The sequence below is a fragment of the Larkinella bovis genome (assembly GCF_042655385.1).
In the GTDB taxonomy this organism is placed as follows: domain Bacteria; phylum Bacteroidota; class Bacteroidia; order Cytophagales; family Spirosomataceae; genus Larkinella; species Larkinella bovis.
On the sequence record NZ_JBHSMA010000017.1, the window covers coordinates 57,672 to 102,030 of the forward strand.

Annotated in this window: 34 protein-coding genes (1 of these 34 running past the window's edge); 10 read left to right on the top strand and 24 right to left on the bottom strand. The window is 54.7% G+C overall.

All coding sequences use genetic code 11. The features are described 5' to 3' along the window. On the bottom strand, positions 1 to 330 hold the 5' portion of the coding sequence (locus ACFPMF_RS26710) for a sensor histidine kinase (protein WP_379850977.1). 867 nt of this gene lie to the left of the window's left edge; only the first 330 of its 1,197 coding nucleotides appear in the window; it begins with the start codon at positions 328 to 330; its stop codon lies beyond the left edge, outside the window. A 75-nt stretch (positions 331 to 405) separates the two neighbouring features. Further along, positions 406 to 5,325, bottom strand: coding sequence for a glycoside hydrolase family 44 protein (locus tag ACFPMF_RS26715; protein WP_379850979.1), 4,920 nt, complete (start codon positions 5,323 to 5,325; stop codon positions 406 to 408). Positions 5,326 to 5,618: 293 nt separating this feature from the next. On the opposite strand from ACFPMF_RS26715, the gene ACFPMF_RS26720 reads away from it, so the two are divergent. Continuing rightward, positions 5,619 to 6,650, top strand: coding sequence for a DUF3500 domain-containing protein (locus ACFPMF_RS26720; RefSeq protein WP_379850981.1), 1,032 nt, complete (start codon positions 5,619 to 5,621; stop codon positions 6,648 to 6,650). Positions 6,651 to 6,663: 13 nt separating this feature from the next. On the opposite strand, the gene ACFPMF_RS26725 is transcribed toward ACFPMF_RS26720, so the two are convergent. Together ACFPMF_RS26725 and arfB are read right to left on the bottom strand one after the other, a co-directional pair. After that, complete coding sequence (locus tag ACFPMF_RS26725; RefSeq protein ID WP_379850982.1) at positions 6,664 to 8,043, bottom strand: FAD-binding oxidoreductase; 1,380 nt, start codon at positions 8,041 to 8,043, stop codon at positions 6,664 to 6,666. 5 nt (positions 8,044 to 8,048) lie between these two features. Beyond that, complete coding sequence (gene arfB, locus ACFPMF_RS26730; RefSeq protein WP_379850984.1) at positions 8,049 to 8,453, bottom strand: alternative ribosome rescue aminoacyl-tRNA hydrolase ArfB; 405 nt, start codon at positions 8,451 to 8,453, stop codon at positions 8,049 to 8,051. A 171-nt stretch (positions 8,454 to 8,624) separates the two neighbouring features. On the opposite strand from arfB, the gene ACFPMF_RS26735 reads away from it, so the two are divergent. The 3 genes from ACFPMF_RS26735 (at position 8,625) to ACFPMF_RS26745 (ending at position 9,987) form a co-directional block, all read left to right on the top strand. Continuing rightward, positions 8,625 to 9,116, top strand: a complete 492-nt coding sequence (locus ACFPMF_RS26735; RefSeq protein ID WP_379850986.1) for a hypothetical protein — start codon at positions 8,625 to 8,627, stop codon at positions 9,114 to 9,116. 103 nt (positions 9,117 to 9,219) lie between these two features. Continuing rightward, positions 9,220 to 9,558 carry a hypothetical protein gene (locus tag ACFPMF_RS26740; protein WP_379850988.1) on the top strand — a complete coding sequence of 113 codons (339 nt, stop codon included), beginning with the start codon at positions 9,220 to 9,222 and terminating at the stop codon, positions 9,556 to 9,558. An 84-nt stretch (positions 9,559 to 9,642) separates the two neighbouring features. Further along, entirely contained in the window at positions 9,643 to 9,987 is a 345-nt protein-coding gene (locus ACFPMF_RS26745; RefSeq protein WP_379850990.1) for a hypothetical protein, read from the top strand. Between the two features lie 8 nt (positions 9,988 to 9,995). Here the strand turns inward: ACFPMF_RS26745 and ACFPMF_RS26750 are convergent, their stop codons facing one another. The 7 genes from ACFPMF_RS26750 to ACFPMF_RS26780 form a co-directional block, all read right to left on the bottom strand. After that, on the bottom strand, positions 9,996 to 10,940 hold the full coding sequence (locus ACFPMF_RS26750) for a bifunctional helix-turn-helix transcriptional regulator/GNAT family N-acetyltransferase (RefSeq protein WP_379850992.1): 945 nt from the start codon (positions 10,938 to 10,940) through the stop codon (positions 9,996 to 9,998). A gap of 180 nt (positions 10,941 to 11,120) precedes the next feature. Continuing rightward, complete coding sequence (locus tag ACFPMF_RS26755) at positions 11,121 to 12,308, bottom strand: FG-GAP repeat domain-containing protein (protein ID WP_379850994.1); 1,188 nt, start codon at positions 12,306 to 12,308, stop codon at positions 11,121 to 11,123. Positions 12,309 to 12,364: 56 nt separating this feature from the next. Continuing rightward, on the bottom strand, positions 12,365 to 13,240 hold the full coding sequence (locus ACFPMF_RS26760) for an MBL fold metallo-hydrolase (protein ID WP_379850996.1): 876 nt from the start codon (positions 13,238 to 13,240) through the stop codon (positions 12,365 to 12,367). A gap of 12 nt (positions 13,241 to 13,252) precedes the next feature. After that, on the bottom strand, positions 13,253 to 14,278 hold the full coding sequence (locus ACFPMF_RS26765) for a methionine synthase (protein WP_379850998.1): 1,026 nt from the start codon (positions 14,276 to 14,278) through the stop codon (positions 13,253 to 13,255). A gap of 70 nt (positions 14,279 to 14,348) precedes the next feature. Next, entirely contained in the window at positions 14,349 to 15,149 is an 801-nt protein-coding gene (locus tag ACFPMF_RS26770; protein ID WP_379851040.1) for a sugar isomerase domain-containing protein, read from the bottom strand. A 20-nt stretch (positions 15,150 to 15,169) separates the two neighbouring features. Beyond that, positions 15,170 to 16,054, bottom strand: coding sequence for an ROK family protein (locus ACFPMF_RS26775; RefSeq protein ID WP_379851000.1), 885 nt, complete (start codon positions 16,052 to 16,054; stop codon positions 15,170 to 15,172). Between the two features lie 133 nt (positions 16,055 to 16,187). After that, positions 16,188 to 16,979 carry an SDR family NAD(P)-dependent oxidoreductase gene (locus ACFPMF_RS26780; RefSeq protein WP_379851002.1) on the bottom strand — a complete coding sequence of 264 codons (792 nt, stop codon included), beginning with the start codon at positions 16,977 to 16,979 and terminating at the stop codon, positions 16,188 to 16,190. Positions 16,980 to 17,108: 129 nt separating this feature from the next. On the opposite strand from ACFPMF_RS26780, the gene ACFPMF_RS26785 reads away from it, so the two are divergent. Continuing rightward, the gene (locus ACFPMF_RS26785) at positions 17,109 to 17,840 is read left to right on the top strand and encodes a GntR family transcriptional regulator (protein WP_379851004.1); all 732 of its coding nucleotides are present in this window, start codon (positions 17,109 to 17,111) and stop codon (positions 17,838 to 17,840) included. Here the strand turns inward: ACFPMF_RS26785 and ACFPMF_RS26790 are convergent, their stop codons facing one another. The 3 genes from ACFPMF_RS26790 to ACFPMF_RS26800 form a co-directional block, all read right to left on the bottom strand. After that, the gene (locus ACFPMF_RS26790) at positions 17,841 to 19,895 is read right to left on the bottom strand and encodes a sensor histidine kinase (RefSeq protein WP_379851006.1); all 2,055 of its coding nucleotides are present in this window, start codon (positions 19,893 to 19,895) and stop codon (positions 17,841 to 17,843) included. Positions 19,896 to 20,033: 138 nt separating this feature from the next. Further along, on the bottom strand, positions 20,034 to 21,227 hold the full coding sequence (locus tag ACFPMF_RS26795; RefSeq protein WP_379851008.1) for a Gfo/Idh/MocA family protein: 1,194 nt from the start codon (positions 21,225 to 21,227) through the stop codon (positions 20,034 to 20,036). Positions 21,228 to 21,499: 272 nt separating this feature from the next. Then, a complete protein-coding gene (locus tag ACFPMF_RS26800; protein ID WP_379851010.1) occupies positions 21,500 to 22,429 on the bottom strand; it encodes a ClpXP adapter SpxH family protein in 930 nt (309 codons plus the stop codon). A 234-nt stretch (positions 22,430 to 22,663) separates the two neighbouring features. Here ACFPMF_RS26800 and ACFPMF_RS26805 point away from each other — a divergent pair, with 234 nt between their 5' ends. From ACFPMF_RS26805 to ACFPMF_RS26820, 4 genes are all read left to right on the top strand, one after another. Further along, entirely contained in the window at positions 22,664 to 22,969 is a 306-nt protein-coding gene (locus ACFPMF_RS26805) for a winged helix-turn-helix transcriptional regulator (RefSeq protein ID WP_379851012.1), read from the top strand. Between the two features lie 139 nt (positions 22,970 to 23,108). Continuing rightward, on the top strand, positions 23,109 to 23,474 hold the full coding sequence (locus ACFPMF_RS26810) for a hypothetical protein (protein WP_379851014.1): 366 nt from the start codon (positions 23,109 to 23,111) through the stop codon (positions 23,472 to 23,474). A 141-nt stretch (positions 23,475 to 23,615) separates the two neighbouring features. After that, positions 23,616 to 25,913 (top strand): TonB-dependent receptor, encoded by a 2,298-nt coding sequence (locus ACFPMF_RS26815; RefSeq protein WP_379851016.1) that lies wholly within the window; start codon positions 23,616 to 23,618, stop codon positions 25,911 to 25,913. A 251-nt stretch (positions 25,914 to 26,164) separates the two neighbouring features. Beyond that, positions 26,165 to 26,476: an isoamylase early set domain-containing protein gene (locus ACFPMF_RS26820; RefSeq protein WP_379851018.1), complete on the top strand. Its 312-nt coding sequence runs from the start codon at positions 26,165 to 26,167 to the stop codon at positions 26,474 to 26,476. 95 nt (positions 26,477 to 26,571) lie between these two features. Here the strand turns inward: ACFPMF_RS26820 and ACFPMF_RS26825 are convergent, their stop codons facing one another. The 8 genes from ACFPMF_RS26825 to ACFPMF_RS26860 all read right to left on the bottom strand — a co-directional run bounded on the left by ACFPMF_RS26825 (position 26,572) and on the right by ACFPMF_RS26860 (position 40,507). After that, positions 26,572 to 27,507: a hydroxypyruvate isomerase family protein gene (locus ACFPMF_RS26825; RefSeq protein WP_379851042.1), complete on the bottom strand. Its 936-nt coding sequence runs from the start codon at positions 27,505 to 27,507 to the stop codon at positions 26,572 to 26,574. A gap of 28 nt (positions 27,508 to 27,535) precedes the next feature. Beyond that, positions 27,536 to 30,628, bottom strand: a complete 3,093-nt coding sequence (locus tag ACFPMF_RS26830) for a PVC-type heme-binding CxxCH protein (protein WP_379851020.1) — start codon at positions 30,626 to 30,628, stop codon at positions 27,536 to 27,538. A gap of 132 nt (positions 30,629 to 30,760) precedes the next feature. Further along, positions 30,761 to 32,176 carry a sialate O-acetylesterase gene (locus tag ACFPMF_RS26835; protein WP_379851022.1) on the bottom strand — a complete coding sequence of 472 codons (1,416 nt, stop codon included), beginning with the start codon at positions 32,174 to 32,176 and terminating at the stop codon, positions 30,761 to 30,763. Then, complete coding sequence (locus ACFPMF_RS26840; protein WP_379851024.1) at positions 32,173 to 33,636, bottom strand: FAD-dependent oxidoreductase; 1,464 nt, start codon at positions 33,634 to 33,636, stop codon at positions 32,173 to 32,175. The genes ACFPMF_RS26835 and ACFPMF_RS26840 overlap by 4 nt, the downstream gene beginning before the upstream one ends. A gap of 25 nt (positions 33,637 to 33,661) precedes the next feature. Next, positions 33,662 to 35,110 carry a RagB/SusD family nutrient uptake outer membrane protein gene (locus ACFPMF_RS26845; RefSeq protein ID WP_379851026.1) on the bottom strand — a complete coding sequence of 483 codons (1,449 nt, stop codon included), beginning with the start codon at positions 35,108 to 35,110 and terminating at the stop codon, positions 33,662 to 33,664. A gap of 103 nt (positions 35,111 to 35,213) precedes the next feature. Beyond that, positions 35,214 to 38,549 (bottom strand): TonB-dependent receptor, encoded by a 3,336-nt coding sequence (locus tag ACFPMF_RS26850; RefSeq protein WP_379851028.1) that lies wholly within the window; start codon positions 38,547 to 38,549, stop codon positions 35,214 to 35,216. 130 nt (positions 38,550 to 38,679) lie between these two features. Continuing rightward, the gene (locus ACFPMF_RS26855) at positions 38,680 to 39,798 is read right to left on the bottom strand and encodes a FecR family protein (RefSeq protein WP_379851030.1); all 1,119 of its coding nucleotides are present in this window, start codon (positions 39,796 to 39,798) and stop codon (positions 38,680 to 38,682) included. An 82-nt stretch (positions 39,799 to 39,880) separates the two neighbouring features. After that, the gene (locus tag ACFPMF_RS26860; protein ID WP_379851032.1) at positions 39,881 to 40,507 is read right to left on the bottom strand and encodes an RNA polymerase sigma factor; all 627 of its coding nucleotides are present in this window, start codon (positions 40,505 to 40,507) and stop codon (positions 39,881 to 39,883) included. Between the two features lie 228 nt (positions 40,508 to 40,735). On the opposite strand from ACFPMF_RS26860, the gene ACFPMF_RS26865 reads away from it, so the two are divergent. Further along, positions 40,736 to 41,503: an SDR family oxidoreductase gene (locus ACFPMF_RS26865; RefSeq protein WP_379851034.1), complete on the top strand. Its 768-nt coding sequence runs from the start codon at positions 40,736 to 40,738 to the stop codon at positions 41,501 to 41,503. Positions 41,504 to 41,657: 154 nt separating this feature from the next. Here the strand turns inward: ACFPMF_RS26865 and ACFPMF_RS26870 are convergent, their stop codons facing one another. Both ACFPMF_RS26870 and ACFPMF_RS26875 read right to left on the bottom strand, forming a co-directional pair. Beyond that, positions 41,658 to 42,644 (bottom strand): Hint domain-containing protein, encoded by a 987-nt coding sequence (locus ACFPMF_RS26870; protein WP_379851036.1) that lies wholly within the window; start codon positions 42,642 to 42,644, stop codon positions 41,658 to 41,660. A 42-nt stretch (positions 42,645 to 42,686) separates the two neighbouring features. Beyond that, positions 42,687 to 44,249: a flavin monoamine oxidase family protein gene (locus tag ACFPMF_RS26875; RefSeq protein WP_379851038.1), complete on the bottom strand. Its 1,563-nt coding sequence runs from the start codon at positions 44,247 to 44,249 to the stop codon at positions 42,687 to 42,689. Positions 44,250 to 44,359 lie beyond the last annotated feature (110 nt).

Here is a 44,359-nt window from a genome sequence, read left to right on the forward strand (position 1 = left end):
CAGCTCAAGAGCGTAAAGTCCCCCTGCAATCAGCAAATGCGTAATAACCTGCCTGACCACCCATTTCGTCCCCCGGTTTCTCAACAACGAAAACCGCTGGGCGCAGAGAATAATCACCGGCGTAAGGCCCCACCAAAACAGAAACTCGATCAGCCAGTAGAGCGTCTCGGTATAATACATCTGGCGGTTGGGAGTCAGAAACCAGACCATCGTTGCCTGGCAATACCAGATCACGGCAAAAAACAGCCAATACAAAAAACTGTACCACCAGAACTGGCGGACGGTCATGGGCAGACCGGAAGTCAACAGGATTCGGTTGATCAACTTCATGGGTTCGGCAAAAAACAAACACAAGGCCACCCGGTTGGGCGGCCTTGTGAACGTATACACGCGCAATGTACTTATTTATTGAACGATCAAATGCTTCGTTACCACCTTATTCCCTTCCAGAATAACCAGATAAGTGCCAGACCGCAGCCCTTTAACCGGCACCGTTAGCTCCGTTGCCTCGTCGGCTACTTCGGCGGAATACACGACCGCGCCCAGATGGTCTTTCAGAAGAATTTTCTGAACGTGCGCATCCACCGCATTGTAGCGAATCAGCACCTTGTCCTGGCCCACCGCCGGGTTCGGGTAAATCGTAATCTGCTCACCCCCGTCGTTCAGCGTCGTCGAGTAGGTTGTTTGACACTGGCTGACCAGATCCGTTACCACCACCGAATAGGTGCCTGCCGGAACTTCCCAGAGATTCAGGGTCGTCGCACCATTGGACCAGCCGTACGAATAGATTCCGCTGCCGCCCGTCACGGTCAGGTTAATGTAGCCTTTGCCGTTCGTATAGCTCACCTCGGCGGATATTTCCGGGGCTGAACCGGAGCCTTCCAGCACGACTTCTTTTTCAACCCGGAAACCGCCCTCACCTTCTACCCGAATGCGGTAGACACCGGGCATCAGGCCGCTAAACTCACCGTTGCTGATCCCCGCCGGGTTGGGCTGATCATTGAGGTAAAACGTGTTGTTACCACCCGACCCTTTCACGTCGGTTACCCGAATCCGGCCGTTGGGCGCACAAGCCGGGTTTTCAGTGCTGAGCTGCAGATCAGGGATGACAATCGTATACGAAGCCGTAGTACTGCAACCCGTGGCGGCATCGGTTACTGCCACCTGATACGTTCCGTCGTAGACCTCCCAGAGGTTCTGCGTTTCCGAACCTTCCGACCAGCGGTAGATGTAGATGCCACTGCCGCCCGAAACCGTTAAATTGATGTATCCCTTTCCGTTTTCCACGGTTACGTCGGCGTTGACAACCGGTTTTTCGCCGGTTTCCTGCACCATTACGGTTTTTGAAAACCGGAAACCGCCCTCGCCCGTAATCAGAATTTCATAGTCGCCGGCGGCCAGGTTACTGAACACCGGATTATTTCCACCGGCCGGATTCGGTTTTCCGTCGATATAAAACGTGTTGTTCCCACCGGAACCCGTAATATTCTGTACGGCAATGCGGCCCGTTGGCTGGCAATTAGCATCCGTGACGATGAACTCCGCCCCCGCCGTTCCGCCCGTGGCCGTAATGGAGGCTTCGATAGTATAGCCAGTCTCTTCGTCCGTCACCTGCACCGTGTAATGGCCAGGCGTCACCTGGGCCAGATCTTCCGTCGTACTGCCGTTCGACCAACGGTAGCTATAGGAGCCGCTGCCGCCCGAAACCGTCAGATCGAGACTGGTATTGTGCTGAACAATGGTCGCCCGTAACGGGTTAGGCGTTCCGCTGATCGTGATGCTTTCGTAGTACAGAAAACCGTCCGGCCCTTCGATGCGCAGGTCGTATTTTCCGGAGGCCAGGTGGCTGAAAACCGCCACGTGTTCCCCCGCCGGATTTACGGCATTGTTCAGGTAGAAACTATACGCCGACAGGCTTTCGCTGCCGTTGATCGACACCACCCGAATCGTTCCCGTCGGACCGCAGGTGGCGTTTTGGGCCGTCAGTTTCACATCGGCCACGTTGTTCCCACCCGCTTCGATATCATCCACCCAGAAATCGTACGGTTTATCCAGCCCCGTCGCCAGAAAACCGATACGCGTCACCTGTTTGCTGTCGATCGGATCGCCCGCATACAGCGCACTCATCGGAATCCGGACCCGCTGATATTCGCCCGAAAAGGCCGTCAGGTAACCACCCCCGCGCACAAAAACCGGCGAGGTGCTGGCGGCATACCTGTCCTTCAAAAATACCTGCAAATCGAAGCGATCACTGGGGTCCTGCACTTTCACAAAGAACGTCAGGTAGCCTTTGGTGCTCAGGTCCTTGATGGTTTCGTCATTATTGTCTTCGTACCAGTCCCAGACGACGGCGGCAAACCCGTTGTCAGCCATATCGAAGTGCATTTTCATACTTTTGGGTGCCTGATGCCCGTTGGCATCGTCCACCACGCAGGTGGTAACATTATTCAGGGTCTCCGGTTTTCCCGTGTTCACCGCATCGCCATCCCAGAGCACAACCGTTCCCGCCGGTTCATTCACCGTGAAGGTAATAAAACCGTCGGTGGTGTTTCCGGCGGCATCCACCGCCCACAGGTTGAGTTTTTTCGCACCTTTTGCAATACCCTCCGGCACCGTCACCGTGACGCTATACCGCCCGTTCGCCAGCGTCATGGGTTGGTTGTTGGCCAGCCCCAGGGGCGACAGATCGATGGTAACAGTTTGCAAATTATGGTCCGCATCGTCCACTCGGGCCGAAAATGTGGCCGTTGTCTTGCCATCGGCGTAACCGGAAGACGGCGTCGCGCTGGTTTCCCCGATCACCGGTTTCTGAATCGGGTGTGCATACGGCAATACCCGCACATCGTCAATCCAGACATCGAACGGTTTCGTGGCCGTGTTGGACGTAAAATTCAACTGCCAGACCTGTTCCAGATTAATTTCCGAATCTTTCGTCAAAACCGACAGTGGAATATTGACCCGCGTGTAACCGTTGGTATTCAGCGAACTGAGGTAGCCACCCTGTTTCAATAACACCGTATTCGAAGTACCCAGATTCGCCGTCGCGTCGCGCAGGCTCATCTCCAAATCGGCATTGTCCGGGGCATTGGATTTCAGGTAAAATTCCAGCGAGCCGAAATCGCTGATGTTGCGGGCGTCGGCCGGATTGCCGTTGTCGGAAAGCCGCCAGGTGAGCGTGTTATAGCGGTTGGCGCTGTGCTGAAAATGCAGGAATAAACTGCCCGGCTGGTGCTGCCCCCCGGTTTCGATCCGCTCAATTTTGGCGTGAACCGCCTGCGGATCGGTCACTTCGTAGAACGATTCACCAACTCCCTGTTTGATCGCATCGCCATCCCAGAGCACGGTCGGTGCAGTTCGCTTGATGATCCGGTACGTAACCTCGGCTTCGGCCCGATGCTGGTCGGCATCCGTAGCGGTTATTTTAATCGTTTTCACCCCGGCCGCCGTGCCCGCCGGAACCGTAAACGACAGCCGATAGGTGCCGGCTTCCGTCGCGCTCTGCACCAGCGAAACCGCCTGACCACCGCCCACCGGGCTCAGGTCAGCGGTAAGGGTCGAAAGGTTATTGTCGCCATCGGTCGCTTTCACCGTCAGTTCAAACGTCGCCGTGCCGTCAGAATAACCGGCGGTCGAATTCAGGGAGGCTTCCGTGATCTCGGGATGAATGAAAATATTTTCTTCCGACAGCACAAAATGGCAGGCCGTCAGGGCCGGAATGACGTACTGGAACGTATTGTTGTCGATCACCCGGACGCTTTTCAGCTTCTTCAACACCGGGCTGGAATTGTCAAACGCCCACACTTCGGCACTTTTGTAGGCGCGGTTGCCGTCGACCTTGATTGTGGCCGTCACCGGACCATCCTGATTTTTATTGAGGGCAATCACGTGTACTTTCGAGTCATCTGTTCCGTTGATCGACGCAAAAATCGAAGTATTGTTCAGGTCGTTGGTAGTCGATTCAATCGAGGTGTCGCCAAAATGTCCGCCCTGCCCGTCGTAATTCCGGTACAGGTCAAAACCGGCTTTGATGTATTCGACCACGCCACCCCAGTAGGTCGCCAGGTAAACGCCCTGTTGCCCGAAAATCCCAAGTGCATCGGCCTGGGCAATACCGCCCGACGCGTGGCTGATGCCCATGTAGCTGTATTCCGTAATGGCGAGTTTGGTACCCGGATAATACTGCTGGATGTGCTGGTGCATTTTGGGCAGGAACGGCAAAAACAGTTGTCTTTTGACCGGATCGTCGCTCACGAACGTCCCTTCGGAATAGTTGGGGTCCCAGAGCGAGCGGGTCATGGCCATGCGGGCGGCATTGTTGGCATAATCCGTCCGGTTATCCGTGGGGCGAAGGCCATCGTTCCGTCGTTCGGGGTACCAGTGTACATCCAGTACATCGAGCAAACGCGTTCCGGTTTGCTGCTCTTTTTGCCGCATTTTCCCCAGGTACAAATCCAGAAAAATCGGGTAATTACCTTTTTCCTGCTCCCAGTCGGGCGCAAATTGCAGGTTTTCAAACTCCGAAATGCCGAACGAGGCCGGACCAAACACCTCGGCCATCGGGTCCATTTCCTTGATCCGCTGCGCGAGTTCGAACGACTGATCCATCAGGTACCGCACCGAAACGCCGGTGGTGCCCCACATCCGGCTGTGCGAATGGAACCACAACCCCGGCTCGTTGTCGAGCGCGTAGCCGCGAACCCCGCGGGCCGTATTGCTCTTGCCGAAATGGTGATGCAGGTAATTAATCTCTTCGTCCACGAACACATCACTGTCGCCCAGGTCCGGCTGAAGGCTGAACGGTCCCGGTTTGCGGTATTTCAGATTCGCCCACCGGTTCGAAGGCGCGGTCTCTTCGGGCGTAACGGCCCCGTTTTTGTCCCGGGCCACGTATTTGGCCATCGGAAGCGTCACCAGCGAATAGGCGTTTTGCGCCAGCGACCGGTTATGAAAGGACGAAAGGGCCGCCCCCGGCACGTCGTACTGGCTGTCGGGAACCTGCTGTTGCGCGGGCACGTAGTTGTCACTTTCGTAAAACCAGTCGAAACCCGCGTTCGATGCGTTGTTTTCCCAGTTGTAATTAGTAATCCGGTTGCCGCCCAGGCGCTTGGCCGTTGCATAGGGATACTGATCGTTGGTCCCGTAGATCAGTGGGCTGATGGGTTTACGCCCATTCCGGGTATTGATGCTGAACTTAACCAATACCTGACTGTAGGCATCGGTAAGGAGAAATAGCCAGACAAGGCTCCCCAGTACCCATTTCCGGGAGCGCGTAAAGGCCCGAAACAGGCCGGTTTCAAATGGATTGTTGTTTACAGGTTTTACCACGGTGGTAAGTGATTAGTAAAGTGTATTCATCCTCGTTGTCGGTTTTAGTTGCACACTATTTTTCTGGGTTGTTGGGCTAAACCGGCCATTCAATATTTATTTATCAGACAAAACAATTCTAATAAAATCATATTGATCAGTAGAAATGGGCAAAGTGGACTATCTATTATCTGAAGCGCGGCCTGAAGCCGGTGAATGACGGATTGGTCAGGCCGCCGTGTTTTGGAGCGGAGCATCGGCGACAATCTTTTGCGGAAAAAACCTTATCTTTCCTCCCCAACTCCTAAAACCCGATGAAAAAGTACCTCCTACTCCTGACGGGGCTGTTCCTGGCCTTTACGCCCCCCGCCCGCGAACCCATCAGCAAAGAAATGGCGGCTGCGGTAACGGCTTTCATCAAGACGTTCGATGAGGAGCAGCGCAAACTGGCCTTGTATCCGTTCAACGACAACGAGCGTTATGTGTGGTATTACACGCCGGTCCCGCGCAAGGGGCTATCGATGAAAAAGATGAACCCCGACCAGCAGAAAGCCGCCATGGCGCTGGTGAAACTGGCCATGAGTGAACAGGGCTATGAGAAAACAACGGCCATCATGGACATGGAAAACGTGCTGCGTGTGCAGGAAAACCGCCCGCCCAACGATACCCACCGCGATCCGATCAACTACTTTTTCACATTTTTTGGCGAACCGAACAGCAAAGAACCCTGGGGCTGGCGGCTCAACGGCCACCATTTGTTGTGGCAGTTTTCGTCGTTGACGGGTAAAGTTTCGGGCATGACGCCGACCTTCCTCGGCAGCAATCCGGACATTGTGCGGGTCGATGTGCCGCAGAAAGGCAAACAAATTCTGAAAAAAGAAGCCGAACTGGGCCTGGCGCTGGTGAACTCGCTCAACAGCGATCAATTGACGATGGCGCTCATCAGCGAGACGTCTCCGCAGGAAATCTTTACAACCAACGTGCGGAAAGCGTCGATTGAGAAAATGGAGGGCATTCCGTTCCCGAAACTGACGGAAAGCCAGCAGAAAACCTTCCTGGCGTTGCTCGACACCTACCTGAACAACTACCACGTGACGCTGAAAAACCAGCAGATGGACAAGCTGAAGAAAGTCGGTCTGGACAAGCTGGTGTTTGCCTGGGCGGGCGACCGGCAGCCCGGTTTTGGCCCCGGCAAAGGACAATACTACCGCATTCACGGCCCGACGCTCCTGATCGAATACGACAACGCCCAAAACCAGGCCAACCACACCCATACCGTGGTACGGGATTTAACCAGCGATTTTGGCGAAGATGTGCTGGCGGAACACTACAAGTCGCAGCACTGAGCAAAGGCGGTTTTTAAAGCGGCAACAGCTTCCCGGGATTCATCAGGTTGGTGGGGTCGAGGGCTTTTTTGATGGCCCACATCACCCCAACGGCCTCCTGGTGTTCGGCCGCCATGTAGGCCAGCTTCCCGACGCCAATACCGTGCTCGCCCGAACAGGTCCCTTCGAGGGCCAGCGCCCGCTGCACCAGCCGTTCGTTCAGGGCTTTGGCCTTTTCGAACTGGCCCGGAATGGCGGGATTGACCGGAATCGACAGATGAAAATTGCCATCGCCGACGTGGCCGAGAATCGGCGCAAACAAGCCGTTTTTTTCAATATCGTGCTGCGTAGCCACAATGCACTGGGCCAGCCGGGAAATGGGCACACACACATCGGTCGACATCAGGCTGGCACCCGGCACCATCGCCAGCACGGCCGGAGCGGCATCGGTGCGGGCCTGCCAGAGCCGCAGCCGGGCTTCGGGTTCTTTTTCCCAGCTAAACTCGTTGCCGCCAACTTCGCGGGCATACGCCTGTACGCTCCGAATCTGTCCTTCAATCTCCACCGGAGAACCGTGAAATTCCAGAAATAAGGTCGGTTTTTCGGGATAAGCAAGCTGTGCGTATTGGTTGACAGCCCGCATCAGCAGCGCATCCAGCAATTCGATTTTGGCGATGGGAACCCCGTTTTGAATCGTTTTGATGGCGGTATTGACCGCGGCTTCGACGCTCGGAAACGCGCAAACTGCCGCATAAATGGCTTCGGGGTACGGGTGCAGTTTCAGCGTCAGATCGGCCAGTACGCCGAGCGTACCTTCCGATCCGACAAACAGGCGGGTGAGGTCGTACCCCGTCGAGGATTTCCGGGCTTTACTGCCGGTTTTGATACACTGGCCGTTGGGTAAAACCACCGTCAGCGACAAGACATTGTCCTTCATCGTGCCGTAGCGAACGGCGTTGGTGCCGGATGCCCGGGTGCTGGCCATGCCGCCCAGAGTCGCGTTGACGCCCGGCCCAATCGGAAAGAAAAAACCGCTTCCGTCCAGAAACGCATCCAGCTGGTTGCGCGTCACCCCGGCTTCCACCCGCAGGCACATGTTGGCAAAATCGACTTCCAGAATCCGGTTCATCCGGCTCATATCCAGACAAACCCCACCCTGTAACGCCAGTACATGGCCTTCCAGCGAGGTTCCGGCTCCGAACGGAACAACCGGAAGCTGGTAGCGGCTGCAAATGCTGACAATCCCGGCGATTTCCTCCGCGGACTGCGGAAAAGCCACCCAGTCGGGCGGCATGCAGGTATGGTAACTATAACCGGTACCGTGTGCCTGCCGAACGTCGGCCCTATCCGTGACCCGGTCACCCAGCAAAGCCCTGAGTTCTGAGGCAGCCTGTTGTTTCTGTTGCACGTCCATCGCCATCAATCAACGTCAACTTTCCTGCGTCCGGCTTTGACCGAGCCCCGGCGCTGCTTTTCAACTTTTCGCTCCTCCTGTGAGGCTTTGGTCGGGCGGGTGGCCTTGCGCGGTTTGATCTTCTCGAACGCTTTACGAATCAGTTGAACGAATTTCTCCGTTACCTTATCGCGGTTGCCCAACTGCGTCCGTTCGGTCTGGTGATAGAGCACCAGGACGCCTTCGGACGTGATTCTATTGGCCAGTTTTTCGCGTAAAACCGCTTTCTGTTCCGCCGTCAAAACCGCCGAGTTCGGGATGTCGAAATAAAGTTCGGCCTTCGTTGCCACTTTGTTGACGTTCTGGCCGCCCTTGCCACCGCTGCGGGCAAACTGAAACTGGAGTTCGGGGTAAAGCTGTGTGGGGTCCATATCCTATTAAAACTTAGCAAAGGTACAAACAATCCGGTGGACCAGCGGTTCACTTTTATACCTGGAGATAAATCGGATCAGGTTATGGCCCACTGGAGAAAAATCGATACGCTGTTCGTCGATACCAATACCGCCCTCTAATAGGTTCCGAAACTCATAATCAACCCATTTATGGCAAATCAACAAGCGCTCAACCTCATCAGCTCGACGATGGATGCTTTCAACGGTGATACCACGTCGATTTCGGCCACCGATGGCATTTCCCTGATCGACCACTGGCTGACGGCGCTCCGCAACGGTGGTGCGGCTGACAACACCCATTCCATTGCCAACACGCTCAGCGCGTTAAAAACGCAATTGCAGGAAGGTAATACCGACACGGGCCAGATCAAAGTACTGCTGAATGAACTGGCGGACCAGGCTGCGCAGGTCGAAAAATCCGCCGATGACGATAAAATCAGGCAGCAACTGAACAAATTGGGGCAGACCCTCCGGGATTTCAGCCGGGTGATTAGCGGGGAAGCGGGCCATATCGCCGACAAACACGGACGGGCCCAGATCTTTACCCAAACCGGAACGGGCAGTGCCGCCGGCAATCCCGGTTTCAATCCGGCCGTTCCCCAAACCAGCGAATCGGGCGACCAAACTGGAAACACTCACTGAACCGCTAACCTTTTATCGGCCAATCGTCATCTGCGAAAGGCTGATAATCAGTTAGCCTAAAACCGGGTCAGCCAACGGGGGTTGCCCACTAACGCGCAGGATTATGCCTTCAAATGCCTTAACACAACACACGATCGACGCGACACTCCACATGCTCAAAAGCGGCAACGAGAGCGTGGCTTCGCCCAACGAGGGCGCTTCGGTGATTGATAACTGGATTAAAGTGCTGCAGGACAGCAAACCGGGCAGCAACGTCCTGGATCAATTGATGCAATTGCGCTCGCTCCTTCAGATGCCGGATCCGGATACCGATCAGGTGAAGCAATTACTGGATAATCTGGCCGACCATACCACGCAAATGGCCCAGTCAAGCGAGGGTCCCTGGATCAACGAACTGGAACAAATTGTGGTGGCCTTACGGAATTTTAGTAACCAGCTCTAGGAGTTTTCCGATTTTCGGTAAATTCGGCTGTTTAACCGTCAACGCTGTGTCGGTCCGGACCGACACAGCGTATTTTCTCATACTATGGCTACCCTTGCAAAAACGACTGACCTGCTGGACGAAACGATTGAAACCCTGGGCAAAGAACAGCTTGCCCAGGACAATGAGGACGGCTTGAGTCTGCTTCAGAAATGGATGGAAATGCTGAAGCAGAGCGAAAATACCCAAGCACTGGCTGAAAAACTGACCCGGCTCTACGAAGCAACCACCCAGGAATCACCCGATGGAGACACGATTCGGAATCTGCTGAACGAAATCGCCGATGCGACCGAGGAGTTCAGCGGGGAGGTCGGCCCCGAGGGCGAAATCCCCGCACAACTGGAAGGCCTTACGGCAGCGTTACGAAACCTAACCATCCAGTTGTCGTAAAACCGGTTTTACAGGTCGATCTGCATTTTGATGTTCGATCGCTGGTAGGGCGAGGGCGTGGACTCGACTTTATAAAAACCGGCTTTTTTGTACAGTTCCAGCGCCGGAGTCAGTTTAGTATTGGATTCCAGATACACCTGTCGGGCTCCCAGCTGGCGCGCTACGTCTACGGCGTGCATGCACAGTTTTTTGCCAATCTGTTTGCCCTGCGCTTCGGGGGCCACGGCCATTTTCGCCAATTCAAAAACCCGGTCGCTTTGCTTCAGCAGCGCGCAGGTGCCCAGAATTTCGCCCCGATACCGCGCAAAAAAAACGCGTCCCCCCCGGGCAATAATATACCCTTCAGGATCGCCCAACACCTGAATGTCGGGTTCTTCCACCGTAAAATACGTCTCAATCCAGGCCAGATTCAGCTGTTTGAATGACGCCCGGTAGGCCGGATCAAAATCCAGAATTTCGACTTCGTCCCGTTGTTTCATCTTAAAATAGGTTTTAAAACGACTCAGATAGGGTTCCTCCGCCAGGGTTTCCTCCATCTCCTCCATCGCAAAAATGAGGTTGTGGCGCTGTTTGGAAATGAGCTGGGTATTTAACTCGTTAATGGCCTGCCAGATTTTTTCCAGTTCGGGCAGCAGGGCCTTCCCTTTTTCGCTCAGCGACAACAGCCGTTTCCGGTTGTCTTTCCCCGATTTGGCCGACGCAACCAGTCCAGCCTGCTCCAGTTCCCGCGCCAGCTGAATGATCGCCGGATGTGAAAAACCGAGTTTGTCGGCAATCTCGGTGACACTCAAGGGCGACTCCCGCGACAAAAGGTAAAACAACGTGAACCATTTCGGGTCAAAATCAATGCCGAACGACTGATACACATCAGCCGCCTGTCGGGAGATCAGGTCACTCAGCCGGCGAAGACGACTCACAAACGCCAGCGGACCCAGTTGGGCTATCAAATCCATCCTGAACGCATTTACGTTTTAAATTACGTAATCAATTACGTAAATGTAAATAGCGGTTTACGATCTGTCAATGCCTGCCTTAAAATTCGGGAGAAACTGATGGCGAAACCGACTCACCGATTGAGCGGATGAACATCCGGTTTTACGCCTTAGCCTCCACGCAATCCGGTTTTCCGTTTTCTATTTCAACTGATTCCAGTAGATCAGCAGATTCAGGGTCGCCCGTCCGGAGGCAATCAGATCCAGGTCGCCATCGCCATCGAGATCAGCGGCTTGCAGGTCTTCGGTCGCCATCATGACACTATCATCCAGGCTGTGCTCCTGCCAGGTTTGCAGGGTTTTATCGGGCACAAAAAGCCGTACGCCTACTTTCTTCTCCGCGTTGGGGTTCCGCCAGCCCACGGCAATCTGATCAACGCCGAGTTTCAGGAAATCCCCGACGGCCAGCGCATGGCCCTGATTCATTTGCGCCGTCAACGTTTGCTGAACCTCATAGGTCAGTTTGTCCGGGGCGCTGGCCGTCGAGCCATTTTTATAGACGACCAGTTTATTCCCGTGCATGGGTTCCACTGCCGCAACGAACGGCGTTTTATTCGTCTGAAAACCGCGCCGGACTTCGCCCATTCCATTTCCGGCCCCGATCCACCGCTCCACAGGCGTCCATTTTCCACCCCGGAAAGCAACGGTTTTTCCCCCTTCCTTGCTGCCGATCAGCAGCCGGGTTTCGGGGCCATCTTCCCAGATTTCGAAATTATGCGTCAGGTGCATGGTTGAATCGACCAATTGCATCCGCCACGGATCGCGTGGGTTCTGCGGTTTTTCGTAGCCCAGAATCTTCACCCCGCGCCCTTCGCCGTTTTTATTGCCCAGGCCGTGCAGCGGCACTACAATCAACTGATACCGGTTCGGAGCGACGCGCGCCCAGCGCATCCGGTGCGTCGTAATTTCGTGGTGCAGCCGGACCGCTTCCCAGTTTTTGGTGGGATCCGTGGGTCGAATGAGGTAAAAAACCGCCCCGGATTTGGTCGTATCGTTGGTTTCGGACGGGTTCCAGCCCGCGCCAACGGCCACTTCCACCTTGCCATCGCCGTCGAGATCGCGGGCGGCAAGGCAGACATTGTCCTGCGGAGTCAGATTCTGCGCCATCACATACCGCTTCCAGGTATCACCCGGTTTTCCCGGATTGCGGTACCAGACAATTTCTTTCTGGTCAGCCAGCAAAATATCCGGTTTTCGGTCGCCATCCACATCACCAATGGCTACCCCATAACCAATATCAATCTGGTTATCAACAACCTGAAGCTTGAAAGTAGGCTTTTGGGCAAACAATGGCCCGGCAAGCAGCAGCAAAGCAAGGAGTTTTTTCATGGGAAGAAAGGCAGGGGTCGAAAGTAGAGCTTTCCCCAATATTCGGAATTCGTGGCTCAATAATCAACTGTTCCTTTCGAATCCTTTTTCCCGCTCCAGCGCTCGCCCAACCGCAAAACCCGGTAAGGCGTCCGGTACCGCTCCGCTGCGCGAATAAAAAGGGCCGGATCTTCCGTATTGAATTCGAACAGGTGATAATGATGCGGAATTACCAGACGAGCCCCCATTTCCTTCCCCAGCCGGGCGGCTTCTTCGGCACTAAGATTTCCGGCCACGCGTCGTTCGGGTTTGTTGCCGTTGATGGGCAGAAAGGCGACGTCGATTCGGTACGGTCTCAGCAAATCGACCATGCCTTCGTACCAGAGAGTATCCCCGCTATGATACACCATCCACGGCCCGAGTTGTACCACAAAGCCCATGAATTTACACAGATTCTCTTCATCCCGCTCCACCTCGTTATGAGCCGCCGGAACGCCGTGGAACGTAAAACCGCCCACTTCCGTAATTTCTCCGTCGTTCGAACCAATCGGAAAATCGGGATCGCATTTTAACCGGTCGGCGACAAACGCCCGGTTGGCTTCCGGAATGACGAACTGAACATCCGAATTGGAACCGAACAATGGCAGCAGGGTTTCCGCATCCAGATGGTCAGTATGGTTATGGCTGGACGTCACCACATCAATCCCCGTCAACTGCCCCGGAGCAATCACCAGCTCCGACATCCGGACGTGTGGCTTATCGGTTTTGGCGTATTTAACCGACAACGAATCCGATAAATAGGGATCAAACAGCAGACGCCGGCCCTGCCACTGGAGCAGAAAACCGCTCTGGCCCAGCCACCAGATATGCAGCTCATCGGGACGCGACCGGGCAGCCTCCAGATCCGCTAAAAACACCTGATCTTTTTGAAAAGCCGGAATCAAATTCGTCATCGTACAGCCCATTTAATTGCCCCGCACCTGTTTTGCACCGGCTACCATGTTGATCAGTTTCTGCCGCGCGGCCCAGCGAGCGGTCTGGCTCAGGCCACAGTCGGGCGCAACGGCCAGTTTTTCGGCCGGAATGTATTTCAGGCAGGTTTCGATGCGCTCCACGACATCCCTGACGGTTTCGATGTAGTAATTTTTCACGTCGATAATGCCCACGGCTACGTCCATCTTCTGCGCAAATTCCGCGATCAGTTCGATTTCGTCGAACTCCCGGTTTGCCATTTCAACGTGGACTTCATCGACGGACAGATCCAGAAAATCGGGCAACATCGGGTGAATTTTCCGGTAACCGACCGGCCGGCCTTTGAAATTCCCGAAACAGAGGTGCGTCGAAAGGCGGCATTTGCCCACCACCGGGGCCACCGTCCGGTTAAAAATATCGACAAACCGCTTCGTGTCTTCTTTGTAGGCATAGCACGACATGGACGGCTCATCGACGGTAATCTCCTTACAACCAGCCGCCACCAGATCTTCCAGCTCCTTCCGGACGATCGGCAGCAAGGCTTCCGTAATGGCATACCGGTCTTTGTACCGGTCGTTTGGCAACATCCGGCCACTGAGCGTGTACGGCCCGGGAATCGAGGCCTTTAGGGTGGGGCCTGCCGGTGCCAGTTTTTTCAGACGCTGGTATTCGCGGACGGCCCCCAAACCGTTCGGCGCGGTCAGTTCGTCAACGATGGAATGCTTGCCGCGCTGGTCGTGGGCGGGTGGCCCAAACTTGCGGGTCTCGGCATGGTTAGGTTGCAGACCTTTGAGGTAGCCGTAGAACGACAGATTGAAGTCCAGCCGGGTTTGCTCGCCATCGCTGATTACGTCCAGCCCGGCGGTGGTCTGGTCATGAACAGCCGCCACCACGGCGTCTTCGATCATTTCTTCGATGTCGGCCGCCCCGAACTGATCCAGGTTTTGGGACGCAAATTCGAGCCAGCCGGGAAACGGATAACTTCCGATTACGGTGGTGCGGATGGGTTTGGGTTGCATGAGTAGAGCTTTTGGAAGTATTAATAACTAAATAAAATGGTGAAAATAAGCCGCCAGGCTCAACACAGGGCTAAACGGAGCCGCCTGCCGGTCTGTGGGGATGACCCACTTCGGCGTACAGCTTCGCCAGCCGGTGAGCATGCTCGTCGTAGGCAGCTTCGAACAATTCCGTTGCCCGCTGCGGGCCAGCCACCACCCCGGCCGTCAGCACCTTCGGCGGATGACCGGCCTCGGTCAGCAAACAGGCCAGTTGGGCTTTGATGCTGTTGATAATCAGCGCCCCGCCCACCGTACTCCCCGGTGCAACCGGTGTATCCAGGCCGGGAACGCTGACCATGGCATCGCCGACGGGCGCGCCGGTGTCCAGTACCAGATCGGCAAAGTCGCTCAGTTTCCGACCATCTTTGCGTTTGCTGGTGCTTTTATCCGAATGGTCTTTTGTAATCAGGGCCACCACCTTCACCCCCCGTTTCTGAAATTCTTCCGCCATTTCGATGGGCACGACATTGCAGCCGCTCGACGAAATGACCAGGGCCGAATCCTGCTCCGAGAGGTCGTAATTCCGGAGAATCCGTTCGGCCAGACCGGACACATTTTCCAGAAACATGGCCTGCCGTTGTCCGTTGGCGCCCACAACCAGGTTGTGAAACGTCAGCGAGAGTTCAACAATCGGGTTAAAACCGGGAAAGGAACCGTAGCGCGGCCACATTTCTTCGACCATAATCCGGCTGTGTCCCGACCCGAACACGTGGACCATCCGGCCCGCCAGAATCGTTTCTGCAAACCACTGGGCCGCCTGTTGTAATTGAGAAGTCTGTTGTTCAACCGTGTCGACCAGTTGCCGACATTTTTCCAGGTACGTCTGTATCATCATAGGGTAATTTTCTCGCGCTATCCCTGACTGGCAAAACCGGCCGCCCCAATGGCCCCGGCCCAGTCTTCAAAATGAGCTTTACAAATTGTCGTTTTTTTACCGGCGGGTCGCCATTCAAAGACCTCTAAAAAGGTATTCAACGGCTCAAACAAAGCCTCCCCCGCCTGCACAATCCCCCCGCCCAGAACAATCAACTCGGGCGAAAATGCATTGGCAAACCCCGCCAGCGTGACGGCCAGCTGACGAACCGACTGCAGCCACACCAGCGTGGCCAGTGGTTCTTGCTGCCGATACGCGTCAACGAGTTCGTACGTACTGGCATACCGTCCGTACGACCGCCGGGAAACCGTTGCGTTGCCAATTGCATCTTCCAGATTGGCGGGCATATTCGTAATACCCAGCTGGCTGCTGTCGGCCTGGACCGAAACGTGCCCCAGATGACCTGCCATCTGGTAATAACCCTGGTACAGGTTGCCATCAATCAGTAAGCCTCCCCCCACCCCCGTACCGAGGGTCAGGAGCAGGGCATTCCGGCGATTCCGGGCCGCCCCGTAGCGGGCTTCGGCCATCAGGGCCGCATGGGCGTCGTTCAGAACCCGCACCGGCGTTCCCAGGAAGTCCGTCCAGACCAACCCTTCCAGCCCCGGAAGTCGGCCCGGCATGCAGACAATGGCGTCGTTGGCGGGCGTTGGCAAACCGGGAGCCGAGAGTCCGACCCCGACGACCGGCCCCTGGGCAACGGCTTTGACCTGCCGAAACGCATCAACAACGGCCTGTTTCCACTGCCCGTCCTGCCCGTCGTTTGTCGGACAGACAACCCGGTGTAAAACCGCCCCGGTTTCGACCTCAATCAAAACGCCTTTGATCCGGGTCCCGCCAATATCAATGCCAATTGCGTTCATGTTTTTCCGGTATACGGTTTTCCAGTATACGGTTTTACGGTTTTCGGTTTTACGGTATTCGGAAGCTCCGTACGATTGCTTTGTGGATGCGTCAGCCCGCCGAAAACCACAAACCGAAAACCGTAAACCAGTCTCAGTATTGCCCCTCGCTCACGTCCCAGCCCCCGTCGACGGCTAGTACCTGCCCCGTGGTAAACCGGGAATAATCGGACATAAAATAAACGGCCGCCCCATCCAGATCGGCGGGCTGGCCAATCCGACCGCCATCCAGCGGCTGCTTGGTTCCGATGAAATTCAGGATGGTTTCGTCATTGGCGGCCCGCTGCGCCATTGGCGTTTCGACCAGGGCCGGAGCCACCACGTTGACGCGAATATTGCTGGGGGCGTAATAAGCCGCAATTGATTTGGTAAAACCGATGATGGCCGCTTTGGTGGCCGCGTAAGCGTGGGTGGAAAAGTATTTCGGGGAAGGTGAAAAGCCCAGCACCGACCCCATATTCAGGATCGTGCCGCCCGTATTCTGCTCCCGAAACGCCTGCACGGCGGCCTGATTCGACAGCATCAGCGAGGTCAAATTCAGCTCCAGCGTTTTGTTCCAGCCTTCGAGCGTCAGCGCGTGTAAGGGTCCATCGCCGTACCGCCGACCACTCCCGCCGGCCACGTGGTAGAGTCCATCAAAACCGTCGAATTCGCCCTGGCAAAGCGCAATGGCCGAAACCGCCGTGGCCGGATCGGTCGCGTCGCCGTTCAGCGCCAGCCCAAAACCGCCCAATTGCGCTTCGGCGGCTCTACAACTTTCGGCGTTGCGGCCTACCACCACGACACGGGCACCCTGTCCGACAAATGCCTGGGCCGCCGATAGTCCCAGGCCCGTCGTACCACCGATCACGACAATTCGTTTATTGGCCAGCCAGAGTTGATCCATTCGCAACTAGTATAAAGTAAAACCCCGATGACGAAGGTATACATCCGATTTCAGGAATGCAATAACTTATTATAATAAGTCTCAATTTAAAGAGTTTTTTGTATACTTGTTCATCAACAACCAGCCTCTATGAACGATCGGCCCACCCGCATCCCCCAGTATCAGTACCTCTATGAATCCTTACGCCAGCAGATCATCCGGGGCGATTTTAAATCGGGCGATTTGTTGCCTTCCGAAAAAGACCTCCAGAACCAGTTCCGGCTGACGCAACCCACGATCAGGCAGGCGCTGGGCCTGCTGGTGCAGGATGGTTACATCCGTAAACACCAGGGGAAAGGCAGTATTGTGCAGCCCTTACCCATCGGGCTGGGCGTCATGTCAATTGTCGGGCGGCTGGCCAATACGACCAATACCGGAAAAACCGAGCGGATGACTACGGCCATTCTGACCAAACCACGGCTGCATCCTTTCCCCGACGACTTCCTGTTCACACCCACCGAAGACGACCACAAAGTCGGTTTTTATTACCTGGAACGGCTGCGGGCGGTGGAAGAAGAGCCGGTTTTTTTTGAAAAGGTTATTTTGCCCAACCGCTACCTGCCCGGTTTTTCGCGGCAACGGCTCGAAAACCGCTCCCTGTTCGACCTGCTCCGGGCCAAATACGGGCTACTGGTGAAAGGGGGCGAACAGAAAGTGCTGGCCGTAACGGCCGACGGGGAACTGGCGCGGCAACTGGGCGTCGCCAACCAGACGCCCGTTCTCAGACTCGACAAACGGCTCGATACGAACCGACCCGATTTCAGCTTTTATTCCTCCCTATACGCCCGAACCGACCGTTACATCCTGCACGGCCGGTTCTGATCATCCGGCCGGAATGATCACGGTAAAGGTTGCCCCCTGATTAGGAACGCCGTTGGCAGTAATGATACCGCCGTGGTTTTCAACGATTTTCTTGCAGATTGCCAGCCCGATTCCGGTACCCTCAAACTCTTTTTTAGCGTGTAATCGCTGGAAAATCGCGAAGATTTTACCGGCATACCGGTTATCGAAACCGATGCCGTTATCGGCAATTTTCAGTTCCAGATACCGCCGGGCCGGAGTCAGGCCGGAATACCAGACATCGCCGGGCTGCAAAAACCGGTACGTAATCCGCACCACCGGCGGAACGTCGTGTCGGGCAAACTTGAAGGCATTCGTCAACAGGTTCAGGAAAAGCTGCCGAAACTGGGAGGCCACCACGGCCACCGCTGGCAGGTCATCAGCGTAAATTTCGGCTTTTACCTGCTCGATTTTGAAGTCAAGCGACTGCACCACATCATCCAGCAGTAGTTTCAGGTCCTGTTTTTCAAACCGCTGGTCGGACGAAATCAGCGAAACCGACAGCACATCGCCGATCAGGTTGTGCATCCGCTGGGCTGCGTCGATAATCTTCGTCAGGAAAAGCTGCCCTTCGGCGTCCATTTTGTCCCGCTGGCTTAGCAGCAAACGGTCGCCAAACGCGGTTATTTTTCGCAACGGTTCTTTCAGGTCATGGCTCGCGATGTAGGCAAATTCCTGTAAACTCGCGTTCGACTGCTCCAGCCGCCGGTTCTTTTCGCCGGCCTGGTTCTCAGCTTCCACTTTGTCGGTAATGTCCAGCGAAATGTTCAGGATATGTTCCACCTTGCCTTCACGGTCGCGGTCGAAAACCGTGCCGTAGGTTTGAAACCAGCGGTATTGCCCGTTGTGGTGCCTCATCCGGTACGTAAACTCCGACACCAGCACTTCGTCGTTATTACCCGATGCCTGGTTGGCTTTTTCCAACGACCGGAGATTTTCTTCCATCAATTTGGGAAAATCGTCCGGGTGCATAATCCCGATCAGAAATCCAATTCCTTCTGCCTGCAACCGTTGGGGCGAATAGCCAAGCAACAACTCGAAACCCTGACTAACAAACAGATACTGACCCGTATTGACATTAAACGTCGCGATGATCGCCGGGGCGGCATCCGTAATTTTCTGAATGAACTTCTGCTTCTCCTCCACGAGCTGCAGGCTTTGTTTCTCCAGATCGATGTCGAGCGTCAAACCGATAATTTCCCACGGCTGGCCGTCGGGTTTGCGCCGAAACACCGATTCGTAATTTCGCAGCCAGCGGTAGTGCCCACTCTTATCCTTCAGCCGGTGTTCGAACGTCTGCACTTCACCGTCTTTCACCTGGGAAAACGATTCTAAATGGGCCAGAATCCGCGGAATATCCGTGGGGTGGTGTACGGTTTCGAGGTACATACTGCCCATCGCCCGGATTTCATCGGGCGTGTATCCCAACATCGGTTCGACTCTCTGGCTGGTATATCGTTCTTTCCGCTCTATCAGGTCAAAGACGTAAATGACGCCCGGCATTGTGTCCGTCAGCTTTGAATGAAAATAAAACTGCTCGTCAATCTTGCCGTGTAAGATATTGATATACAACCCCGTCGCCCGACTAGCCAGATCGAGAACATAAGCATCGATTTCCCGAACGAGATCAATTATTCCGGCCACATCGGCGGTGTAACCGGGCAGAAAAGTCAGCATGGCCTGCTTCCGCACATAGCCCATCAGGCTGATGTCTTTCGGAGCAATCTGGGTCCGGTTAAGCCCCTGCAACTGGTCCTGCGCCCAGCGTTGCAGCGTCGCGTCGATGTGGCCACTGATGCGGTTTTCGGCAAAAGCCGTCAGCAATTTCGCCGACGAGTCGTAGGATAACTGCCGGAGCTGTTCCGGCGTCCACGCCTTGAAAAAGGCCAGCATCGGAATGTCAACTTCTCCATACAAACGCAGCAATTCCGCGCTAAACTCCTCCAGATGCCGTTCCAGCAGGAATTTTGCAAAACCGGGTAAATGCGTAAAAATAAGTTCCGTAGAAGTATTCTCCGGGCGATCGGGAGTTGCCAACAGACAGGTGAGTAAAGAGTTATGTGCTGTTAAGGTTTTTGGGGTTTCAGTTTACGGTTTTCGCCGGGCCGTCGTTACGTTGGACTGACGCACCTATTCGGTAACAACGAAGCGACTATAAACCGTAAACCTACTCCCCTAGGGCAAATCACGCTCCAGAATCCGGCCGGTTTCTTTGTCTTTCAGAATGACCTTATGCCGACCGTCATGCGTCACCTCTTCCTTGATCAGGTAGTATTTTTCGTCGTAATCCACCAGCGTCGCTTCCTGGGTCAGGCCTTCCCGACCGCGCCAGACGGGCAGGTGCACGGGTTCCCACTGTTTGGTTTCGGCCGACCGATAAGCCGCATCCAGCACGGCGTTGACCACGTAACCGTCGTAGAACGTCTCGGCGGGTTCGCGTCCTTCGTCGGCTGCGTTGAACATATCCGTAAACATGTGATTGTACCCCAGGTCATTGACTTCATCGCCCACGGGAAACAGCCAGCCGGTGGTGCTCTCGGCTTTCTCGGCCACGTAATCCGCGCCTTTTCCGGTCGTGAACATTTCAAAACCGGTACGCAGGAAGTTGTTGATCCAGATGGTTCCTTCGGTTCCCATCACCTCGTCGCGAAGGTCCATTCCCCCCCGGAACGTCCAGCTCACTTCAAACTGACCGATGGCCCCGTTTTCGTACTTCACCAGCGCGATGGCGTGATCTTCCGCATCGATCGGTTTTACCTGCGTGGCCGCCCAGCACATCACCTCCACGGGCTTCACATCTTTCCCGATAAAATTGCGCGAGATTTCGACACAGTGGCAACCCAGGTCGAGCATGCAGCCCCCACCGGCCTGTTCTTTGTCCCAGAACCAGTCGCTATGCGGACCCGGGTGGGTTTCCCGCGATTTGGCCCACAGAATCCGGCCCAGCGCACCGTTTTTGACACTTTCCAGCGCCTTCAGGAATTTCGGGGTATAACAGAGATCTTCCAGATAGCCAGCAAAAATCCCGGCCTCCTCCACCGCTTTCAGCATCCGCAGAGCTTCGGCACCCGTGCGGCCCAGCGGTTTAGTGCTGACAACGGCTTTCTTGTGTTTGGCGCACAACAACACGGCCGCTTCGTGCAGGTTGTTGGGCAACGCAATACAGACCATATCGACCTCCGGGTGGGCAATCACGTCTTCCATTTGGGTTCCCCAGATTGAGCAACCGTAGTCGGCGGCAAATTTTCGGGCACTTTCTTCGCGACGGGCGTAGATAGCCACCACGCGATCACGTCCCCGTTGACCGTGGATGGATTCGGCATAGAACCGGCCAATAAAACCGGACCCCAGCATGGCAATTTTTCGCATAGGTAAAGGATAAGGCATGAATAATAAATGATGGCTGATGAACGATGGAGTAACTAGCCGGACATGAATGCATTGTTTCTCGTCCATCCTTCCTGTCAAATATAGGCAGTGGGGGAAGGAATGAATAGCTTTTTGTCGGAAAATGATTGAGAAGAGACCTGGTGCCGGAGGTTTGGGAAGGCGAAAGCCATTGACCGGCCCACCCGGATGAAACAAAAAAAGTACCTGCTTCGAAAACAGGTACTTCCCGGGGAGGAATTCCAGGTTACACGTTACGGCAGTCCGGCGGACGCAGCAATCCATAGATCACCATTTTTTGTCCGCAGCCTGGTCAGATGCCCCTGATCCGTCAGATTCTGTAAAAAAGCCACGCTCTCCAGCCTGGGAACACCCGAAAGCTCCGAAAATTCACGCGTGGTCAACGATTCAAAGCGGGCGAATAAGAACTGCCATTGCGGATCGACGGCCTGCTTCTGAACCGCCGGATACACCGTCTGGATCGCCTTCTCGTAAACGCTGTACGGTTTCATCCCGTAGATAAATTCCGGTTTTCCCGATCCATCCGAAATAAAAATGGACGGAAACCCCCGCACGCCCAACCGCCGACCGCGTTCCAAATCGTCCGCAAAGGCTACGCTAGCCTCTCCTTCGAAATCCGCTTTCAGCCGGGCCCCATCCAGACCGACCGTCTGGGCGGCTTCCGCCAGGTGGTTCCAGCGGGTAATGTTTTTCTTTTCCAGGAAAACCATCTCGCGGATTTTGCGCAAAAACCGGATAGCTTTCTCCGAATCCTGCCACTGGGCCGCCTTGAACGCAATCGAGGGCGGGTACGACGAAGGCAGGGGATCTTCCAGCCAGACATCGCCGTCAATGGGCATATCGTAATGGTGGCTCACTTCATCCCAGTGCGGAGCAACATCCGAAGGCTTGCTGATCCCACCGCTGTTATAGCTCCAGTCGGGCAGCAGCCCTCCCATCCGGTATTCAATTTCCAGCGAATCACCGTATTCCAGCTTCAGTTTTCGCAGTTGCGGCTCGATACCCCAACAGGATGAGCAGATCGGATCGGTAAAATAGAGGAGTTTGACCGGTTTTTTGTCAACCCGAACGATCAGGTCGTTTTCGGCGGCCTGCGCAGGGCCTACTTCGCATGATCCCGTTATACTATCACAGAGCAGTGGATTCGTTTTCTGATTGTGCATGTTATTCTGAATTTTGTAAGTCCCCGTTCAGGCTCCGTCCGCTGGCGTTCTCCGATAAATCCATTTTCTACTGAAAAACGGACCTTTCTTAACGTTTACAAGACAACCTCTTCAGGAATTATTTCCTAAGCGAAAAAAGCCTGTTTGCTCCATTTCACTGGAATTAAATGTGTAACTTGCCTACAAAGGTCGGCAAGGGCCCGGGGCCTGTCAATTAGTCAAAAAAACTTGACTATGAAAAAAGTCCAACAACATGAAATGGTTTGTCCGGCGGAAGAGTTACTGAAAGCGCTTTCCGGGAAGTGGAAGCCGCAACTGTTTAAATTGGCCCTTGAGGGTCCGTTGCGTTTCAATGCCTTACTGCGCCAGGTGGAAGGGGCCAACAAGCAATCGCTGGCAACTTCCCTCAAGGAGTTAGTGGAGGAAGGCTACCTGGAGAAAGTGGTCATTCGGTTGAAACCTTTGCACATTGAGTATTCGCTTTCCGAAAAAGGGAAACTGTTAATCCCGGTTTTTAAACAACTGGAAACCTTATACTAACCAGCCAGTCGCCCGATGCCAGCGGCTCTGGACAAGAGAAGGCAAAATCCAGGGCTTAAAAATTTAGACTTGTCTAAATTTATTCTTTATCTTTGTTGAAACGGCCGTAGCCGTTTATGCCAACTTCCTAGTTAGAGCCATGCACTGGTTGCCGGTTTATCGACAGAAAATCGCCCGCATTCTGCTGATTCTGTTCAGCTTTATGCTGGTCAATTCGGTTGTTTTCCGACACGCCCACAAGCTCGCCAGTGGCCGGATCATCGTCCACGCGCACCCTTTCATTCCCATCGGCGATAGTCCGTACCAGCCCAATACGCACACCAACGGCGAATTATTCTGGCTCGACAATTTCACCAACATTCTCTACGACAGCCTGACGCCGTTTGCATTTGTCTGTGCGGTCCTGAGCGCGCCGGTGCTGCGTCATTTTCTGGCGGTTTACGAACGCATCCAAACCCACTTCTTTCCGTACTTCTCCCATCGGGGTCCGCCGGTTGTCGGATAATTGCTTCCTGTTTGTCGCATCCTGCGATTTCCATTTCATTTCCTGCTGCCCGTTGCGCTGGTGATGGCTGGTTTATACCCGGCTGATTTCCTGCGCTTTATGGGCCTGGAATTTCCCTTCTATTATTGTTTTCCGACAACCATGCAAAAAACGATATACGTATCGCTCCTGCTTATCGTGTGCAGTACCCTTTTCGCAACCGCCCAATCGACGGCCACGATCGAAGGGCACGTTTTCTCCAAACAAAAACCGCTTGAACTGTCCACCATCGCCCTGAAGGGAACCCGCTTCGGTACCCTCAGCGATACGGCGGGCGTTTTCAAACTGACCGGTATTCCGGCGGGGCGCTACCAACTGGTGGTTTCCCAGGTCGGTTTCGAGACGTTCCAGAAAACCATCGTCCTGACCGCCGGGCAGACTTTCCGCCAAACCGTCGACCTGCGAGAAGCTCCCAACACGCTGGGCGAAGTCGTCATTACGGGAACGATGAAAGAGGTTTCCAAGCTGGAAAGTCCCGTTCCGGTGGAGATTTATACGCCGAAATTCTTCCAGAAAAACCCCACGCCCAACATCTACGACGCGCTGCAAAACATCAACGGCGTACGGCCCCAGCTCAACTGCAACGTCTGCAATACCGGCGATATTCACATCAACGGTCTGGAAGGTCCTTACACGATGGTGCTGCTCGACGGTATGCCCATCGTCAGCTCGTTATCAACGGTGTACGGCTTGTCCGGCATCCCGAATTCACTGGTCGAGCGGGTCGAGGTGGTGAAAGGTCCGGCTTCGACGCTATACGGGTCGGAGGCCGTGGCCGGTTTGATCAACATCATCACCAAAAATCCACTGAAAGCGCCCGTCCTGACGGCGGATGTGTTCGGAACCAGCTGGCAGGAATACAATGCCGACCTGGGTGTCAAGTTTAAAGCCGGAACCGCCAACTCGCTGGTCGGTCTGAACTACTATAATTACCAGACACCGCACGATAAAAACGGCGACGGTTTTACGGACGTGACGCTCCAGCACCGAATCTCGGTTTTCAATAAATGGCAGTTCGAGCGAAAGGAAAACCGCCTGGCCAGCATTGCCGCCCGGTATTTTTACGAAGACCGCTGGGGCGGCCAAACCAACTGGACCCCGGTTTTACGCGGAACCGATAGCCTGTATGCCGAAAGCATTTATACCAAACGGTTCGAATTGATTGGCGCTTACCAGTTGCCAACCACCGAGAACATCACCCTGCAATCGTCGTTCAACAGCCACCACCAGAACTCGTACTACGGCACGACGCCGTTCATGGCTACCCAGCGGATTTTCTTCGCGCAACTGCTGTGGAACAAGGAATTCAATAACCGGTTCAGCCTACTGGTGGGAACACCGTTCCGGTACACGTTTTACGACGACAGTACGCCCGCGACCCAGACCGGCGACTCGCTCCGGCCCATTAACCAGCCCGACCGGACGCTGTTACCCGGGATTTTTGCCCAGCCGGAGTTCACGTTCAACGACAAACACAAGCTGCTGATCGGGCTTCGGTACGACTACAATTCGCGGCACGGCAACATCCTGACGCCCCGGTTTTCGTACAAATGGTCGCCGAACAAAGACAATGTGATCCGGTTGAACGCCGGAACCGGCTACCGGGTGGTGAACCTGTTCACCGAAGACCACGCGGCTTTGACCGGGGCGCGGCAGGTGGTGGTGAAGGACGAACTGAAACCCGAACGAAGCTGGAACGTAAACCTGAATTACACGAAACTGATCGTGTTTGGCAGCGGTTTTCTGAACGTCGATGCATCCGTGTTTTATACGTATTTCACGAACCGCATTATTGCCGATTACGATACCGATCCGAACAAAATCTTTTTCGACAACCTGAAAGGCCACTCGACCTCCAAGGGTGTTAGCGTGAACCTGGACGCCAATTTCACCTTCCCACTGAAAATCAACGCCGGTTTTACGCTCATGGATGTCTACAAAGTGGAGGATGGTACCGATGGCCGAGCCGTCAAAACCCGGCAGTTGCTGACCGAACGGATAACCGGTACCTGGACGGCTTCGTACGATTTCGGACGCGGTTTTTCGACGGATTATACGGGGAACCTCTACGGGCCGATGCGCCTGCCCCTGCTCAGCAGCGACGACCCGCGCGCGCCCTATTCGCCGACCTGGAGCATTCAGAACATCCAGCTAACCAAGAAGTTCGACAATGGCTTTGAGATTTACGGTGGCATCAAGAACCTGCTGAACTTTACGCCCCCGGCCAACAGCATTGCCCGGGCCAACGACCCTTTCGACAAGCAGGTCATTTTCGGTCCCGACGGCCAGGTGGTGGCCACGCCCGACAACCCCTACCGGCTGACCTTCGATCCCAATTACGTGTTTGCGCCCAACCAGGGCATTCGCGGTTTTCTGGGTGTTCGGTACACGGTTCGCTAAAAAATTGCGTACTGGCAACGGAGGCCCGTCAACCCCTGTCTCTACCCATAATGGTGTAGGATTGCCGGCTAAAACATTTTACAAAGACAGCGGTTCTATGAAAAAAGCCGGTTTTATTCGGAGACTTTTTAAATTATTGCATCGAGAAATAGAACGTTTACAAGAAAGACAGGTTTTAATACTTTGATAACCATCACATTACTGTTTTTTTCATATAAATTTACAACCGTAAACCAAACACTCTACTCGATATGGCACTTGCAAAACAATATGTAAAAAGCAAGCCTACAATTTGCAAAGTAACGTTTACGCTGCCTGCTGACGCGGTGAACGGCGCGAAGGAAGTTGCACTGGTTGGTGATTTTAACGGCTGGGATTCGTCAGCTACTGCTCTGAAGAAACAAAAAGACGGTTCATACAAAACGACGGTTGAATTACCGATTGGTCAGGAAACGCAATTCCGCTACCTGATCGATGGCGAAACCTGGCTGAATGATCCGGAAGCCGATAAATACGTTGGCAGCGGTGTTTCATCAGACGACAATTCCGTTGTGGCTCCGTAAGGAATTTGCCGGGGCTTCGCTCCCAAACGATTTCAAACAGAACAGCCCGGCCAGATGGCCGGGCTGTTCTGTTTGACTGATCCCTGAATCCGCAATTACACGGTAAAGCTGTCGGATTCGATGTAGGCTTTGATCAGGGCCTGCTCTCCTTCTTTGCCCGGATACGCATTGCCGTGCTCCATGCCCCAGATAAACTCCTTGTTTTCGGCTTTGGCTTTTTCGTAACAGTGTTTGAACACGTTCTTGTAGTTGATTTCGCCGGTTGTCGGTTCTTTCCGCCCGGGGTTGTCGCCAATCTGGAAATACCCGATTTCGCTCCAGCACCAGTCGATATGCGGAATGATGTGCCCTTCGTTTTTCTGCATGTGGTACACATCGAACAGGATTTTGCAGGCCGGGCTGTTGACGGCGCGGCAGATTTCGTAGGTCTGGTCCGAGGTGCGCAAAAACAGGTTGGGCGTATCGCTGAGCGGTTCCAGCACCATCGTCAGGTTGTGCGGAGCCAGAATATCCGATCCCCGGCGCAGGGCGTCGATGACGTGGCCGGTTTGAATTCCGATGGGCAGGTTCCGCTGAAAATCACCGGGAACTACCGTCATGTATTTGGCATTCACCCGCTTGGCTACTTCAACGGCTTTTTTGCAACCGCTCAGGAAAATGTCGATAAACTCCTGCTTGCCAGCCGCCAGGGTGTTAGCTCCGTTGCCGCCTTTATCGACCACAAAAACTCCCATTTTCATGCCGAGTCGGGCCATTTCCTTCGCAATTTTCTCCTGTTCTTCCACCGGCCGACCCATCATTCCGTTGTCTTCCAGCGCCTTAAAACCGTTGTCGGCCATAAACTTGAGCTGGTCGATGACATCCTTTCCGGCGCTGTTCGTAAACATGCCGAAGTGGGGCGCATACAACAGTTTAAACTGGTTTTTTGCCACCGTTTGTGGTTGAGAGGGTTCTTTTCCGGCCAAAGCATTACCCGCCAGCGCAGCACCGGCCAGTCCTAACGTTGATTTGACAAAATCGCGTCGTTGAATCATAATAAAGTGGATAAAAGGAAGGTTTTTATTTTCGTTTTAAACTTGCTAAATAGTCGACTAAATCCACCAGTTCCTGCGTAGACATGTTTTCCTGCAAACCCGACGGCATCATCGATGAGTCCAGGGGCTTCATGGAAACCACGTCGCTCATCTTGTAGTCGGTCACGACTCCGCCCGGAAACTTCATCTGCAGGTCGGTTTCGGTTTTGCTGGAGATAATGCCGGAAACCGTACTGCCGTCCTTGAATTTAACTTCAAAGCCTTCGTATCCAAAACTAATGCCGGCATCCGGGTACAGAATCGCCAGATACTGACCCTCTTTCGGCAATTTACTGCCAATTTCGGACAGTTTCGGCCCGAAGTCCATGCCTTCGTTGTTGATCTGGTGACAAATCGAACAATTGGTTTTGAAAACCGTCAAGCCCCGGCTGGCATCACCGGTCATTGCCAGCAAATCCGGAATTCCGGGCATTTTCTTTCCGGCGGCACTGTTTCCGCCGTTGAGGTAGCTGGCCGCTTCCAGCCGCACTTTTTTCCGCCAGGTTGTGCTTACGCCCTGTACCGCTGCCGCCTTGTACTCATCCTTGATTTGTCCAGAGCGCAACAGCGACAGAATCAGTTCCTCTCCATCGTTGCTGCCGCCAATGGCGCGGGTGGCTTCCCGACGCAGGGCTACCGGGCGGTTTTCGTCCAATGCGACGGTTTTTAGAATATCCAGTGACTCCTTGCTTCCTACCCAGCGCAGGGCCGATGCCATGTTGACAGCTGCGTTCGGATCTTTTCCGTTGATCACTTCCCAGACCAGCTGACCGCCCCCCTGTTTCAACAACTGCCGGGTGGCTTCCCGGCCCATCATGTCCGTAAACTGCTTCTGGCTCAGGGCCAGCAACCGGGCGTTTTCGGCCGTGGGTTCATACCGGCTTACCATCTCCATATAATCCGGTTTACCGTATGTTTCGTCCAGCAGTTTAGTCAAAGCGGCCATGGCTTCCGGCGAATTTTTCACGAAAGCCTTATCGAGGTGACGCAACGCCAGTTTCGTTATCTGCACATCATTCGGATTGCTTTTCAGAATACTCAGCAGCGCATTGGATTTTTCGGTTGCACCCGGATTGAAGTCGAACGCCCGGAAATACCGCAAACGCCCGGTCAGATCGGTCTGCGAATCGCCAGCCAGTTTCGCCAGCAGGGGAACAGCATCCTTCGTCCGGGCCCGCCAGACAATGTCTTTGCCAGCAGCCGTCGTCAACGGATTCTCCCCCGAACGCTTCAGCCAGGCTCCATAATAGGCATCCCATTGTCCATCCGCACCAATGCCGAGGGCTTCGAGGTACCAGCGGTCTTTGCCATCGTGACGTGATGCGAGTTGTGCCCACAAATCAGGGGCAGCCGGTGACGTATTCCGGTGTAAGGCAAGGGCGCATTCCCGCCGAACCTGCGGATCGGGGTCATTCACCAACTGTTTCACATACGGCGTAACATCGCCTTTCAACTGACGAGCCGCCCGCAAAGCCGCCATTCGCAGGTTCGGGTCGCTGTCTTTCAGGGCGGTTTCGATGTACTTTTTGCCTTTTCCGTCCAGTTTACTCAACAGCCACAACGCCCGGGCTTTCATGCGCGGATCGGATGCGGTTTGGTAAAGTTTCGCCAGATCCTTTTCGGCTTTTGCACCCAGCTCGTGCAGTTTGTTCCAGGCAGCATAGCGAATCGCCATGTTCGGACTTTGCAGGGCTTCGATGGCTCCGGCCGTCGTGGTCAGGTCTACTTTCGGTATTTTATACGGCGTATTCGGCGGAGCAACGCGGTAAATCCGGCCCCGGTTTTGATCACCGGCCTGGTGACCACCCACGCCCGGATCGTACCAGTCGGAGATCATCAGCGAACCATCGGGGGCCACGCACACATCCGAGGGCCGGAACCACTGGTCACGGGTGCCTTCCAGCACCGGCACAATCGTCGCCTTATAGCCCGCGCCGTCGTTGGTCACCGGATAAGCCCGCACCACATTAGGCCCCGCATCGCAGTGAATCACCTGCCCCTGAAATACGGATGGTAGCAACTTTCCTTCGTATACAATGATTCCGGTCGGTGACCCCGCGCCGGTTTGCAGCAGATTCGGGACAACACCCGGATCGTTCAGGTGCCAGTGCCGCTGTGGAATGGTTTCTTCGAGGTTAGTCCGATTGGCCCGCCAGCCCGCGCCGGTCATTTCGTCGGTGTAGCCGTAGTTGCCGTATTCCATCACGTAGTTGATCCGAACGCCCTTGTTGCCGTCGTCGTCGTTATCCGACTGCCACATGGTGCCGTACGAATCAACGGCCACTTCGTAGTTATTCCGGAAATTATGCCCGAGCACTTCCATCTCGCTGCCGTCGGGATTGCAGCGGAACACCATGCCCTGTTTGAAGTTCTTCAGATCGATTTCTTTGCCAGTGCTGCGGTCGATAATCGGTCTGCCGTTTTTATCAAGAATTTGTTTGCCTTCGTTGCCAAAATTGAAATACCACTTCCCATCGGGGCCAAAAACAAATGAATGCAGACCGTGGTCGTGGTCGGCCCCACTAATACCTGTAAAGAGCAGTTCTTTTTTGTCGGCTTTATCGTCGCCGTTTTCGTCCGTAAACACGAACACATTCGGGCTATCGGATACGATCACTTTATTGCCCTGTACCCAGATGCCGAGTGGCGAAACCAGCTCCGGCCCCTGGTAAAACGTCTTGGTAACATCGGCCTGCCCATCGCCGTTGGTGTCCTCCAGAATCAGAATCCGGTCGCCTTCCGGGCGCGTCGGGTTGCCGTTGATTCCAGCGCGGTAGTTGTACGCTTCGCACACCCAGACGCGGCCCCGCGCATCGACGTCGATGTTGGTGGGATTGGTCAGCATGGGTTCGGCCGCAAAGAGTTTGGCTTCCAGCCCCGGGGCCACGTTCAGGCTACCCACGGCGTATTTCGGATCGCGTTTATCGTCGTCGGAAAGACCGGCAAAAAGCCGTTCGAGGTATGGGGTAGAAGCCTGGTTGAGGTTGTCATTTTGCCAGGCACCGATCAGGGCGCCCCCGATCAGAAGCCCGGCCGTGGAGAGCGCCAGCGCCCGACCAGACCACCGAAAACGTTTCACGTAACGAGTTGAGTTCATAAACTACGCACGAAGTAAGGGTTGGAATAAATCGGGTAAATGTAGTAAAAAAACCCAAATCTCCTTCCCGAATTTAGCGAGTCGTGCCCTCTCCTGTTCCTTAGCTGCCCGGTGTTACTCGCGGGTGAGTTCGCCCAAAACCGGCAAGCCCAAATCCCACTGATCTGTTCGAAACGGAATCACCGGCAGGCCTTCCCGGCTAAACAGGTTCGGTTCGGGGGCATCCCGAAACGCAAACCGTACCGCCACCGGCCTGGGAATCCCCTCTGCCCATACTTCCACAGTTTTGCCGATAATCCGGGCCTGGGCTTTCGTAAAAATCCGATCGGCACCCGCAATCTCAAACTCCGTAATTTCCGGTCCTTTAACCATGAACCCGTCGGGCGCATGATCGAACGTGAGTTGAACCCGGCTTCCGAGGATTTTCATCGACCGGTATTGTGGGCTTTTGTACGCGTTAACCGGCTGGCGATAGGTGTCGGCCAGCGCCCAGTTGGCCAGCCGGTTTCCCACCTCTTTTTTGTAGGCCGGATGAATGTCATCCCGGTTATCGACCAGGTCCGTTGTCACCACCATACCGGTTTTGGTTAGATCCATTGCCCGCGTCTGGTTCTCCCGGAGCAGGGCGGTTTCGTAGGTTCCGCCGTACCGATACGGCGCCAGCTGGACGTAATAAAACGGAATATCGTGCTGCCAGAAACCCCGCCAGCTATCAACCAGCAGGTGCATTAGTCGGTAGTAGGCCGGGGCATAATGCCGGTTCGATTCGCCCTGGTACCAGATTACGCCTGCAATGGCAAAAGGCGTGATGGGGGCAACCATGCCGTTAAAAAGGGCTCCCGGTTTTACGGGGGCCCAGGGGGTTTTCACCATTGTTTGAGCCGAATACCGGGTTTCGGGATAAAGGCTGGAAAGCGATTCGGGCAACCAGGTATCCAGTTTGGAACCGCCCCAGGATGCATCGATCAGGCCAATCGGAACGCCGAGAGTTGCCTGAAGTTTTTTACCGAAAAAGTATCCGACGGCACTAAACCGCTTCAGACTGACGGAATCACAAACCGCCCAGTTTCCCTTCACATCGTTTTGGGGCGAAGCAGCCGCCCGCTTCGCCATTTTGAAAAACCAGATATTGGGATTGAAGGCCGTTGGCAGTTCGGCCCGGGCGTCTTTGGCGCCACCGGCTGCATTCAGTTCCATATTCGACTGCCCGGCACATACCCAGACCTCGCCGATCAGAAGGTTGGTCAGCGTGATCGTATTGCTACCTTTGATGGTCAGGCTATAGGGCCCTCCGCTTTTCGGCGTTCGTAGTCGTACCTGCCAGGTGGCATCCGGCGCCCCAACGGTTTCGACCAGCCGGTTATCCCAGCTGGCCGTAACGCTTATTTTCTCCGTCGGGTTGGCCCAGCCCCAGATCACTACCTCGGTTTGCTGCTGCAACACCATGTCCGACGCCAGAATGGCGGGCAAGGTCACCTCAGCCCGGGCAACAGTCCCAAGCAATAACCAGACAGCCAGCACGGTTTTCATGCCCCCCGCATGCCGAGTTTGGTCAGGGTGGCAACGGCTTCGCTCCACTCCACTTCGTGGGGTTTCCGCTTGCTTTTGGCGGCAATAGCGGCCACCACCCCGGCGGCTTCACCCATCGCAACGGCATTGCCGGTAACCCGGTAGCTGGCGTGGGCCGTAAAATCTCCGCTGATGCAGCGCCCCGCCATCATCAGGCCATCAACATCTTTGGCAATCAGCGCCCGCAACGGAATGTCGTACGGTTTCATTTTGATACCGCCCCGCGAAATGGTTTCCTTTTCGTTTTCACTGCGCGTTGCCGCGTGGATGTCTACGCCGAAGGTTGGCCGGACGACGGCATCTTCGTGACGGGCACCGACAACGAGATCTTCCTTACTCACGGTATACCGCCCGTGAATCCGGCGGCCATCACGAATCCCGATCTGTTCGGGCGTGGCCACAATCTGCATTCCTTCCCAGGGACCGCCCAGTTTCGCCAGCCCCCGGACAATATTGTAAACTTCGGCGCGCGCCCGCACCGTCGCTTCGGTAATCTCGTCGGCATCGAACGCCTTGATGTTGTATTCGTGGTTGACCATCACCATCACCAGATTGTCCCGAATCAGAAAGAGCGTTGGCATACCGTACGAAGGCGTAATGCCCGCGCGGTTGATCTCTTTCATGAACTCTTTGGTTGCCTTGACGTGCCAGTCCATATTGGCTTTGCCGTTGTCATCCTGATAAAAGGAAATGTACTGCCGGAGTGCGGACGCATCTTTCACCACCGCCAGGGTGTTGAGGGTCAGAGGTTGACAGGGACAGGTATCGCCCCCCCGGCCGATTTCCCAGCTATTGCCAGCCTGGGCGCCCAGGTCGCCGTCGCCCGTGGCATCGATGAATACCTTGGCTTTCCAGGCCTGCCGACCGGATTTCGATTCGGTAATCACCGTCGTCAACTGGTTTTTGTCCTTGTATGCAGCCGCCACACGCGTATGCAGCAGGAATTTCACTCCGGCTTCTGCACACATTTCTTCCAGCAGCAGCTTCATTTCGTCGGGATGATACACAAACTGATCGGCAATCTGATTACGCCGGGCATCACGCTCGTCAAGCTTGGCCTTGATTTCCTTCGTCAGACCCGGTTTGTTGAAATCGAAAATATAGGTCAGTAAACCGGCGGTCCAGACCCCGCCCAGACAACCGTGTATTTCCAGCAATTGCGTCCGGGCACCGGCCCGGGCCGCCGTGATGGCTGCGGCAATACCGGCCGGACCACCCCCGCAAACCACCACATCGACCTCGCCCTTAATGGGTAGCTTGCGCGCCGGTTCCGAAAAAGTAGTCGGGTTCTGCGCCTGTGCCTGTTCAGACAGCCCCAGGCCGGAAAGCGCGGTAGCGCCGACGACCGACGATCGCAGGAACTTCCGGCGGTTCAGGTTAAACAGGGATGCGATTTCCGGTTTATTATCCATTGATTCCATGACATTTTCAGGGTTTAGTAGTGTTTTAATAGCCCGGATTCTGATCTTTCACCGGATCGATTGCTTTGTTGTAGTTCAATTCCGAAACCGGAATCGGCCACAGGAAATGCTTGTTATCAATGGTTTTCCCTTTAGCCGCCAGAATGATTTCCCGCGCTTTCCCCGTTCGTTTCAGTTCCAGCCACCGCTTACCTTCGTACTGAAATTCGTAGCCCCGTTCCTTAACGAGCAGGTTCAGGAACGAATTCGTCGTCGGGTAATCAGCCAGCTTGAAATCAACCGCCGAAGCCGTTGCGGCCGGTTTTCCGTAGGCCCGGCGATGTACCTGATTGAGGGCTTCCATGGCGGCTGCCGTTGGTGCATTCCCGGCCCGGGCGGCTGCTTCGGCGTAAATCAGCAGGACATCCGCGTAACGATACCAGGTAACATCGTTGCCCGCTCCGGCAAATTCGAGCGAATTGGGGTCAATGAATTTTCTGCTCAGCAATGACGTGGCGCCAATTCCGATGTTCCAGGAGTACCAGATGCCTTTCCGCAAGTCGGCATTGTCCCACTGCTGGTAAACCGGGTTGGTCGAGTCGCTGTGCAGGCCAAAAACGCCCCCACCTCCGCCCAGAAGCCTGGTTCCGGGGTGGTTAATCAGCGTCGGGAACAGGTTGCCCTGGCCGGGTTGACGGGAGAATTTTAGGTAAAAAACCTCCTCCGGTGAGGTGATGATGTCCGGACCAAAAACTTTCTGAAAATCCTCGGACGTGGCAACCGGAATCAGCGAAAACCGGCCGGACTTAATGATTTCATCAGCCTTATCGCGGGCCTCGGCAAATTTTTCCTGTTGCAGATAAACATCGGCCAGCACGGCTTTGGCGGCCCACTTGGTCGGTCGGCCCGGTTGTGACACCTGATCGGGCAGGTTCGCTTCGGCTTCTTTCAGATCACTCAGAATCAGGCCATAGACTTCTTCCACGGTATTCCGTTTGGCGTCAATCTCGGTCATATTGGCTTCGGTCCGGATGGGAACACCGCCCCAGTTACGCACCAAATGAAAGTAACTGAACGCCCGCAGGAATTTGGCTTCGGCTACGTAGCTGGTCACATCGGCCTTGCTGATCGATTTGCCGTTGGGCGCGTTTTTAATCACCAGATTGGCGTTCCGAATGCTGAGATAATAAGCCTCCCAGGCACCGGCAACCCGACTGATGTTGACATTATCGAGTCCCTGAAAATTGTTCAAAACCGCATAGCTACCGCGTCCGTAGGCATAGTCGATATGGGCTTCCAGGACGGCGATGTACACCCCCATCCCGTTGGTGGAACTGCTGCGCAAGGGCACGTAAATGGCATTCACCGCCGATTCGACCTCGGCTTTCGTGTTGTAAAAAGTTTCAACCGCCAGTGATTTGGGGTTTTCCTGCAACACATCCTCGCAGGACGTCAGCAGCGCCGGAAGCAGGAGAAGGAATAGTATCTTTTTCATTGTTCTGACGACTTAAAGAGTGAAAGAGCGAAAGAATGAAAGAGTAAAAATGGACCAGAACCCTGTTGAGCAATCCGCTCTTTCATTCTTTCGCTCATTGATTTTAAAAACCGACCCGCAGGCCGAACGTGACGGATTTGGAAGTTGGATAGCTAAAGTGATCGAAGCCCTGGGCAGTGGAGTTGGAACCCCCGTTGGAGTTCACTTCGGGATCCCACCACGAATAGTTCGTGAGCGTCACCAGGTTCTGGCCACTGGCGTAGACCTGCGCTGTCCGAATCCAGCCAACGCCCCATTTCTGCAACGGGAAATTGTAGGCCAGTTGAATGTTCTTCAGCCGCAGGTAGGAGCCATCTTCCACAAACCGATCCGACACGTTGGTGCGGGTCGAATTACTCACGATCGGATACTTGGCCGTCGGATTAGTGGGAGTCCAGTGGTTCAGGAAAACCTCGCGGGGCATGTTCAATCCGTAGCCGTAATCGACGGTATTGTTGATCGAACTGGTGTTGAAAATATCGTTGCCCTGTGTCCCCTGAATGAAAAGCGTCAAGTCGAAATTCCGGTAGGACATGTGGGAATTGAAACCGTAAATAAAATTCGGGTTCGGATTGCCAATGAAGGTTTTGTCGCGCACCGTGATGGTACCGTCACCATCCAGATCCCAGTACTTGATCTTGCCCTTATCGTCGTAGCCGTCTTCGATGTACCCCCAGAAACGGCCCATGGCCTGCCCTTCCCGTAGAATGTTGCGGGTGTCGGTAATGGCCGAGATGTCGACAAAACCGCCCAGAATATCCTGTCCGCCGTAGAGCTTGATCACTTTGTTGCGGTTAAAGGCGATATTGGCGTTCACGTCCCACTTGAAATCCCCGGAAAACAGGTTGGCATTCGCCCCCAGCTCCAGCCCTTTGTTTTGTACTTCGCCTACATTCTGAATGGTGGTGATAAAGCCCAGCGACGACGGCAATTGCACGGTATTGAGCAGATCACGCGTATTTTTGAGGTAATAATCGGCCGTGATAATCACCCGGTTTCCCAGGATGCCGAGGTCGATACCAATGTCTTTCTGTTCGGTGGTTTCCCATTTCAGGTTGCCGGGCAGGTTGGTTCCGGGCGCATAGGCCGTATACAAGGCGTCGCCGAAGATGGTTTTGCTCGAAACCAGCTGATTCAGCGTCGCATACGGCCCGATGGCCTGACTCCCGGTCAGCCCCCAGCTCGCCCGCAGTTTCAGGTCCGAAACGACCGTATTGTTTTTCAGGAAATCTTCGTTAGAGATCCGCCAGGCCAAAGCCGCCGACGGGAAATGTCCCCATTTATTTCCCTGGCTGTATTTGGACGAAGCGTCGATCCGGTAGCTGACGGTAGCCAGGTATTTGCTGTCGTAGGCGTAGTTGACCCGGCCCAGATACGACACCAGTGTTGATTTGGAGTAGCCCGAAGCCGGGATGCCCGGTGTACTGGCTGCACCCAAATCATAGGTCTGGCTGGCGTTGCTGATGTACCCCTGACCGCTGCCACTCAGGGAGGTGCTGACAAAATCCTGGTACGTAAAACCGGCGACCGCCGAAACGCTGTGTTTCTGCCGGATGGTTTTGTTGTAACTGATGGTATTTTCGTTCAATAAACTGGTAAACTGGCTGGTACTGACCCCGGCGCTGCCCTGCGAGCCGACGTAATTGGTTGTGGTGTAGGAGTCGGAACGATCGTCGGCATTTTCGATTCCGCCGGAAATCCGGATGGTTAGTTCGGGAATTGGGGTATAACTGAAGGCCGCATTGCTCAGCACGCGGTTTCCCCGGGTAATGCTGGTTTGCTCATTGAGCGAGTTAATTGGATTCACCAGTGCCGCATTGATGAAGGCGTAAGTGGTTCCGAAAATCCGGTACGTTCCGTCGGGGTTGTAGGGGTCCAGAATCGGCGGGGCAGAAATAGCCCCCGCAATTAACGACGCCCCCCGGTTACCGCCCTGGCTGTTCCGGGCGTTCGACGAAATCCGGGTCAGGTTCGACGACAGACTGAAAGTCAGTTTTTTACTGATCTGGTGATTCAGGTTCGTCCGCAGCGCATACCGGTTGTAGTCGCTCCCCCGGATAATTCCATCCTGATTGAACGTGCTGCCGGAGACGGAAAACTGCGTTTTTTCGGACCCACCGCTGATGGTCAACGCCGAGGTTTTCATGGGAGCGCGCTGAAACACAAAATCCTGCCAGTCGAAGCCCGCGCCAAAACCGTCGATCTGCTCCTGGGTAAAATACGGTTTCAGGTTATCGTTGGCCGCCTGTTCGTTGTAGAACTGGGCGTATTCCCGGCCGTTCATCAGGTCCAGTTTTTTCCGCAGAGTTTGCGAGCTGTAACTGGTCTCAAAATCAACGGTGGTTTTCCCGGACTTGCCGCGCTTGGTCGTAATCAGGACCACTCCATTGGCCCCGCGTGAGCCGTAAATGGCCGTAGCCGAAGCATCTTTCAGAATCTCGATGTTTTCAATATCGGTGTTATTCAGCACCGTCGGATTACTGCCCGAGAGCGGAAAACCATCCACTACATATAATGGTTCGTTGCTACCCTGAATGGAATTGGTACCCCGAATCCGAACACTCACACTGGCGCCCGGCGCTCCGGTATTTTGCAGCACCTGCACCCCGGCCGCCCGGCCCGATAATGCCTGTAACACATTTGCGTTCGGAAACGCATTGAGTTCCTTCGCTTTGACCTGCGATAACGAGCCGGTCAGGTCACTCTTTTTGACGGTTCCGTACCCGACCACCACCACTTCTTCCAGACTTTTGGTATCAACCTGCAAACTCACGTCAATCGACGAGCGGTTACCGACCGAAACTTCCTGATTCAGATAACCGACAAACGAGAAAACCAGCGTGGCTTCACCATCCGGAATGCTGAGTCGAAACGTTCCATCCGCGTCGGTCGACGTGCCTCGGGTGGTGTTGCGAACCACCACGCTGACGCCCGGCAGCCCCTCCCCTTTTTCGTCGGTCACTTTTCCGCTGATGGGCCGGTCAACGATTAGCCCGGCTTGCGGTTCGCTCACCGACGCCTGGCCTTCGTTCGCGCTATCGGATGTCAGGCCGGGCACAATCGCAATCTGGCTACCCGTTACGACGTACCGCAGTTGCAGCGGCTTCAGCAGGCGGTCCAGCACCTCTGAAAGCCGCTCGTCCGTCACCGTGAGTGAGACTTTCCGATCGACCTGCACCACCTGACGGCTGTAGACAAACCGGACGCGAGCGGTTTTTTCCAGCGTTTGCAAAGCCTGCCGGACGGTGTTGTTATCCAGCCGCATACTCACACGCTGCTCCAGGAGTTCCTGCGCCCGGGCGGCCAGTACACTATTGATCAACAGGACGGTCAATAACAATTGGAGTAGCGATAGTCGCATAAGCATCCGAATCGTTTCGTGATTAGTAAACTTGTCCATAAATTGGAGGTGGTTTAGTTATTCCGGGCAAAGGAGTAGCTACACCGGTCGGCGGTGGCCCGTGATTGCCGCCCGATCGGTCCAATTACCCCGCTATGTTCGCACCATAGCGGGCTTTTTTGTTTGTATTTTATGAACAGCCTTTGCTGCTGATGATGATGCGCGTGTCGACTACCTCGTAAGTAGCTCCAATCGACGCACACAGTAACTGGAGTTGATCATATAGAGTTACGCCCGCCAGCGACGCCGTCAGGGTGCAGTGCCGCAGGGCCGACGTATCGTAGATAATTTCTACGCCGTAGGCTTTCTTCAGCCGTTCAAACACATTCGTTGCGGGCGTATCCTCAAAGTCAAACGTTTCCGGTTTTGCCGTTGCCGACGCAATAACAACCGGTTTTTCCACGAGCTCTTTGCGGTAACGGTTGTCGTTGGCATCGTAGGTCACCTGCTGATTGGCTGTCAGCACCACCCCACCTACCCGGTTCTGCTCCGGTTTTCGCGACGCAACCCAATCTTTTTGTTCCATTACCGACACTTTCCCGGAAATCACCGACACCAGCGTCTGGTTTTCGCCGGGCCGGGCCTGCACCCGAAACCGGGTACCCAGCACGCGCGTCACCAGGTTGCCGCTGTAGACCAGAAACGGGCGTTGTCCTTCGTGCACGACTGAAAAAACCGCATCGCCTTTCAGATAGACCCGGCGCTCATCGGCTTCAAATGTGCGGGGATATGACGCCTGGCTGTGCGGCATCAGCGTTATTCGGCTGCCATCCGGCAACGTAAGGTGCACGGGTTGGGACGTCCCGTTGACCTGATTGGTCCAGCGGTCGTTGCCCGTTTTTTCCAGTTCCGAAAGCGGATTTCGGGTCACACGTTCCGATGAGTTGCTCCGTTGAAACAGGCCCCAACCGATGCCCAGCAGGATGACCAGCGTGGCCGCGGCCAGCCAGCGGTGCTGGTTCAGCGAGTAAGTAAAACCCGCCCAGGGCGAACGTTCCGGCACGTGACGCGTCAACTTGACAATCTGCTCAATCTCAAGCCGTTCCTGGTCAGGCGACAAATTGTGCGGGCGGTTTTTGAGGGCTTCGGCCATGTCTTTAGCCAACAGCAGCGTTTCGCGTTGGTGTGGATGTTCCCGCTGCCATTGTTCCCAGAACTGCCGGGCCTCCGGCTGGCCGTGTTTGACCCAGGCCAGAAACCAGGCATCCTGTAGAAACTCTTCGGCGGTATACTGTTGGTAATCGTTCATATCCAGTTGAGGATCAGAAGCATGTCGGTTGTTAATAGGAAAGTGTTTTCGCCCGATACTCAGTTGAAGTGGCTATTTTTTCTCAGCGATTGAACAGCCAGCAACCCAGCAGACTGAGCAACGCCGGCCAGCTTTCCCGCAAACGGCTCAAACCCCGGTGGAGCAGATTAGCAACCGATTGCTTGTTAACTTCCAGAATATCAGCAATTTCATCATTCGACAATTCACCGTAAAACTTCAGGTGAATCGCTTCCCGCTGCCGGTCCGAAAGCTGCCCCAGCAAGGTGTTCAACCGGGCGGTCTGGTAGTCCGACAATTCCGTGCGGATCAGTGCCTGTTCGGGCGTAATTTCCTCCGAACCCAGTTCGTCAAACGGAAAACCGTCTTCGTTGATCACCGACGATTGCCGCATCACTTCCCGGTAAATCTTTCGCCGAAGCGATTTGTAGAGGTACGGTCGGATGTACGGTGTCTGTACGATTTTGGCCCGATACGTCCACAAATCCAGAAATAGATCCTGCAAACAATCTTTCAGTAAATCCGAATCACGGGTAAATCGACTCCCGTAAAAATGAAGCTCCCGGTAAAAATGCTGAACCAGCGCCTGAAAGGCCTCCTGTGGGCCTTCCCGAAACTGCTGCCAGAGCAATGTCTCGTCGGTTTTTTCCCAGACCCTGGCGGCCTGGCGATTCAAATCGGATTTCAGCATAGACTCCGGTGATAAAATCAGAAAGCAGTCACCGATTGGCAACTGTTTGTTAATAGGCCGGATAATTCAGGCAATACTCACTATTGTACAAAAAAAACTAAAAATATTTCTCTCGATTGGGTAAACTGACTTTCACTGGGTTATACGTTCAAAAGTAGTTGCCAAATCCGTAGCGATTTTCGCTGTGATTCGTTTCTTGCATGCTTTCAAACAGTCTCCTAACGAATCATGAATCTTTCCTGGCAACTTACCCACCAGCGCGCGCTGGTTACCGGCGGCACCAAAGGCATTGGGGAAGCCATTGTGAAACAACTCCTCGCGCTGGGAGCCGAGGTGTTTCTGGTCGCCCGTGACAATGACCTGTTACAAAAACAAGTGAAGGAATACCGGCAGAACGGTTTTTCGGTGGAAGGACTGGCCGCCGACATCAGCCAGCCCGGTGCCGGGCAGCAGCTCCTCGAAGCGGTTCAAAACCGGTGGGGAAGTCTGGATATACTGATCAATAATGCCGGAACCAACATCCGAAAACCCACGGTGGATTACCGCTCCGACGAGTTTGATCACCTCCTGAATACTAACCTGCGGTCGGGCTACGAACTGTGTCAGGCCGCTTATCCGCTGTTGAAAGCCTCCGAAAAAGGAAGTATTGTCTTTGTCTCGTCGGTTTCGGGACTGACCCACACCAGCAGCGGATCGATTTACGGGATGACGAAAGCGGCTTTGCACCAACTGGCGAAGAATCTGGCCGTCGAGTGGGCTGCCGACGGCATTCGGGTTAATGCGGTTGCCCCCTGGTACATTCACACCCCCCTGGCCGAACCGGTGCTAACCAATCCGGAACGACTGGAACGCATCCTGAGCCGGACGCCGATGGGGCGCATCGGAAAACCAGAAGAAGTGGCCGCGGCCGTTGCGTTTCTGTGTACGCCCGCAGCCGGGTACATCACCGGTCAAACAATTGCAGTAGATGGTGGAATGACAGCGTGGGGGATGTAAGTATACGGTTTACGGTTGCGAGAGCTGATCGGGATTTAAAAATCCCGATCGTAACTGTAGAGGATTTATAATCCGAAAATCCGATTGCAAATCGGAAACCGAGCTATCCGGAATTTAAAATTCCGGATAGCAACTGAAACCCCTAAACCGCCAATCACTTATCCAGCACAACCACGTCGTTCACTAAATAACTACCCCGGTCGGTGACAAGATTGTAGACGGTATTGACAGACCGCACATTCGACTGAACGTCGGCTACTTTCCAGGCAGAAACCGCCTGCGTGGCCCCATCGAACCGATAGAGAACATCACCCCTACGCAGATCGCCCAGCTTTTTCGCGCCGGTCGCGGTTTGAACCGGGTGGTTGGCAGTGGCTTCCAGCAAAACCGGTCTGGTCAGGGTCAGGCTGGCCGACACCTCCTCGGCGGGAATCACCCAAACCCCCGCAATCGCCAGATTCGGTTTTTCGTGAATCGACACTTCACGCACCCGAGCAGGCACCAGCAGGCGGGTTTTCGCATCGTACGCCATCACTTCATCGCCCGGTTTTACCTCCTGAATGGCTTTCGTCTGGCGGTTGGCCAGCGTTACCAGGGCATCGGCCGGGAAACAGAAGTTGTATTCTTCTTTTTTCTTCTCCCCGCCTTCTTCCTTTGAACCGCCCCCCAGCAGCAGGGACATTTCGCGGGAAAGCACAAAACCGAGTGCCGACATCAGACCGGCTTCCTTTTCACCCACGTATTTCAGATCATCGATATATGCATCCCATGCCTTGCGGTCGGCGCTAGCGCCGGGAATCACGAACGGTTTTACGTCTTTGGTTTTACCATTTTCGTAGATGGCCAGCAAACCGAGTTCTTTGGTGTCGGCTGCTGTGAACACCTTGTACAGGTAAATTTTCCGGGGAATACCGTCGCTGTAATTAAACACATAAGCCGGGCGTTCTTCGTAACGGTCCAGAATGAAATCCCCGGATTTGAAGTAGGTATCTTTTTCCAGATTTGCGATCTTGATGGCTTTGATGGCCTTCAGTTGATCCAGCGACATGCTCGCTGTCTGCGCCCGGACGGTTGAGTAGACCAGTTGCAAAACTGCTAGACAACCCAGCAGCACAAATTGACGAAGTTGGTTGGTTTTCATAGAAGCATTTGAGTTGATGTACCCACAGACCGGCGGGTACGGTTATTTTTTCGTGTATTCGCCCACGCGGGCGTGCAGGGTCTCGACAACCCGCCGGGCCGACGTAAACGCGCCGGCCATCCAGGCCGTCAGGTACGTGGTGTGTTCCCCGGCGAAGTAAATGTTACCGTCCGGCTCGAGCAATGCCGGGTAAAATTTCCGGCGCGCGGCCTCGTCGTACACCGCCCAGCCCCCCTCGTTGTACGGGATTTTCTGCCAGGCCAGCGAAAACGAATTTTCAAATTCCTGCGGATATTGCGGATGGATTTTGTACCCCTGCTCCAGCGCCAGTTTTTCGCGGGCGGCCAGCGTCATATCACCCACCGCTTCGGCCCGGCTGTAAAAGTTGTAATACCCGATCAACACGCCTTTCCGGCCCATCAGGCCAAATGACGGGTACCAGATCTGATTGATATCCAGGTTAGTCCGGGAAATACCGCCGTAAATGGCATCGTCTTCCTCCCAAAACCGGCGCTTGAATTGCAGCCCAATTTTCCCGGTTTTCATGTACGGAATAAAATCCGCCGACCGCTTCACCATCGGCGACAGGTCCGAGTCGATTTTTTTCAAAACCGGTAACGGCAACGTACAAACGCAGAATTCAGCCGTAACTTCCATTGGCTTGCCATCTTTCTGATACACCACCCGAACGCCGTTTTCCGTTTTGCGCAGTTCTTTCACCGGCGCATTGAACTGAATTTTTCCCGCCAGTTTTTTCTCAAATGCTTTCGGAATGGCGTCCATACCGCCAACGGGTTGCAACAGCGTCGCGTGTTGCTCAAACGTATAATCGCCGTTGTTGTAAAAAACCGGTTGCATATACCCCGACCGCAGGTAATCCGTCAACCCGTACGGATCAGCCAGATCGCCGGGAACGGCCCCCGCACCGGGTGGATTTTTGTAGCCCCGGCGGTTGGTGCCTTTGTAGAGCTTGCCGGTGTTGAGATCCCCTTCGTTTTTCAGAAAATCAATCAGTTTCTCGACATCTTCTTTCGTCAGCTGTTGGTCGAGCGACGACTGATCCAGCGCCTTCGCCAGCAACTCGCTCGTGTAACCGCGCAAATCGCTGTGGTATTCCCGAATGCGCATTCGTTTGTTGGCCAGCGCTCCCGTTCCGCCATCGTTATACAACCAGGCCGACTCGTTCGAGCCGTTGAAAATCTCGAGCGGCACGCCCAACTCCCGGCAATAGTGTAAGGTCAGCTGGTGATGGTGCGGAATCCGGGCGGCTCCACCATTAAAATACTGTCCATCAACAAATTGGCAGACCTGTTCAGTCCCGCCAATTTCGGTTTCCTTCGTCCCTCCGCGAACCGTCCAGACCCGGCCGCCCGACCGGCCCCGGGCTTCCAGAACCGTACAGTCGTAGCCCAGTTTACCCAGCTCATACGCCGTAGTCAAACCGGCCAGACCCGCCCCCAAAATCACGACTTTTCGGGCTTTTCCGTCTTTGAGCCCGTTGGCGGGTAACGCAAAGGCTTCGGCGGGAGCCGGTTTCAGCAACCCCCAGGCCAGCAAAGTCGCATACGTAGCGCCAGTCGATTCAATAAAATTTCGTCGGGTCATTCTAATCAGTTAAGACGGTGCCGCCCGTGCGGTGAAGAGTTAGGAGTGAAGACGGGGCCGCCCGGCGGTTGGCTGACGCAGGCTGAAAAAGGGTGCGCCAGCCACCCGCC

Coding starts and splice junctions, on each gene's coding strand:
- ACFPMF_RS26720 (WP_379850981.1), top strand. CDS start 5,619: ATGAAAAAGTACCTCCTACTCCTGACGGGGCTGTTCCTGGCCTTTACG.
- ACFPMF_RS26865 (WP_379851034.1), top strand. CDS start 40,736: ATGAATCTTTCCTGGCAACTTACCCACCAGCGCGCGCTGGTTACCGGC.
- arfB (WP_379850984.1), bottom strand. CDS start 8,453: ATGGACCCCACACAGCTTTACCCCGAACTCCAGTTTCAGTTTGCCCGC.
- ACFPMF_RS26820 (WP_379851018.1), top strand. CDS start 26,165: ATGGCACTTGCAAAACAATATGTAAAAAGCAAGCCTACAATTTGCAAA.
- ACFPMF_RS26845 (WP_379851026.1), bottom strand. CDS start 35,110: ATGAAAAAGATACTATTCCTTCTCCTGCTTCCGGCGCTGCTGACGTCC.
- ACFPMF_RS26840 (WP_379851024.1), bottom strand. CDS start 33,636: ATGGAATCAATGGATAATAAACCGGAAATCGCATCCCTGTTTAACCTG.
- ACFPMF_RS26775 (WP_379851000.1), bottom strand. CDS start 16,054: ATGAACGCAATTGGCATTGATATTGGCGGGACCCGGATCAAAGGCGTT.
- ACFPMF_RS26815 (WP_379851016.1), top strand. CDS start 23,616: ATGCAAAAAACGATATACGTATCGCTCCTGCTTATCGTGTGCAGTACC.
- ACFPMF_RS26755 (WP_379850994.1), bottom strand. CDS start 12,308: ATGAAAAAACTCCTTGCTTTGCTGCTGCTTGCCGGGCCATTGTTTGCC.
- ACFPMF_RS26765 (WP_379850998.1), bottom strand. CDS start 14,278: ATGCAACCCAAACCCATCCGCACCACCGTAATCGGAAGTTATCCGTTT.
- ACFPMF_RS26810 (WP_379851014.1), top strand. CDS start 23,109: ATGCACTGGTTGCCGGTTTATCGACAGAAAATCGCCCGCATTCTGCTG.
- ACFPMF_RS26875 (WP_379851038.1), bottom strand. CDS start 44,249: ATGACCCGACGAAATTTTATTGAATCGACTGGCGCTACGTATGCGACT.
- ACFPMF_RS26770 (WP_379851040.1), bottom strand. CDS start 15,149: ATGATACAGACGTACCTGGAAAAATGTCGGCAACTGGTCGACACGGTT.
- ACFPMF_RS26805 (WP_379851012.1), top strand. CDS start 22,664: ATGAAAAAAGTCCAACAACATGAAATGGTTTGTCCGGCGGAAGAGTTA.
- ACFPMF_RS26725 (WP_379850982.1), bottom strand. CDS start 8,043: ATGGACGTGCAACAGAAACAACAGGCTGCCTCAGAACTCAGGGCTTTG.
- ACFPMF_RS26780 (WP_379851002.1), bottom strand. CDS start 16,979: ATGGATCAACTCTGGCTGGCCAATAAACGAATTGTCGTGATCGGTGGT.
- ACFPMF_RS26745 (WP_379850990.1), top strand. CDS start 9,643: ATGGCTACCCTTGCAAAAACGACTGACCTGCTGGACGAAACGATTGAA.
- ACFPMF_RS26870 (WP_379851036.1), bottom strand. CDS start 42,644: ATGAAAACCAACCAACTTCGTCAATTTGTGCTGCTGGGTTGTCTAGCA.
- ACFPMF_RS26740 (WP_379850988.1), top strand. CDS start 9,220: ATGCCTTCAAATGCCTTAACACAACACACGATCGACGCGACACTCCAC.
- ACFPMF_RS26795 (WP_379851008.1), bottom strand. CDS start 21,227: ATGCGAAAAATTGCCATGCTGGGGTCCGGTTTTATTGGCCGGTTCTAT.
- ACFPMF_RS26785 (WP_379851004.1), top strand. CDS start 17,109: ATGAACGATCGGCCCACCCGCATCCCCCAGTATCAGTACCTCTATGAA.
- ACFPMF_RS26860 (WP_379851032.1), bottom strand. CDS start 40,507: ATGCTGAAATCCGATTTGAATCGCCAGGCCGCCAGGGTCTGGGAAAAA.
- ACFPMF_RS26760 (WP_379850996.1), bottom strand. CDS start 13,240: ATGACGAATTTGATTCCGGCTTTTCAAAAAGATCAGGTGTTTTTAGCG.
- ACFPMF_RS26850 (WP_379851028.1), bottom strand. CDS start 38,549: ATGGACAAGTTTACTAATCACGAAACGATTCGGATGCTTATGCGACTA.
- ACFPMF_RS26800 (WP_379851010.1), bottom strand. CDS start 22,429: ATGCACAATCAGAAAACGAATCCACTGCTCTGTGATAGTATAACGGGA.
- ACFPMF_RS26750 (WP_379850992.1), bottom strand. CDS start 10,940: ATGGATTTGATAGCCCAACTGGGTCCGCTGGCGTTTGTGAGTCGTCTT.
- ACFPMF_RS26855 (WP_379851030.1), bottom strand. CDS start 39,798: ATGAACGATTACCAACAGTATACCGCCGAAGAGTTTCTACAGGATGCC.
- ACFPMF_RS26735 (WP_379850986.1), top strand. CDS start 8,625: ATGGCAAATCAACAAGCGCTCAACCTCATCAGCTCGACGATGGATGCT.
- ACFPMF_RS26835 (WP_379851022.1), bottom strand. CDS start 32,176: ATGAAAACCGTGCTGGCTGTCTGGTTATTGCTTGGGACTGTTGCCCGG.